At 66.9% G+C, this 55,929-nt stretch carries 54 protein-coding genes (2 of these 54 only partly in view); 25 read left to right on the top strand and 29 right to left on the bottom strand.

The genetic code is table 11. The annotated features are described in order from the left end of the window. From DY467_RS05585 to groES, 4 genes are all read right to left on the bottom strand, one after another. Positions 1–1,082 carry the 5' portion of a phytoene desaturase family protein gene (locus tag DY467_RS05585; RefSeq protein ID WP_164634480.1) on the bottom strand. Its footprint begins 424 nt before the window's first position, so 1,082 of the gene's 1,506 nt are visible here — the first part of the coding sequence; its start codon is at positions 1,080–1,082; the stop codon falls past the left edge of the window. 112 nt (positions 1,083–1,194) lie between these two features. Then, entirely contained in the window at positions 1,195–2,388 is a 1,194-nt protein-coding gene (locus DY467_RS05580; RefSeq protein ID WP_107343292.1) for a hypothetical protein, read from the bottom strand. Between the two features lie 214 nt (positions 2,389–2,602). Beyond that, positions 2,603–4,246 carry a chaperonin GroEL gene (gene groL, locus DY467_RS05575; RefSeq protein WP_107343293.1) on the bottom strand — a complete coding sequence of 548 codons (1,644 nt, stop codon included), beginning with the start codon at positions 4,244–4,246 and terminating at the stop codon, positions 2,603–2,605. A 39-nt stretch (positions 4,247–4,285) separates the two neighbouring features. Beyond that, the gene (gene groES / locus DY467_RS05570; RefSeq protein ID WP_011156705.1) at positions 4,286–4,582 is read right to left on the bottom strand and encodes a co-chaperone GroES; all 297 of its coding nucleotides are present in this window, start codon (positions 4,580–4,582) and stop codon (positions 4,286–4,288) included. Positions 4,583–4,879: 297 nt separating this feature from the next. On the opposite strand from groES, the gene DY467_RS05565 reads away from it, so the two are divergent. Continuing rightward, positions 4,880–5,395 (top strand): hypothetical protein, encoded by a 516-nt coding sequence (locus DY467_RS05565; RefSeq protein ID WP_107343295.1) that lies wholly within the window; start codon positions 4,880–4,882, stop codon positions 5,393–5,395. A 41-nt stretch (positions 5,396–5,436) separates the two neighbouring features. After that, a complete protein-coding gene (locus DY467_RS05560; protein WP_164634478.1) occupies positions 5,437–6,645 on the top strand; it encodes an MFS transporter in 1,209 nt (402 codons plus the stop codon). A gap of 15 nt (positions 6,646–6,660) precedes the next feature. Here the strand turns inward: DY467_RS05560 and DY467_RS05555 are convergent, their stop codons facing one another. After that, positions 6,661–7,452: a protein phosphatase CheZ gene (locus DY467_RS05555; protein ID WP_107343297.1), complete on the bottom strand. Its 792-nt coding sequence runs from the start codon at positions 7,450–7,452 to the stop codon at positions 6,661–6,663. A gap of 300 nt (positions 7,453–7,752) precedes the next feature. On the opposite strand from DY467_RS05555, the gene DY467_RS05550 reads away from it, so the two are divergent. Further along, positions 7,753–8,541 carry a L,D-transpeptidase gene (locus DY467_RS05550; protein WP_164634476.1) on the top strand — a complete coding sequence of 263 codons (789 nt, stop codon included), beginning with the start codon at positions 7,753–7,755 and terminating at the stop codon, positions 8,539–8,541. Positions 8,542–8,625: 84 nt separating this feature from the next. On the opposite strand, the gene DY467_RS05545 is transcribed toward DY467_RS05550, so the two are convergent. From DY467_RS05545 to DY467_RS05520, 6 genes are all read right to left on the bottom strand, one after another. Continuing rightward, a complete protein-coding gene (locus tag DY467_RS05545; protein ID WP_164634474.1) occupies positions 8,626–9,483 on the bottom strand; it encodes a DUF2076 domain-containing protein in 858 nt (285 codons plus the stop codon). A 116-nt stretch (positions 9,484–9,599) separates the two neighbouring features. Beyond that, entirely contained in the window at positions 9,600–10,493 is an 894-nt protein-coding gene (locus tag DY467_RS05540; RefSeq protein WP_164634472.1) for a ChbG/HpnK family deacetylase, read from the bottom strand. After that, positions 10,490–11,533 (bottom strand): glycosyltransferase family 2 protein, encoded by a 1,044-nt coding sequence (locus DY467_RS05535; protein ID WP_164634470.1) that lies wholly within the window; start codon positions 11,531–11,533, stop codon positions 10,490–10,492. Before DY467_RS05535 ends, DY467_RS05540 begins: the two co-directional genes overlap by 4 nt. Positions 11,534–11,625: 92 nt before the next feature. After that, positions 11,626–12,603, bottom strand: a complete 978-nt coding sequence (gene hisG / locus DY467_RS05530) for an ATP phosphoribosyltransferase (protein WP_164634468.1) — start codon at positions 12,601–12,603, stop codon at positions 11,626–11,628. After that, a complete protein-coding gene (locus DY467_RS05525; protein WP_164634466.1) occupies positions 12,600–13,748 on the bottom strand; it encodes an ATP phosphoribosyltransferase regulatory subunit in 1,149 nt (382 codons plus the stop codon). Before DY467_RS05525 ends, hisG begins: the two co-directional genes overlap by 4 nt. Before the next feature lie 144 nt (positions 13,749–13,892). Then, entirely contained in the window at positions 13,893–14,648 is a 756-nt protein-coding gene (locus tag DY467_RS05520) for a 16S rRNA (uracil(1498)-N(3))-methyltransferase (protein WP_164634465.1), read from the bottom strand. Positions 14,649–14,839: 191 nt separating this feature from the next. On the opposite strand from DY467_RS05520, the gene DY467_RS05515 reads away from it, so the two are divergent. Both DY467_RS05515 and ubiA read left to right on the top strand, forming a co-directional pair. Beyond that, positions 14,840–15,556, top strand: coding sequence for a hypothetical protein (locus DY467_RS05515; RefSeq protein ID WP_164634463.1), 717 nt, complete (start codon positions 14,840–14,842; stop codon positions 15,554–15,556). Beyond that, positions 15,553–16,503 (top strand): 4-hydroxybenzoate octaprenyltransferase, encoded by a 951-nt coding sequence (gene ubiA / locus DY467_RS05510; protein WP_107343306.1) that lies wholly within the window; start codon positions 15,553–15,555, stop codon positions 16,501–16,503. The genes DY467_RS05515 and ubiA overlap by 4 nt, the downstream gene beginning before the upstream one ends. A gap of 36 nt (positions 16,504–16,539) precedes the next feature. Here the strand turns inward: ubiA and DY467_RS05505 are convergent, their stop codons facing one another. Further along, positions 16,540–17,064, bottom strand: a complete 525-nt coding sequence (locus DY467_RS05505) for a DUF6101 family protein (protein ID WP_107343307.1) — start codon at positions 17,062–17,064, stop codon at positions 16,540–16,542. A 298-nt stretch (positions 17,065–17,362) separates the two neighbouring features. Between DY467_RS05505 and DY467_RS05500 the strand changes: the two genes are divergently transcribed. From DY467_RS05500 to lpxK, 5 genes are all read left to right on the top strand, one after another. Next, positions 17,363–18,760, top strand: a complete 1,398-nt coding sequence (locus tag DY467_RS05500) for a TldD/PmbA family protein (protein WP_164634461.1) — start codon at positions 17,363–17,365, stop codon at positions 18,758–18,760. Continuing rightward, complete coding sequence (locus DY467_RS05495; protein WP_164634459.1) at positions 18,747–19,562, top strand: 3'(2'),5'-bisphosphate nucleotidase CysQ; 816 nt, start codon at positions 18,747–18,749, stop codon at positions 19,560–19,562. Before DY467_RS05500 ends, DY467_RS05495 begins: the two co-directional genes overlap by 14 nt. A 37-nt stretch (positions 19,563–19,599) precedes the next feature. Further along, entirely contained in the window at positions 19,600–19,848 is a 249-nt protein-coding gene (locus DY467_RS05490) for a DUF4170 domain-containing protein (RefSeq protein WP_107343310.1), read from the top strand. A 69-nt stretch (positions 19,849–19,917) separates the two neighbouring features. Next, positions 19,918–21,222 carry a 3-deoxy-D-manno-octulosonic acid transferase gene (locus DY467_RS05485; protein WP_164634457.1) on the top strand — a complete coding sequence of 435 codons (1,305 nt, stop codon included), beginning with the start codon at positions 19,918–19,920 and terminating at the stop codon, positions 21,220–21,222. Continuing rightward, positions 21,215–22,237, top strand: a complete 1,023-nt coding sequence (gene lpxK / locus DY467_RS05480; protein WP_164634455.1) for a tetraacyldisaccharide 4'-kinase — start codon at positions 21,215–21,217, stop codon at positions 22,235–22,237. The genes DY467_RS05485 and lpxK overlap by 8 nt, the downstream gene beginning before the upstream one ends. 9 nt (positions 22,238–22,246) lie before the next feature. On the opposite strand, the gene DY467_RS05475 is transcribed toward lpxK, so the two are convergent. Both DY467_RS05475 and xseA read right to left on the bottom strand, forming a co-directional pair. Further along, positions 22,247–22,474: a DUF2093 domain-containing protein gene (locus DY467_RS05475; RefSeq protein ID WP_107343313.1), complete on the bottom strand. Its 228-nt coding sequence runs from the start codon at positions 22,472–22,474 to the stop codon at positions 22,247–22,249. Positions 22,475–22,618: 144 nt separating this feature from the next. Further along, entirely contained in the window at positions 22,619–24,232 is a 1,614-nt protein-coding gene (gene xseA, locus DY467_RS05470; RefSeq protein WP_164634453.1) for an exodeoxyribonuclease VII large subunit, read from the bottom strand. Between the two features lie 117 nt (positions 24,233–24,349). Here xseA and DY467_RS05465 point away from each other — a divergent pair, with 117 nt between their 5' ends. From DY467_RS05465 to DY467_RS05445, 5 genes are all read left to right on the top strand, one after another. Then, the gene (locus tag DY467_RS05465) at positions 24,350–25,339 is read left to right on the top strand and encodes an alpha/beta hydrolase (protein WP_164634450.1); all 990 of its coding nucleotides are present in this window, start codon (positions 24,350–24,352) and stop codon (positions 25,337–25,339) included. Further along, positions 25,336–25,887, top strand: coding sequence for a hypothetical protein (locus DY467_RS05460; protein ID WP_164634448.1), 552 nt, complete (start codon positions 25,336–25,338; stop codon positions 25,885–25,887). Before DY467_RS05465 ends, DY467_RS05460 begins: the two co-directional genes overlap by 4 nt. A 2-nt stretch (positions 25,888–25,889) precedes the next feature. Beyond that, complete coding sequence (locus DY467_RS05455; protein WP_164634446.1) at positions 25,890–26,192, top strand: winged helix-turn-helix domain-containing protein; 303 nt, start codon at positions 25,890–25,892, stop codon at positions 26,190–26,192. Positions 26,193–26,349: 157 nt separating this feature from the next. Then, positions 26,350–27,633, top strand: coding sequence for a phosphoribosylamine--glycine ligase (gene purD / locus DY467_RS05450; protein ID WP_164634444.1), 1,284 nt, complete (start codon positions 26,350–26,352; stop codon positions 27,631–27,633). Positions 27,634–27,784: 151 nt separating this feature from the next. Next, complete coding sequence (locus DY467_RS05445; protein ID WP_164634442.1) at positions 27,785–28,693, top strand: alpha/beta fold hydrolase; 909 nt, start codon at positions 27,785–27,787, stop codon at positions 28,691–28,693. On the opposite strand, the gene DY467_RS05440 is transcribed toward DY467_RS05445, so the two are convergent. Further along, complete coding sequence (locus DY467_RS05440; RefSeq protein ID WP_164634440.1) at positions 28,677–29,123, bottom strand: nucleoside deaminase; 447 nt, start codon at positions 29,121–29,123, stop codon at positions 28,677–28,679. The two genes, DY467_RS05445 and DY467_RS05440, sit on opposite strands and share 17 nt — an antisense overlap. Before the next feature lie 166 nt (positions 29,124–29,289). On the opposite strand from DY467_RS05440, the gene DY467_RS05435 reads away from it, so the two are divergent. Then, positions 29,290–31,494 (top strand): pseudouridine synthase, encoded by a 2,205-nt coding sequence (locus tag DY467_RS05435; RefSeq protein ID WP_164634438.1) that lies wholly within the window; start codon positions 29,290–29,292, stop codon positions 31,492–31,494. Positions 31,495–31,659: 165 nt separating this feature from the next. Then, positions 31,660–32,244: a 16S rRNA (guanine(966)-N(2))-methyltransferase RsmD gene (gene rsmD, locus DY467_RS05430; protein ID WP_283811777.1), complete on the top strand. Its 585-nt coding sequence runs from the start codon at positions 31,660–31,662 to the stop codon at positions 32,242–32,244. A gap of 144 nt (positions 32,245–32,388) precedes the next feature. Here rsmD and prmB read toward each other — a convergent pair whose 3' ends face one another. From prmB to uvrC, 5 genes are all read right to left on the bottom strand, one after another. Beyond that, complete coding sequence (gene prmB / locus DY467_RS05425) at positions 32,389–33,411, bottom strand: 50S ribosomal protein L3 N(5)-glutamine methyltransferase (RefSeq protein ID WP_164634435.1); 1,023 nt, start codon at positions 33,409–33,411, stop codon at positions 32,389–32,391. After that, complete coding sequence (locus DY467_RS05420; protein WP_107343323.1) at positions 33,411–33,878, bottom strand: molybdenum cofactor biosynthesis protein MoaE; 468 nt, start codon at positions 33,876–33,878, stop codon at positions 33,411–33,413. Before DY467_RS05420 ends, prmB begins: the two co-directional genes overlap by 1 nt. A 26-nt stretch (positions 33,879–33,904) precedes the next feature. Beyond that, positions 33,905–34,156, bottom strand: a complete 252-nt coding sequence (gene moaD / locus DY467_RS05415; protein ID WP_164634433.1) for a molybdopterin converting factor subunit 1 — start codon at positions 34,154–34,156, stop codon at positions 33,905–33,907. Continuing rightward, positions 34,153–34,779 carry a CDP-diacylglycerol--glycerol-3-phosphate 3-phosphatidyltransferase gene (gene pgsA, locus DY467_RS05410; RefSeq protein ID WP_011156734.1) on the bottom strand — a complete coding sequence of 209 codons (627 nt, stop codon included), beginning with the start codon at positions 34,777–34,779 and terminating at the stop codon, positions 34,153–34,155. Before pgsA ends, moaD begins: the two co-directional genes overlap by 4 nt. A 139-nt stretch (positions 34,780–34,918) precedes the next feature. Continuing rightward, positions 34,919–37,015, bottom strand: a complete 2,097-nt coding sequence (uvrC, locus tag DY467_RS05405) for an excinuclease ABC subunit UvrC (protein WP_164634431.1) — start codon at positions 37,013–37,015, stop codon at positions 34,919–34,921. A 310-nt stretch (positions 37,016–37,325) separates the two neighbouring features. Here uvrC and DY467_RS05400 point away from each other — a divergent pair, with 310 nt between their 5' ends. Then, positions 37,326–37,949, top strand: coding sequence for an outer membrane protein (locus DY467_RS05400; RefSeq protein WP_012494872.1), 624 nt, complete (start codon positions 37,326–37,328; stop codon positions 37,947–37,949). Between the two features lie 647 nt (positions 37,950–38,596). On the opposite strand, the gene DY467_RS05395 is transcribed toward DY467_RS05400, so the two are convergent. Continuing rightward, positions 38,597–38,812: a cold-shock protein gene (locus DY467_RS05395; RefSeq protein ID WP_012494873.1), complete on the bottom strand. Its 216-nt coding sequence runs from the start codon at positions 38,810–38,812 to the stop codon at positions 38,597–38,599. 273 nt (positions 38,813–39,085) lie between these two features. Beyond that, positions 39,086–39,943 carry a 23S rRNA (adenine(2030)-N(6))-methyltransferase RlmJ gene (locus DY467_RS05390; protein WP_107343326.1) on the bottom strand — a complete coding sequence of 286 codons (858 nt, stop codon included), beginning with the start codon at positions 39,941–39,943 and terminating at the stop codon, positions 39,086–39,088. A gap of 292 nt (positions 39,944–40,235) precedes the next feature. Between DY467_RS05390 and DY467_RS05385 the strand changes: the two genes are divergently transcribed. Continuing rightward, positions 40,236–40,631 (top strand): response regulator, encoded by a 396-nt coding sequence (locus DY467_RS05385; protein ID WP_011156739.1) that lies wholly within the window; start codon positions 40,236–40,238, stop codon positions 40,629–40,631. A gap of 82 nt (positions 40,632–40,713) precedes the next feature. On the opposite strand, the gene DY467_RS05380 is transcribed toward DY467_RS05385, so the two are convergent. The 3 genes from DY467_RS05380 to hisS form a co-directional block, all read right to left on the bottom strand. Further along, on the bottom strand, positions 40,714–41,109 hold the full coding sequence (locus tag DY467_RS05380) for a thioesterase family protein (protein WP_164634429.1): 396 nt from the start codon (positions 41,107–41,109) through the stop codon (positions 40,714–40,716). A 168-nt stretch (positions 41,110–41,277) separates the two neighbouring features. Further along, positions 41,278–41,481 (bottom strand): tautomerase family protein, encoded by a 204-nt coding sequence (locus tag DY467_RS05375; RefSeq protein WP_164634427.1) that lies wholly within the window; start codon positions 41,479–41,481, stop codon positions 41,278–41,280. Between the two features lie 237 nt (positions 41,482–41,718). Then, positions 41,719–43,248 carry a histidine--tRNA ligase gene (gene hisS, locus DY467_RS05370; RefSeq protein WP_164634425.1) on the bottom strand — a complete coding sequence of 510 codons (1,530 nt, stop codon included), beginning with the start codon at positions 43,246–43,248 and terminating at the stop codon, positions 41,719–41,721. 214 nt (positions 43,249–43,462) lie between these two features. On the opposite strand from hisS, the gene aptA reads away from it, so the two are divergent. The 3 genes from aptA to DY467_RS05355 all read left to right on the top strand — a co-directional run bounded on the left by aptA (position 43,463) and on the right by DY467_RS05355 (position 47,329). Continuing rightward, on the top strand, positions 43,463–44,809 hold the full coding sequence (gene aptA / locus DY467_RS05365; RefSeq protein ID WP_164634423.1) for an omega-aminotransferase AptA: 1,347 nt from the start codon (positions 43,463–43,465) through the stop codon (positions 44,807–44,809). Positions 44,810–44,905: 96 nt separating this feature from the next. Then, positions 44,906–46,462, top strand: a complete 1,557-nt coding sequence (locus DY467_RS05360; protein ID WP_164634421.1) for an EAL domain-containing protein — start codon at positions 44,906–44,908, stop codon at positions 46,460–46,462. A 12-nt stretch (positions 46,463–46,474) separates the two neighbouring features. Beyond that, the gene (locus DY467_RS05355; RefSeq protein WP_107343332.1) at positions 46,475–47,329 is read left to right on the top strand and encodes a TIGR01459 family HAD-type hydrolase; all 855 of its coding nucleotides are present in this window, start codon (positions 46,475–46,477) and stop codon (positions 47,327–47,329) included. A 31-nt stretch (positions 47,330–47,360) separates the two neighbouring features. On the opposite strand, the gene DY467_RS05350 is transcribed toward DY467_RS05355, so the two are convergent. From DY467_RS05350 to DY467_RS05335, 4 genes are all read right to left on the bottom strand, one after another. After that, positions 47,361–49,424, bottom strand: coding sequence for a hypothetical protein (locus tag DY467_RS05350; protein WP_164634539.1), 2,064 nt, complete (start codon positions 49,422–49,424; stop codon positions 47,361–47,363). Positions 49,425–49,573: 149 nt separating this feature from the next. Further along, positions 49,574–52,399, bottom strand: coding sequence for a DUF4159 domain-containing protein (locus DY467_RS05345; protein ID WP_164634419.1), 2,826 nt, complete (start codon positions 52,397–52,399; stop codon positions 49,574–49,576). Next, positions 52,396–53,328 carry a DUF58 domain-containing protein gene (locus DY467_RS05340; protein WP_164634417.1) on the bottom strand — a complete coding sequence of 311 codons (933 nt, stop codon included), beginning with the start codon at positions 53,326–53,328 and terminating at the stop codon, positions 52,396–52,398. Before DY467_RS05340 ends, DY467_RS05345 begins: the two co-directional genes overlap by 4 nt. Further along, a complete protein-coding gene (locus DY467_RS05335) occupies positions 53,328–54,332 on the bottom strand; it encodes an AAA family ATPase (protein WP_012494880.1) in 1,005 nt (334 codons plus the stop codon). Before DY467_RS05335 ends, DY467_RS05340 begins: the two co-directional genes overlap by 1 nt. A 233-nt stretch (positions 54,333–54,565) precedes the next feature. On the opposite strand from DY467_RS05335, the gene DY467_RS05330 reads away from it, so the two are divergent. The 3 genes in view from DY467_RS05330 to DY467_RS05320 are tightly spaced (at most 8 nt apart) and all read left to right on the top strand, a layout consistent with a single transcriptional unit that may run on beyond the window. Beyond that, a complete protein-coding gene (locus tag DY467_RS05330; protein ID WP_164634415.1) occupies positions 54,566–55,177 on the top strand; it encodes a DUF1285 domain-containing protein in 612 nt (203 codons plus the stop codon). Between the two features lie 8 nt (positions 55,178–55,185). Continuing rightward, positions 55,186–55,851 (top strand): CoA pyrophosphatase, encoded by a 666-nt coding sequence (locus DY467_RS05325; RefSeq protein WP_205502061.1) that lies wholly within the window; start codon positions 55,186–55,188, stop codon positions 55,849–55,851. After that, on the top strand, positions 55,848–55,929 hold the beginning of the coding sequence (locus DY467_RS05320) for a DUF6111 family protein (RefSeq protein WP_107343337.1). The gene runs 182 nt beyond the window's last position; 82 of the gene's 264 nt are visible here — the first part of the coding sequence; the start codon lies at positions 55,848–55,850; its stop codon lies beyond the right edge, outside the window. Before DY467_RS05325 ends, DY467_RS05320 begins: the two co-directional genes overlap by 4 nt.

The raw sequence follows: 55,929 nt of genomic DNA, 5'->3' as shown, positions 1-55,929 counted from the left end.
GCCAGCGGCGGCATCCGCTCCCCGGGCTCGTCGGCCATCAGCGTCTTGGCTTCGGCATAGGACACCAGCGTCGTCATCCAGTCCGGCAGCAACTGGGTGGCGTAGCTGCTGACGCCAAATTCGCGCGGCGGTTTGGACAGGCCGAGCGTCAGCGCGAACAGCGACAGCGACGGTGTCCGATCGGCGTAGCTGTCGGTCAGCAGCTTCGCCTGGTCGGCCGGAAGCAGACTTGCCAGCGTCGAAGGCGCTGCATTACCGATCACGGTCGAGGCTTCCACGATCTGCGGATCGCCGCCGTCGCGGGCCATATGGGTGACCTGATGCGGCCCGCCGTGATCGCCCATCACTACGCCGGAGACGACGCGGCGGAGCAGCACCTCGCCGCCGGCCTTGCGCACCGCGCGGGCCAATGCGCTCGACAGCCGTTGCGAGCCGCCCTGGATGAAGCGCGCACCGCTGAGCAGGAAGCTGCCCTGCACCATCGCGAACAGCACCCACCACAGCGCGGCAGGATCATCGTGGACGTAAGACAGGTTGCCGGCGACGGCGCACTTCACCGCTTCGTCGTCGCCGAACAGCGCCTGCAGCTTGTCGCCGAGCGAGGCGTGCCAATCGGGATATTCCGGCGCGAGCGCCATCACCGCGTCGAGGCCGCCATCGCCGAGCGTTCCGGCGAGGCGCTCGAGCTCGCCGAGCCATTGCGTGATTCCGGCGCTCGCGTGCGGAAAGCGCTTGTTCAGCGCGTCGCGCGCGGCGGCGAATTCGTCCGGGAGCGTGAAGGGTTCGCCAACCGCACCGCCGCGCATCTGATACAGCGCCCCGGCGGGAATCCACTGCACCGCGTCGAGCACGCCGGCGCGGCTCAAGGCGCGGTGTTTTGGGTCGCGGACGTGCTGCGGGTTGCCGGTGATGTGCAGCGAGCCTTCGACGAACAGTTCGCTGACCTTATAGCTCGAGGCCGCGCCGCCGACCGAGTTACCGCGCTCGATCACCAGCACCTTGCGGCCTTCGCGGGCCAGGATCGCGCCCGCAGTCAGGCCGCCGAGCCCGGCGCCGATTACCACTGCATCAAAGCGCGTCATTCAGCCGATCATCCTGCCATCCAAGGGAAGCGCTTCATTGCCGCATTGCAGCGGCATGTCAAATCGCGGTTCCATGATCTGGCGACGGCCGATCCTGGGCGCTTGCGGCGCGCTATTGCCAGGTCGAGCTTTCGGAATCCCAGCGCTGGCCCTTGAGCTCTTTGGCGAGGGCTGCGACGGCGCCGCCATCGGGGCGCGGTTCGCCTTCCTCTTCGCCGGGAGCGTCGTCGTTGAGGCCGAGCCGCGGCGGCGCATTCTCGTCGACCGTGGTGTCGCTGGCATTGCCGAGCCACAGCATCAGCTTGTCGGTGCCGCCCGGCTTGTCGGCGCTGACCAGCGCTTCGACCGTGATCACCTCGGTGAGCTGCAGTGCCGGGAAGGTCTCGCTCGGCCGCTTGAAGGTCATCTTCAGCTTGCCGCTTGCATCATCCCACACCGCCGAGGCGAGCTTGGCCTCCAGCGTCTGCGACAGGATCGCGGTGACGGTATTGGCGATCTTCTCGCGATTGAGCTTGCCGCCGTCGCGCCAGCCCGCCGCCGGGAACAGGATGGTGCGGTCCATGTCGACGATGCCGTTGGTCCAGCCGGCCGCCGCGACGCCGGGGAACGCCTTGGCCTTGGCGATCACCGCGGCGGCGCGTTCCGGATCGACCGTGAGGTTGACCACCAGCTTGCCGGCGCGCAGCGCATCGCAGCCGATGCTGAGGCTCGACAGCGACACTTCGACATTCTCGGTCTTCAGCGTCTTCAGGAAATCCGAAGCGCCTTCGAGCGCGACGCGGACCCCGACGGCTTCCGGCGACACCGCGGTGAAGTCCTTCGGCGCCTGCGCGATACTGTCGTCGACCGACTGGTTCTCCTGGAATTCCTTTTCGCTGAGATCGGCATTGTCGGTCGAGGTGATTTCGTGCGTTGCGGTTCCGATCCCGATCACGCCTTTGAAGTCGAACGTCTCGCCATTCGGCCGCTGCTGCAGGCTGACCGACACCGGCGCCTTGCCGCCGAGCGTCTGCGTCGTTCCGGTCAGGGCCTGGCCGTTCGGGGTCAGGGTGACGACGAAGCGGTCGCGGCGGTCGGACGTCTTCGAAGGCGAATAGCAGACGTCGAGCTCGGCCGAGGTGACCGTCTTGCCCTGACGCTTCTCCTTCAGGATGACGTCGGCGCCGTCCATGAAGCCGTCGATGGCAGTGAAATAGCGCGTCTCGTTGGCCGGCGGCGCTGCCGATTTCGTGGCGGACTTGCTCTGAGCCAGGGCGACATCGGTCGCCGGCAGCAGCGCCAGCAGGCTGAACAGGAATGCGCGCATCACGTGAACCTCGCGAGAATCAGGCTGCATCGAACCTAAAGCTTTTTGGGAGCCGAGTGGACAACGGTTCGCCGGGACACAACGCGTCAGAACCGGAAATGCTCTAGTCGATTCGAATTGAATCCGAACCAAGGCGCGCGAGCGGCGGCGCCAAAAAACAAGGCCGCCCGGAGGCGGCCTTGCGTGATCGATCTTCAGTGCGACAGGCGCGGGCTTAGAAGCCCATGCCGCCCATACCGCCCATGCCACCGCCGGCCGGCATTGCCGGGGCGTCGGCCTTCGGCAGCTCGGCGACCATCGCTTCGGTGGTGACCAGCAGCGAGGCGACCGACGAGGCGTCCTGCAGCGCGGTGCGCACGACCTTGGCCGGATCGACGATGCCCTTGGCGAGCATGTCGACATAGTCCTCGCTCTGGGCGTCGAAACCGAAGGTCTCGGACTTGTTCTCGAGGATCTTGCCGACCACGATCGAGCCTTCGACACCGGCGTTCTCGGAGATCTGGCGGATCGGAGCTTCCAGCGCCTTCAACACGATGTTGATGCCGGCCTGAACGTCGGCATTGTCATTGTTGATGCGGCCGACGGCCTTCTTGGCGCGCAGCAGGGCGACGCCGCCGCCCGGCACGATGCCTTCCTGAACCGCAGCGCGGGTCGCGTTCAGCGCGTCCTCGACACGGTCCTTCTTCTCCTTGACCTCGACCTCGGTCGCGCCGCCGACGCGGATCACCGCGACGCCGCCCGCGAGCTTGGCCAGACGCTCCTGCAGCTTCTCACGGTCGTAGTCCGAGGAGGTCTCCTCGATCTGCGCCTTGATCTGCGAAACGCGGGCTTCGATCTCCGGCTTCTTGCCGGCGCCGCCGACGATGGTGGTGTTCTCCTTGTCGATCACCACCTTCTTGGCGCGGCCGAGCATCTTCAGCGTCACGGTCTCGAGCTTGATGCCGAGGTCTTCCGAGATCAGCTGACCGCCGGTCAGGATCGCGATGTCTTCCAGCATCGCCTTGCGGCGATCACCGAAGCCCGGCGCCTTCACGGCCGAAACCTTGAGGCCGCCGCGCAGGCGGTTGACCACCAGGGTCGCCAGCGCTTCGCCTTCGACGTCCTCGGCAATGATCAGCAGCGGCTTGCCCGACTGCACCACCGCTTCGAGCACCGGCAGCATCGACTGCAGGCCCGAGAGCTTCTTCTCGTGCAGCAGGATGTAGGCGTCGTCGAGTTCGACGGTCATCTTCTCGGCGTTGGTCACGAAGTACGGCGACAGATAGCCGCGGTCGAACTTCATGCCTTCGACGATGTCGACTTCGGTCTCGAGCGACTTGTTCTCTTCGACCGTGATGACGCCCTCGTTGCCGACCTTCTGCATCGCCTGGGCGATCATCTTGCCGATCGGCGCGTCGCCGTTGGCCGAGATGGTGCCGACTTGGGCGATTTCAGCCGAGGAGGCGACCGGCTTGGCGCGCTTCTGGATGTCCTTGACCACGGCCGCGACCGCGATCTCGATGCCGCGCTTCAGGTCCATCGGGTTCATGCCGGCCGCAACGGCCTTGGCGCCTTCACGGACGATCGCCTGGGCCAGCACGGTGGCGGTGGTGGTGCCGTCGCCGGCGAGGTCGTTGGTCTTCGAGGCCACCTCGCGCACCATCTGCGCGCCCATGTTCTCGAACTTGTCCTCGAGCTCCACTTCCTTGGCGACGGTGACGCCGTCCTTGGTGATGCGCGGGGCACCGAAGCTCTTCTCGATCAGCACGTTCCGGCCCTTCGGACCGAGCGTGACCTTCACGGCGTTGGCGAGCACGTCCACGCCGCGCAGCATGCGGTCGCGGGCCTCACCGGAAAACTTGACGTCCTTGGCTGCCATTCATTCGCTCCTGATGTCTCGATGCTGTCGCGATGCGGCTTAGCCGACCACGCCCATGATGTCCGACTCCTTCATGATCAGGAGTTCTTCGCCGTCCAGCTTGATCTCGGTGCCCGACCACTTGCCGAACAGCACGCGATCGCCGACCTTGACGTCGATCGGGGTCAGCTTGCCGGTCTCGTCGCGGCCGCCCGGGCCGACGGCGATCACCTGGCCTTCCTGCGGCTTCTCCTTGGCGGAGTCCGGGATGATGATGCCGCCCTTGGTCTTGGTCTCGGCATCGATCCGCTTCACGACGACGCGGTCATGGAGAGGACGAAAATTGATTTTAGCCATGGGCTATCCTGTGTGTTGCTGGAGGGGCTTTGGCGTTCGAGTGCCGGTTCGTGATCGCGGCTCGTATTCGTGTCCGCGTGTTGGCAGTCGTACTGCAAGAGTGCTAATTGTGCGCCCGGAAATATGGCCTGCTGCTGTTCCTGTCAAGCTGACGGGCTTAAGGGCTTGGTGATGCCGGTGTAAGATGGTCCGTCCGCCGGACGGGACACTGTTCATCGGCGCGACCGCATTGCCTGCTGCGGCATTTTGCGGTTGTGTGGGGTCGGGGCGAACGGGGCGTTTGCTCGGGGAGAAATCATGGTCAATTCACGCAACGCACGCGCGTCGCTCAATCTGGGCATGGCGTCGCTGATGGCGCTGGGGCTCGGCGCGTGCGGCAGCATCGGTGGCTTCAGCCTTGGCGGTTCGCAGCCGGCTGCAGTGCAGGAGCCGGCGGCGCCGCCGGAACTGCCCGCCACCATCCGCTCGGAAGAGATCGTCGGCCGCTGGGGTCTGGCGTCGTATCTCAATCCGTCCGACCGGGCCCGCACCGAAAAGGCCGCGGTCGCGCAGTGCAAGAATCCTTACGTGATCGGTGCCGGTCCGACCGGCGGCGTGATCATGCATCTGGCCGACCAGGCCACCCCGCAGGAGCTGCGGCTGAAGGGTTCGCAAAGCGGCAAGAACTATATCGGGCCGGCCGGTCCGATCGGTGAGCAGGACCGCGAGATCGTGTCGTTCGACGGCCGCGTGATGATCACCCGCTTCGTCGACAAGGACGCCGCCACCCGCTACGGCAATATGGTCTATGTCCGCTGCGCCCCGCGCGCCTGACCTCTGCCAAATATCCAGGGCCGATCTGATTCCATGACCCGATGAGCGGACTGCGCAGACTGGTGTCCGGACCGGAGCGCGCGGTCGGCGTTTTGGCGGTCACCCAGATCCTGTGCTGGGGCATGCTGATCTATCCGCCGGTCTTGACCATGCCGCATCTCGCCGCGGCGCACGGCTGGTCGCTGGCCTTCGGGATGTCCGGGTTTTCGCTGGCCCTGGTGATCTCCGGCATCCTGTCGCCGGTCATCGGCGGTCTGATCGACCGCCACGGCGGCAACGTGGTGATGGCGCCGGGAGCATTGGTCGGCGCGCTCGGCATGGTGCTGATCGCCGGCATCGACCTGTGGCCGGTGTATTTCGTCGGCTGGGCGCTGCTCGGCGTCGCGATGGCCTCGACGCTGTACGATCCGGCGTTCGCCACGCTGGCGCGGCTGTTCGGCACCACCGCCCGGCGGCAGATCACCTTCGTCACCTTCGCGGGCGGCTTCGCCTCCACCGTCGGCTGGCCGGCGACCCATCTGCTGCTCGACGCAGTCGGCTGGCGCGGCACCTATTTCGCCTTCGCGGCGGTGCTGGCCTGCGTGGTCGCGCCGCTGCATGGCTTGGTGCTGCCGCGCAAGGCGGCGCCGTCGGTCGTTGCGCCGAGCCCGAACCCGCATCTGATGCCGGCGGAGCCGCTGCGCCCGGAGGGGCGCCCGTTCGTACTGATCGCGACCGCCTTCGCGATCTACGCCTTGATGCTGTCCGGGGTGACGTCGAATCTGCTGGCGATGTTGCAGCGCGGCGGCCTCGACGCCGGCACCGTGGTGACGCTCGGCGCGCTGTTCGGCCCGTCGCAGGTCGCGGCCCGGCTGGCGGACTTCCTGCTCGCCGGCCGGACGCATCCACTCTGGATCGCGCGCGGGGCGGTGACGCTGATGGCCTGTTCGTTCGCGATGCTGGCGTTTGCCGGCCCGTCGGTGCTGGTCGCCGGCGTGTTCTGCGTGGCGTTCGGCGCCGCCAATGGCGTGATGACGATCGCGCGGGGCAGCCTGCCGCTGTTGATGTTCGGAGCGCAGGGCTATGGCCGGGTGATCGGCCGGATCGCGCGGCCTGCGCTGTTCGTGCAGGCGTCGGCGCCGTTCATCGTAGCGGCGGCGGTGGAGCGGTTTTCCGACGCCACCGTGATCGAGGTCGGGATGGTGTGCGCCCTGGCGACGCTGGGATGTTTCCTGGCGCTGCAGCCGCCACGCGCCGCCGAGCGGTGCTGAGGCGGCAGCCGGCGATCAGTTGAACATCGCGTCGATGTCGTCCTGCGAGGCGTGGCCGTCTTCGCCGAGCGCGCGCGGGCCGTTGAGCAGCTTGGCGTCGTCGTCGCGGTTGTCGACCACCGCAGGCGCGTGTGACTTGATCTCGTCGACGCCGCCCCAGATCTCCATCATCTGCACGATGTGATGCTCGATGAACTTCATCGTGTTCATCACCTTGCTGATGCGCTGGCCGGTGAGGTCCTGGAAGTTGCAGGCCTCGAAGATCGAGATCACCCGCTCCTGGATTTCTTCGCTGAGCGCCTGCTGCTGATCGGCCGAGTTGACCTTGCCGAGCGCGGTGGCGGCCTGATCGATCGCTTCCGCAGCTTCGAGGATCTGCTGCGTGGCTTCCTCGGTGCCGCCGACGACCGCGCCGAGCTCGCCGTTGACCTTGGCCATCTCCTCGCCGCTGAAGCTCTTGGAGTGCAGCACGGCGATTTCGCGCTTGGTCTGATCGATCGCGTTGTGGATCAGATCGAGTTCGATCTTCAGCTTCTCGCACTGCTCGACCTGAGCCTTGTAGCTCGCCAGCAGCGCTTTGGTCTCGGCGGCTTCCGCCGCGAGCGAAGCGTCGATTTCTTTGTTGGTACCTGACTCGCCGGTGGCGGGCGCAGGATGGACGCCGTTGACGATCTGGGCTCGGATCGCGCGTAGCTCCGCCATCAGGTCGCGATTAGTCGGACCCGCTTCGAATTCGATCGGTGCGAGCATCGGCGCTGCGCCGAGCGTAAGTTCTTCAATGCGGAAACGCTTGCGTTGGAAGGACATCGGTCGGTTGATCCCAGTTCAAGGCACCGGCTTGTCGTAGCGGCATCTGTTTAACGGTGCGTTGCGGATCGGAACCTGCATTTTCGCTAAGTAATAGGACGAGCGAACGCACTGTTAACCATGGCGCAGCGGCATTCATCGAAAATAAACGCTGATCTCAGGAATGGGCGTTCCAGAGCGTCATGGTGAATCCGTTTGCCGCCCGCGTTTACCAAACCGATCCGGTTTTGGTTTCTGATCCGTTGCGTTCACCGCCGCAAATTTCGGCGAGTCCACGACGAAACGGTGCAGAGTACGTCGATGTTCAACAAAACTACCCTCGCGTTGCTGACCAGCGTGTCCTGTCTCGCCGCTGGCTATCATCCCGCCGTCGCTTACGAATTTTCATCGAGCCCGGAGCCGACGGTGGTCTATGCCGAGCCGCAGCCCGCCCCTCCGGCGCGGGTGCGCACCGCCTATGCCGACCGCCCGAATCTCGGCGGTGGCTTCATCGAATTCCTGTTCAGCGATGGCGCTCCGCCGCCGTCCTCGCGGTATTATCAGCGTGAGCCGGCCTATGAACAACGCCGAGAGTACATCGCGCCGACCGCTCCGCAGCTGATGCAGGAGCAGGAAGCGGCGATCGAGCCGGCCCATCCCGAGTTCGATCCGCGCTACGAAAAGCAACTTGTTGATTACCATGGCGGCGAAAAAGCCGGCACGATCGTGATCGATACCCCGAACAAGTTCCTCTACCTGGTGCAGGGCGATGGCAAGGCGCTGCGCTACGGCGTCGGCGTCGGCCGTCCCGGATTCACCTGGTCGGGTGTGAAGACGATCACCGCCAAGCGCGAATGGCCGGCGTGGACACCGCCGAAGGAAATGCTGGCGCGCCGTCCCGATCTGCCGCGTCACATGGAAGGCGGGCCGGCCAATCCGCTCGGCGCGCGGGCAATGTATCTCGGCTCCTCCCTGTACCGCATCCATGGCTCCAACGAGCCGTGGACGATCGGCACCAACGTCTCCTCCGGCTGCATCCGCATGCGCAACGAGGACGTCATCGATCTGTATGGCCGCGTCGGCGTCGGCACCAAGGTGGTGGTGATCTGATCGGTCGACGCAAAGACTGAGCCTGCTCACGACAACGGCCGCCCTAGTGGGCGGCCGTTACACGTCGGCGGGTGCTGGAGAGCTTTAAGCGAAGTCGCTGTCGCCGCCGCCGTCGAAATCGTCGGAGTCCATATCCATGTCGTCGCGGTCGTAGCCGGCGTCGGCGACCTGGTCGTAATCGTTGTTGTTCTGATCCGTCATGCCGTAGCGCGAGCTGTCGTCGACGCCGCCGCGCTGTGAGCCGATGTCACCAAGCCCGGCCTGCTGCGCGAGGTTGCCGCCCGAGGAGTCGCTGCCGCCCCATGGGCTCTGCAGGCCGTTGCCAAGGCCGCCCTGGTCGGCGAGGCTCTGGTGCGAGCCGCCGCCCATCATGCCGCGGATGCTGGAGAGCAGCAGCGAGCCACCGACCACGCCTGCTGCGGCCGCCGCTGCGGTGCCGAGGAACGAGCCGCCGCCGCCACCGCCGCCGCCGAACGGCGAGGCGCCCTGGCCGCCGAACGGGCCGCCATACTGGCCCTGCGGCTGACCATAGGGTGCCTGCTGGGGCTGTCCGTAAGGCGGTGCGGCGGATTGCTGGCCGAGCACCTGCCCGGTGTTCCAGGCCGGACGGCTACCCGCGCCGGGCGGCGGGACGTTCGGCACCGAGCCGCGTTGCGGCGCTTGGCCTTGGCCGAAAATCGCGTCGCGCATCGAATCGAGAAAGCCGCCGCGCTCCTGCGACTGCGGGCCGTGATCGGACTCCAGTTCCTGGATGCGTTCGTGCGCCCGCTTCAGCGCTTCGTCCTGGACCAGCACGGTCTGCACCAGCCCGTAAATCGCGTTCGGCGCGATCCGCAGCCCTTGCGAAATCGCAGCGGCGGCGTCCGGGTCGCGTGGGGTGGCTTCCAGGCGGGCGAGCCGTTCGAACAGATCGTCGACAAGCTGGCGTTCCTGCGGCGTCATGATGATCTCCCTGAGCATCGCTCGAACCTGCGCCGCGGCGCTCGCCGGCGGCGATCGCAGGCGCGGGTGTCGTCAAATCTAAGGAACCTTGAGGCGGCCGTAAGTCCGGCCCTGGATTAAATTTCTGTATGCGACAAAACGGCCTGACCCGGCGCCTGGGGCGGCATCGCAGCGAGGCTGACATTGTGTTTTGCAAGTAGTTCCGGGAAGCGCTCCCCGCCGAGATACGCGTATTCGCGCGCGCGCTGATCGGTGAACGGATCGAGGCTGATCAGGATGTCGTCCACCTCGCCCGGATGGCACATCACCAGGCCGCCATCGGGCAGGCCGTCGAGGAACGAGCCCATCAGCGTGTCGAAGTCGGTCTCGCGCAGGAAGTCGTAGGCGCCGGCGAAACCGGAATTGAATGCGATGCCGAATCGCGCCGCGCGGCTGCGGAACGGCGCGCTGAGCGCGTCGAGCAGCAGCGGCTTGGGATTGCCGAGCCGCCGCGCCAGCGGCACGCTGCGGCCGCATTGCCGGACCCAGGCATGCGGCGCCAGCGTCTTCACCACGCCGAGGAATGCGTCGCGCACCTGCGGAAACAGCTGCACGTGCTGATGGCCGTCGATGTAGTCCGGCGGACGGCCGAACCGGTCGGTGAAGGCTTCGATCTGGGCACTGAGTTCGGTGGCGATCACCGCGCTGTCGTGGCGGCGCAGCAGCGTGCCGCGCAGCTTGCGCCCAAGCGGCAGAAACTGACCGCCATGCAGCGGATGATAGTGCATCGTCAGCGGTGCGAACGGCGCCGTCAGGGTCGCGTGCAGCCCGATCGCAGCGTGTGGATTAGCGGCGGCGGCGTTGAGCAGCTCGGCCGCATCGTCGCGTCCGATCGCCGGACCGACCATCATCACCGAGGTGGCGTTGATGCGGCCGCGTTCGATCAGATCGCGGATCGCACGATTGACCCCGGGGCTGATGCCGTAATCATCGGCGACCAGCCAGATCCGGCGCTGGCCAGCTTCGCTCATTCTGCGGCGGACCGCTTGGCCGGATCGCCGGCATCGGTGTCGGCGCGCTTCACGCTGTGCTCGGCCACGAAGTAGATCGGCCGCGCCTTCATCTCCGACAGGATCTTGCCGATGTATTCGCCGACGATGCCGATCATCAGCAGCTGCACGCCGCCGATCGTCATCATCCCGACGATGATCGACGGATAGCCGGGCACCGACTTGCCGTCGATCCAGGTCTCCCACAGGATCGACAGACCGAACAGGAACGCGCTGATCGCCAGCACCACGCCGAGCAGGCTGGCGATCCGCAGCGGCGCCACCGAGAACGACGTCAGTCCTTCGATCGACAATCCGATCAGCCGCGCGGTCGAGAACGTCGTAAAGCCGTGCGAGCGTGGCTCCGGCTCGTAATCGACCCGCTTCTGGCGGAAGCCGATCCAGCTCGCGAGGCCCTTGAAGAAGCGGTTGCGCTCGGGAAGCTGCCGCAGCGCCTGCGCGGCCCGCGGCGACAGCAGGCGGAAGTCGCCGGCGTCTTCCGGGATCTTCTGCCGTGCGCCCCAATTGATCAGCGCATAAAACCCGCGCACCGCGGTGCGGCGCAGCGCCGGCTCGTTGTCGCGATGCGCCTTGGCCGTATAGACGACGTCGAAGCCGTCTTCGATCCAATGCCCCACCAATGTCTCGACCAGTTCCGGGGCGTGCTGGCCGTCGCCGTCCATGAAAAGCACGGCGCCGCGGCTGGCGTGGTCGAGCCCCGCCATCAGCGCGGCTTCCTTGCCGAAATTGCGCGACAGCGACACCACCTGCACGTCGAGCATGGTGGCCGGCAGATTGCGGGCGATGCTCAGCGTCGCGTCCGAGCTGCCATCGTCGACATACACCACTTCGCAGGCGAGGCCGTAGCGCTGGCGCAGCGTTGCGGCCAGCGTGATCAGCCGGCCGTGCAGCGCCTGCAGGCCGCCGGCTTCGTTGAAGGCCGGCACCACGATGGACAGGCCCAGCGCCGCGGCGCTACCCGCTTCGGTGGACAGACCCGAGACGTCACTCCCAAGCATCATCGATCGACTTCCGGCTTGCACGCGGCCTTGTTTGTCTCGTGACTATATGGTGGTTCCACCCGCCGGCGCCACCGGCGCCGGTCTGCTCGGCGTTATTGCGGCAGGAACGCCGCAAGCTTGCTGAACAGCGGGTTTTCCTTGTCGAACACGTAGTCCAGCGCCGCCACCGACACGGTGTCTGCGCCATGCTGCCGCAGGAAGCTGCCGAGCGCGTAGATCTGCGCCGGCGGACAGTGCAGCGTCAGCATTCCCGACGAGGTCGGGCCGCCGAACGGCGACACCACGCCGAACCGGCTGTGCGCTTCGGTCAGCAGCGCGTCGTTGCAGCCTTTGAACCGGGTGCGGACTTCCTTGTACTTGCCGGCGCGGGCCCGCGAGGCGATGTGATCGAGGATCACGCGCGCGGTTTCGCGCGCAGTGTCCGACCAGTCGGCTTCGCGCGAGGCGACCAGGTTGGCCTGGCTGCGCAGCATCACGCCGTCGTCGAGCACCTTGAGGCCGTTGGCGGCCAGCGTCGCGCCGGTGGTGGTGATGTCGACGATCATCTCGGCGGTGCCGACTGCGGGCGCCCCCTCGGTGGCGCCGGCGCTCTCGACGATCCGGTAGTCGACGACATTGTGCTGGGCGAAGAAGCCGCGCGTCAGATTGATGTATTTGGTCGCGACCCGCATCCGCCGGTTGTGCTGGGCGCGGAAGCCGGTGGTGACGTCGTCGAGATCGGCCATGGTGCGGACGTCGATCCACGCCTGCGGCACCGCCACCACGACGTTGGCATAGCCGAAGCCAAGCCCGTCGATCAGCAGCACGCGCTTGTCGGCATCGGTGATGCTTTCGCGCACCAGATCCTCGCCGGTGACGCCGAAATGCACCGAGCCGCGGGCGAGGTTGGCGGCGATCTCGCTCGCCGACAGATACGCGACCTCGACATTGTCGAGGCCGGCGATCGTGCCGCGATAGTCGCGGGCGCCGCCGGGTTTACTCAGCGTCAGCCCGGCGCGGGCGAAGAACGCTTCGGCGTTTTCCTGCAGGCGGCCCTTGGACGGGACCGCGAGAACGAACGGCGCGCTCATGCGGCACCTCCGGCGCTGGTCTGTTTCATCGCCTCGATCCAGATCGAGAAGCCGACCGCGGGGATCGGCGAGGCTGCGCCGAGTTGGCTCATCAGCCCGTCATAGCGGCCGCCGGCGACCAGCGGCTCGTCGCCATTGCCGGCATGGTGCAGCTCGAATTCGAAGCCGGTGTAGTAATCGACGCCGCGGCCGAATGCGGTTGAGAACCGCACCTTCGACAGATCGATGCCGCGGCCGGCCATGAAGCCGATCCGCGCTTCGAACTGGTCGATCGCCGCGTCGATCGCCAGCTTGGCGTCGGCGGCGAGCGCGCGCAGCGCCTTCAGCGCATCGTTCGGCGCGCCGGCGATCGCCAGGAAGCGTTTGATCTTGTCGAGCGCGTCGCGCGGCAGCGCGCCGCTCTTCAGCGTCGATTGTTCAAGGAAGCGGTCGGCGATCTCCGCCACCGAGCGGCCCCCGAGCGTGGTGGCGCCGGCGATCGACATCAGGTCGGTGACCAGCGCCAGCGCCGCCTTGCGGTCGGAGCCGGCGAGCGCGGCGAGCACGCCTTCGTATTCGTTGCTGGTCGAGGGCGCGAGCGTCAGCCGCTCCAGGTCCTGCGCCAGGCTGGCCTTGCGATGAAAATCCTTCATCAGCCGGCGACGCCACACCGGCATCAGGTCGAGCGCATCGATCAGCGCGGCGAACAGCGCGACGTCGCCGGTGCGGACCTCGACCGCGCTGACCCCGAGCGCGGTGGTGGCGCCGAGCGCCAGCGCCAGCATCTCGGCATCGGCCGCGGCGCGGTCCTGACGACCGAACGACTCGATCCCGGCCTGCAGGAATTCACTCGGCTTGCCGCCACGCTGCCGGAACACCGGGCCAAGATAGCAGAACCCCTCCGGCTGGCCCGCGGCCCTGGAGGCGAGGTAGTCGCGCGCGACCGGGATCGTCAGGTCCGGGCGCAGGCACAGTTCCTCGCCGGTGGCGTCGGTGGTCAGGTACAGGCTTTTGCGGATGTCCTCGCCCGAGAGGTCAAGGAACGGTTCGGCGGGCTGCAGGATCGGCGGCGTGGCCTGGGCATAGCCGGCCTCCGCGAAGGATTGCAGCAGCGCCTCCGCCCACGCGGCGGATCCGGTCGCGCGAGTGGCGGCGGTCTTTGTCATGATCGGTCAGTCCTGCGGTCCCGGGCAGGGAGGGGTGGAACAGAAAACGCTAGTCGGCGCAGCCCTTAACACGGGTGAATGACAGATTCGACCGTCATCCGCCGGGCGGTGGGCGAGGCGGGGGCGCCAATGGTCGAATATTACCTAATTACCCTTCCAATCGCCCATCACCGCCTGAACCAGCGTCAGCGCTGCCACCGCTGCCGTATCCGCCCGCATGATCCGCGGGCCGAGCGCCAGCCGCAGGATGTTGGGCTGTTTCAGCAGCAGGGCGCGCTCTTCGGTGGAAAACCCGCCCTCTGGCCCGACCAGCAAGTCGACGCCCTTCGCCGCCGCATCCCGCGCGCCCTGAAGCGCGGCGACCGGATCGGCGATTTCGGCGTCCTCGTCGCAGAACACCAGCAGCCGTTCGCCGTTCGCCCGGCCGGCCAGGAACCGGTCGAGCCCGATCGGTTCGTTGACCTCCGCCAGGCTCAGGATACCGCATTGCTCGGCGGCCTCGATCACGTTGGCGCGCATCCGGTCGGTGTTCAGGCGGTGCACCTGGGTGTGCTGGGTGAGCACGGGCTGCAGCCGGCCGGCGCCCATTTCCACAGCCTTTTGAGCCATATAGTCGAGCCTGGCGTGCTTCAGCGGGGCGAACACATAGGCGACATCGGGCAGGCGGTCCTGCGGCCGGGTCTGCTCCGCCACCTCCAGCGCTTCCGGCCGCTTGCGGCCCGCGATGGTGGCGCGCCACTCGCCGTCTCGGCCGTTGAAGGCCAGCACGGCGGCGCCGGCACCGAGCCGCAGCACATTGCCGAGATAATTGCTCTGGTCGCGCTCGAGCGGCACCTGCGCACCGGGCGCGAGGGCGGCATCGACGAAAAGGCGGGGGCTGCGGAAGTCGTATCGGCTCATCGGCTGGGTCTCACGCGCCGCTTCTAACCCAATTTTTCAAGAATATCAGCCGCCTGTGGGGCGAAGCGCCGCGCTGCCGCCCCAATCGGCGGGTTGTTAAGGGCGATCCGGAATCGTAAAAGGCCCCAACGTCGTTTTTCGACGCGTCATCGGGCCAACGGGGACCATCGAACCTTGCCGGAGGAGCAGCCTTGATCATCCGACGTTTGATCGTACCGGCGTTAGCCGCCGCATTTGCCGTTCAAGCCGTCCCGGCGCTGGCCCAGGGCGCGTTCCCGGCGCCGTTGCCGAACCAGTCTTCTTCTTCTTCCTCGGCCTTTCCTGCGCCGCTGCCGAACCAGTCGTCGTCCTCGTCGGCTGCATCGAGCAACAGCTCGGTGTTTCCGCCGGTGAACAGCTCCGGCGGATCGTTCCCGGCCGCGGGCGCAGGTCCGATCGCCGGTGGCGGCGGGGCGTTCGGTCCGCCTCCCGGCGCCGCGCCGATGGGGCAGCAGGCCGGCGGCGAAGCCTGCATGAACGACTTCCTCAAGCTGCGGAAAGAAGCCGAGAAACGCGGTCAGGCGATTCAAGCCGCCGGCAAGCGCAAGGCGCCGGCCTCCGAGGCCTGCAAGCTGATCGGCGCGTTCTCCAGCTCCGAAACGGCGATGATCAAATACGTCGTCAGCAATTCAAAGCGCTGCGGCATCCCGGACGACATTGCCGAACAGCTCAAGACCGGCCACAAGCGCACCGAGCAGATGCAGAAGCAGGTCTGCAGCATCGCCGAGCAGCAGCAGCGCGGGCCGGCGGGTCCGAGCTTCGCCGACGTGCTCGGTTCCTCCAGCGCCACGCCTGAGGCCAACACCTCTGCCAAGAAGTTCGGCGGCACCACCTTCGATACCCTCAACGGCAACGTGCTGGCGCGATGAGCGGAATTCCGGCCAGCGGCGCGGCCGGGCGGGTCGCCGACTCCACGGGCAACTGGGTCGACAACCATGCGCCGCTGTGGACGCGGCCTTATCTGAGGCTGGCGCGGTTCGATCGCCCGATCGGTTCCTGGCTGCTGCTGATGCCGTGCCTGTGGTCGGCGGCGCTCGCCGCCGGCATGGCCCACGACCTCAGCCGCCTGCCGCTGTTCTGCGCGTTGTTCTTCATCGGCTCGTTCGTGATGCGCGGCGCCGGCTGCACCTGGAACGACATCACCGACCGCGATCTCGACGACAAGGTCGAACGTACCCGGTCGCGGCCGATCCCGGCCGGGCAGGTCACCGCCAAGCAGGCCGCCGTGTTCATGGTGCTGCTGTGCCTGATCGGCCTCGTCGTGCTGCTGCAATTCAACAGTTTCGCGATTCTCACCGGCATCGCGTCGCTGATCATCGTTGCGGCCTATCCGTTCATGAAGCGGATCACCTACTGGCCGCAATTCGTGCTCGGCCTCGCGTTCTCATGGGGCGCGCTGATGGGCTTTGCCGGCACGTTCGAGCGGCTCGATCTGGTCGCGTTCGCGCTGTACGCCGGCTCGATCTCTTGGGTGATCGGCTACGACACTATCTATGCGCATCAGGACGCCGAAGACGATCTGATGGTTGGTATCAAGTCGACCGCGCTGCTGTTCGGTGAGAACACCAAGCTGGCACTTGTGCTGCTGTTCGGTCTGGCGGTGAGCCTGATCGGCGTGGCGCTGAAGCTTGCCGATGCCGGCTGGTTCGCCTGGATCGGCCTTGCCGCGTTCGCGGCGCATCTGGTGCAGCAGATCGTGCGGGTCGATATTCACGACAGCCCGCTGTGCCTGAAGCTGTTCAAGTCGAACCGCGACGCCGGCTTGCTGCTGTTCGGCGGCCTGGTGGCCGACGCCGTCTCGCGCACGATGGCGTGAGGCCGGGCAAGCCCGGCGCTCTCATCCGATTTCCGATTAGTTGCGCGCGATGATCTCGCGTTCGCCGCCGAAGCACTTCGGCGCGTCGAGCAGGCGGCCGACCCGTCGGCGCATCAGGAAGCGCGGACGACGCTTGCTGATCACGTGATGACGGCGGCGGCGCTGCGCGGGTTCGCGCTGCTTGTCTTCGGGCAGCTGCGGCAGTCCGAAGATTTCACTCCAGAGCGCCCACATGCGTTCGATCTCCTCGGGATCGTCGCTGATCCCGAGCGGGATCGACAGCGACGGATCGCGGTGCACCAGCATCAGCATGCGGCCGTCGTCGAGACCTCGGCAGCCGATGCCGCGGAAGTCGCTGACGCTGACGTTCACCGCCATTCGCATGCCGGCGACGGCGCGGCGTAGCACGACCCGCTCGCGGTGTAGTTCGATTTGCCGGATGCCGCCGTCGGCCCGCACATCGTGCGCGTCGAAGCGGATCGGCAGTGAGAGAGGGTCGAGCCGCAAGTCGCGGCTCGACCCGGCGAGGTTAGCCCCGCCTGTTGCTGTTTGACGCCTCACGGCTTTGATCTCCCCGCCGGAATTATGTTCCCGGTCGATGGTGAGAGCTTGCCAGAGCCCGGTCCGAATTCGCTTAATAAGGCTGGTTAATCGAAACTGACCCCGGCTGCTTCGCCGCTCATGATTGACAGAACCTTGGCCAGCATGATTGACGCAATCTTGCACCGGCGCCGGCAATGAATTGTTTCCGGCTGGGAGCAAAGTGCTTGAAGTCCGCGCCGAACAGGCACATCTGTGATGTACACAGCGCGCGTCCGCTGCTCCCGCGTCGTTACTTCCAGCCTTAGGAATTGTATTTGTGAACTCTTCACCAAGCGCACGTTCGTCGGCTTCCTCCTCTGTGGATTCCGCTTTGTTCGATCAGTCGGCGCTGAGCGATTTGGCACAACGGCTGGTCGAGGCGGCGCGGCGCGCCGGCGCCGATCAGGCCGATGCGGTGGCGGTCCGCGGGGTGTCACACGGCGTCGAAGTGCGCGACGGGCGTATGCAAGAATCCGAGCGTTCGGAAGGTGACGATGTCGGCCTCCGGGTGATCGTCGGTCGCCGTCAGGCGGTGGTCTCGACCAACGACATCAGCGGGGACGCGGTCACCAAGCTGGCCGAGCGCGCGGTGGCGATGGCCCGCGTCGCGCCGGACGACAAATATGTCGGCCTCGCCGATCCGGATCTGCTGGCGCGCGATTTTCCCGAGCTCGATTTGCTCGATCCGAACACGCCCTCGACCGCCGAACTGGAGCAGCGCGCCCGCGCCGCGGAGGCCGCAGGGCTCGCAGTTCCCGGCATCACCAAATCGGGCGGTGCCTCGGCGTCGTCGGGGATCGGCGGCATGGTGCTGGTGACGTCGACCGGTTTCCAAGGCTCGTTCCTGCGCTCCAGCCACAGCATCTCGATGACCGCGATCGCGGGCGAGGGCACCGGGATGGAACGCGACTATGAATATACGACCGCGCCGCATGCCGCGGACCTGATGTCGCCGGAGGAGGTCGGGCGTGTTGCCGGTGAACGCACCGCTGCACGGGTCGGGCCGCGCAAGGTCGAGACCTGCAAGGTGCCGGTGGTGTTCGATCCGCGCGTCGCCGGCTCGCTGGTCGGCCATCTGGTTGGTGCCGCGAATGGCGCGTCGATCGCGCGCAAGACCTCGTTCCTGAAGGATCGTTTCGGCCAGAAGCTGTTCAAGGACGGCATCCGCATCGTCGATGATCCGCTGCGCAAGCGTGGCCTGCGCTCGCAGGCGTTCGACGCCGAAGGCGTTGCGGTCAAGCCGCTGTCGATCGTCGACGATGGCGTGCTGACATCGTGGCTGCTGGATTGCGCCACCGCGCGCGAACTCGGCCTCACCACCACCGGCCACGCGCATCGCGGTGTATCGTCATCGCCGTCGCCGGGACCGTACAATCTGCATCTCGAAGCCGGGCCGCTCAGCCCGGCCGAACTGATCGGCGACATCAAGCAAGGCTTCTACGTCACCGATCTGATCGGCTCCGGCGTCAACGGTGTCACCGGCGACTACAGCCGCGGCGCCGCCGGGTTCTGGATCGAAAATGGCCAGCGCACCTACGCGGTCAGCGAGGTCACCATCGCCGGACACCTGATCGACATGTACAAGACGTTGACGCCGGCCAGCGACCTGACCTTCCGCTACGGCGTCAACGCGCCGACGCTGCGGATCGAGGGGCTGACGATTGCCGGACGCTAATCCAGATACGCGACACATCGAAACATCTGAAAGCGACGCAGCGCTGCTCGCCGACACCGTGCGCGAGGCCGGTGCTCTAGCGCTGTCGATGTTCCGCACCGAGCTGCGGACCTGGACCAAGGGCGCGTCCTCGCCGGTGTCGGAAGCCGATATCGCCGTCGACGAGCTGATTCGACAGCGGCTGCAGGACGCCACGCCGCACTACGGCTGGTTGTCCGAGGAAAGCGCCGACGATCTCACACGGCTCGACAAGGATTGGGTGTGGATCGTCGATCCGATCGACGGCACCCGCGCCTATCTGGCCGGCCGGGAGGATTGGTGCGTTTCGGTTGCGCTGATCGCGAACGCCAAGCCGATGCTGGCCGCGGTGTTCGCGCCGGTATCTGGTGAGTTCTTCTTTGCCACGCGTGGCGCGGGTGCGTCGCTCAACGGCGCTTCGCTGCACGCCAGCGTCGGCACCACGCTGGAAGGCGCCAAGGTCGCGGGGCCGAAGCCGCTGATCGAACGGCTGGCGCTGCCGTCGACCGCGCATATCCTGCCGCGGATCGGCTCGCTGGCGCTGCGGCTGTGCCGCGTTGCTGATCGTCAGGTCGACGTTGCGTTCGCCGGAGGGCAGAGCCGCGATTGGGACCTTGCCGCGGCCGATTTGATCGTGCACGAAGCGGATGGTACAATGACAACTCTCGCGGGCGAGACCATCGTCTACAACCGTCCCGAGGTCACGCATGGCGTGCTGGTGGCTGCGGGGCGCGAACGTCATGCTCACATCGTCGAGCATTTTCGCGTTTCTCCGCGAGGCTGAGCGCGCGCATGCCTGTTCGCCGCAATGAGGAAGTTTGATGTCGGACAATGCGCAGCAATTGCTCCACCTCGTAATCGGGGGAGAATTGACGGACCTCGAGAACGTGACGTTTCGCGATCTCGACAAGGTCGACGTCGTCGGGGTGTACCCGAACTACGCAACGGCCTATGCGGCATGGAAGGCCCGAGCGCATCAGACGGTCGATAATGCGCATATGCGGTACTTCATCGTTCATCTGCATCGCTTGCTCGATCCAGAAAAAGAAGCCCGGTCCGCGCAGCACTGATCGCGCGGGACTGACGATGCTGCTCGGCGATGATGCGCGTCACCTTCGCGGTGACAGACGGGGCCGTTGATGGTTGATCCGGTGCCGATGACGCTCCGCGTCTATCGCAAGCTGACCGCTGCCGCGGCGCCGCTGGCGTCGCTGTGGATCGGCCGGCGGCTGAAGCAGGGCAAGGAAGATCCGTCGCGGGTCGGCGAGCGTCGCGGTCTCAGCAATGATGCACGGCCGCGCGGGCCGGTGGTGTGGATCCACGGCGCCAGCGTCGGCGAGGTGTTGGCTGCGGCCGGACTGATCGAACGGCTGCGCGCCCTCAACCTGCGCATCCTGCTCACCTCCGGCACGTTGACGTCGGCTCAGGTGGTGGCCAGCCGGTTTCCGCCGGACATCATTCACCAGTTCATTCCGTACGATGCGCCGCGCTTCGTGGATCGCTTCCTCGATCACTGGCGTCCGAGTCTGGCGCTGTTCATCGAATCCGATCTGTGGCCGAACCTGATCCTCGCTGCCTCGGCGCGGCGGGTGCCGATGGTGCTGATCAACGGCCGGATGTCGCAGCGCTCGTTCCCGCGCTGGCAGCGCGCGTCCGCAACCATCGGCGCGCTGCTCGGCCGGTTCGATATTTGTCTGGCGCAGTCGCGGGTCGATGCCGAACGGTTCAGCGCGCTCGGCAGCCCAAGCGTGATCACCACCGGCAACCTGAAGATGGACGTGGCGCCGCCACCGGCCGATCCGGGCCGGCTGGAGCGGTTGCTCGCGGTCACCCGCGGCCGCCCGGTGATCGTCGCCGCCTCGACTCATCCGGGCGAGGAAGAATTGCTGGTGGAAGCGCATCGCCGGCTGTCGGCGAGTTTCCCGACGCTGCTGACGGTGATCGTGCCGCGGCATCCGCATCGTGGCGAGCAGGTCGCCGGCCTGGTCGAGGCCGCAGGGCTGCCGGTGGCGCTGCGCTCGCGCGAGCAGCAGCCGATGGCCGCGACCGCGATCTACGTCGCCGACACCATGGGCGAACTCGGGCTGTTCTATCGGCTGGCGCCGATCGTGTTCATGGGCGGCTCGCTGATCGAGCACGGCGGCCAGAATCCGATCGAGGCGGTCAAGCTGGGCGCCGCGATCGTGCATGGCCCGCACGTCTCAAATTTCACCGAAGTCTATCGCGCGCTCGACGATGAAGGCGGCGCGTTCGCCGTGCCCGACGTCGACGCGCTGGTGCTGCGGATCTCGTCGCTGCTGTCGAACCACGACGCGCGGCAGATCTCGATCACCGCGGCCACCAAGGTGGTCGACCGCCTTGGCGGCGCGCTCGACCGCACCATCGCGGCGCTCGAGCCCTACCTGCTGCAATTGCAGATCGAACAGGGCGCCGGGAATGCGTGAGCCGGGCTTCTGGCACCGGCCTCCTTCGCTGGTGTCGCGCCTGCTGCTGCCGATCGCCGCGATCTACGGCAACATCGCCGCGGCGCGGATGCAGAAGACCGGGACCACGGTCGGCGTGCCGGTGCTGTGCGTCGGCAATTATCACATGGGCGGTGCCGGCAAGACGCCGACGACGCTCGCGCTGGTGGCGCTGCTACGCGAATTCGGTGAAACCCCTGTGGTCCTCAGTCGCGGCTATGGCGGGCGGTTGCACGGGCCGATCCAGGTCGATCCGACGCGGCACAGCGCTGCCGATATCGGCGACGAGCCGCTGATGATGGCACGCCGGGTACCGGTGGTGGTGGCGCGCGACCGCAGCGACGGCGCGGCGCTGGCCTGCGCGCTCGGCGCCAGCGTGATCCTGATGGACGACGGCTTTCAGAATCCGGCGCTGACCAAGGACGCCGCGCTGATCGTGGTCGATAGCCATCGCGGCATCGGCAATGGCAGCGTGTTTCCGGCGGGGCCGCTGCGCGCGCCGCTTGCGCTGCAGATCGCGCGCACGGATGCGCTGGTCGTAGTCGGCGACGGCACCGCCGCGGACGGCCTCGCGCAGCAGATTACGAACAAGGGCGGCGTGGTGCTGCGGGCCCGGCTGGTGCCGGAGCCGGCGTCGGTCGAAGCGCTGCGGGGGCGGCGGGTGCTGGCGTTCGCCGGCATCGGCGATCCGGGGCGGTTCGTCGCAACGCTTCAGGCCAGCGGCGTCGAGGTGGCCGAGCAGCGCGCGTATCCCGATCACCACCCATTTGCGGCCGAGGAGCTGGCCGAACTTGCTGCTATCGCCAAGCGCGATGGGCTGACCTTGGTCACCACCGAAAAAGATCTGGCGCGGATCGGCGGCGCGCAGCAGGCGCTCGGCGTGGAGATCGTGCCGTTTGCCGTGACGCTGGCGTTCGGTGACGAGTCGAAGCTGCGGCTATTCCTGCTCGACCGGCTCAACGGTGCGCGCGCCGAGAGGCTCGCCGGGCGGCGCTGAATCGCGGCCTCAACCCTTGGGCTGAAACGCGTCCGGATAATGCCGCTTCAGCACGGCTTCGGCCGTGGCGTAGGGCTCCTTGAGATCGACGCTCCAATACTTCAGCTCGTCGAGCGGGATCTGCACCCCGGTGACGGCGCAGCGCACATAGGTGCCGGGCGAGATCACGCGGAAGTCGCCATCGAGATACTGCACCTGGGCTTCGCCAGAACCCGAGAAGCCAAATTTGTTCAGCACGGCTGATCTCCTGGAAAACCGCTGGTTGCGGAACGAGGCAACGCTACGGGTCGATACACCTGACAGATAGAACGGAAGCGCCGCATTGCAAACCGCCGTCCTGTCATGGCGGCGTCGTTTCCCCCGCGGCCTGCGGTCGTCCGGCTAGAACAGCGACCCCTGGCCCGCCGGACTTGCCGGCCGCTTGGCCGGTTTGGCCGGCGTTGCCGCCGGCTTGGTGGCCTCGGCCGGCGATCCGCTATCGCCGTCGGCGGTGACGGCGACCCGGCCGTCGGCGAATTCGACGCTGAGTCGGGCGCCCGCGGCGACCGATGCAGCGGCGTGCACCGAGCGGCCGTCGGCATCCCGCACCAGCGCGAACCCGCGCGCCAGAACTCCGCGGTACGATAGTGCGGTGAGTAGCTTGCCGGTGGCGTCGACCCGCGCCTGCCGGCGTTCCAGCAGGGTGATCAGCGCCCGCCGGGCTCGCTCGGCGAGGCGCTGCAGCCGCTCCTGCTCGCGGGCGATCCGCATCCGCTGCGCTTGCTGATTGGCGAGCTTCGAGGCCTGCAGCCGTACCGCCAGCCCCTCGAACCGCTCCCGGCGATGCCGCAGCGTGGCGCGGGCGCAGCGCTGCAATTGCGTGCCGGCGCTATCCAGCCGGTGAGCGCTGTGCGCCACCTGCGCTCGCAGCACCTTGAGGGTCATGCCGGCCGCCGCAGCGGCGAAGCGCCGATGATGCGCATGGGTGTTGGCGCGCAGGGCGCGCGGCAGCGAGGCGGCCGCGTTGTCGAGCCGCTGCCGCGGGATCGCCAGCAGGTCGGAGGCGCCGGGCAGGGCGCGCGCGGCGGCGCGCAGTTCGTTGCGGCGGAAATCCTGGCAGCGCTGCCAGCTCGACAGCATCCGCCGGGCCAGCCCGCCGACTTCGACGAACAGCTCGGCGCGCACCGGGACGGCCATTTCGGCAGCCGCCGTCGGGGTCGGCGCACGCTTGTCGGCGGCAAAATCGATCAAAGTAACGTCGGTCTCGTGGCCGACCGCCGAGATCAGCGGGATCATGCTGTCGGCTGCGGCGCGAACCACGATCTCTTCGTTGAACGACCATAGATCTTCCAGCGAACCGCCGCCGCGCGCGACGATCAGCAGATCCGGCTGCGGGATCGGCCCATCGGGGCTGAGTTCGTTGAAGCCGCGGATCGCGGCGGCAATCTGCTCGGCCGAGCCTTCGCCCTGCACCCGCACCGGCCACACCAGCACGCGGCGCGGGAAACGGTCCTCCAGGCGGTGCAGGATGTCACGGATCACTGCGCCGGTCGGCGAGGTGACGACGCCGATCACCTCCGGCAGCCACGGCAGCAGCTGCTTGCGCGCCTCGTCGAACAGGCCCTCGGCGGCGAGCTTCTTCTTGCGCTCTTCCATCAGCGCCATCAGCGCGCCGACGCCGGCGGGCTCGAGCGCCTCGATCACGATCTGATATTTCGACGAGCCGGGGTAGGTGGTCAGCTTGCCGGTGGCGATGACCTCGAGGCCTTCCTGCGGCTTGAACCGCATCCGCCCGGCCACGCCCTTCCAGATCACCGCCTCGATCTTGGCGCCCTCGTCCTTCAGGGCGAAATAGCAATGCCCCGACGAATGCGGGCCGCGAAACCCGGTGATCTCGCCGCGCACCCGGACATGCCCATAGGTGTCCTCGACCGTCCGCTTCAGTGCCTGCGACAGCTCGGAAACGGTGAATTCGCCGACATTGGCGAGGGTTTGGGGGGACTGCAGTCGGGCCATGCGATTCGCGGTGTGTTGAGGAGCTGGCAACGTAGGGAGTCTTTGCGGTTCCGGCTACCTTGCTGGCCGCTATACTCTGTGATACAGAGTTCTCTATAAGAGAACGAGGAGGCCGGTATGAAGGTGGTCCGGGCAGGACTGCGGGTCGGGGGATACCTGCTGGGCGGGGTCGGTCTGGTGGCGCTGGCCTTTGCCGCCGCGATCGCCGTGCCGGTGACGAAGCCGGCGCCGCTGGCCTCGATCGACAAAGGCGCCCGCGCGGTCGATCGCAGCGCGATGCCGGCGCTGTCGCGGTTTCAGGCCCGCGACGGCACCGAGCTGGCCTACCGCCGCTACCAGCCACAGCAGGACGGACGCCGAGAGGTCGCGATCGTGGTCCATGGCTCGGCTGGCTCCAGCATTGCGGTGCATGCGCTGGCGCAGGCGCTCGCCGCGCGCGGCGTCGAGACCTTTGCGCCGGACATCCGCGGCCACGGCGGTTCGGGCACGCGCGGCGACATCGGCTATCGCGGCCAGCTCGGGGATGACTTCGCCGATCTCGTCGCGATGGTGCAGGCGGCGCGGCCGGCCGCGCCGCTGGTTCTAGTCGGCCATTCGTCCGGCGGCGGCTTCGCGCTGCGAATGGCGGGCTCGCCGGTCGGCGGAGCCATCGCCCGGACCGTGCTGCTGGCGCCTTATCTCGGCTACCGCGAACCGACCAATCGGCCCGGCAGCGGCGGCTGGGCCTCGCCCGACCTGCCGCGCATCATCGCGCTCGATGTGTTGCGCGGCTTCGGCGTCGCCTGCTGCGACCAGCTTCCGGTGGTGGCCTTTGCGGTCCCGCCGGGGTCGGAGAAATACGTCACCACAGTCTATTCGTTCCGGCTGCTGACCGGCTTCGGGCCGAGCCGCGATTTCCGCTCCGATCTCGCCGGCGCCACGAGCCCCATCACTGTCATGGTCGGCGCGGCCGATGAACTGATGCGCCCCGAGAACTATCAGTCCACGATGGGAGACCGCGTCAACGTCAAGCTGCTGCCGGGCGTCGATCACATGGGCATCGTCGCCGATCCATCGGCGTTGTCGCGCATCGCCGATGTGGTCGTTGGCGCCGGAGCCGGCTCATGAGCAGTATCGACGCCAAGCAGGCCGCCGAGGCGCTGTCCGATATCGAGGTGATCGTTCGGCGTGTGCGCCGGTCGCGTATCTACGATCTCACCAGCATGATCCTGATGCAATGGGGCGCGCTGGTGCTTGCCGGCTATCTCGCTTCCTATCTGTGGCCGCGTTCCGCCGGCTGGCTCTGGGTCGCAGTCAACGTTATCGGCGTCTGCGGCACCTTTGCGATCGGTATGTTCGTGCGCCGGCGCAGCGGCGTCGGCTTCGACGTCCGGATTCCGCTCGCGCTCTTGCTGTTTTTCGCGTTCGGCTATCTCAACTGCTTTCTCGGCCATTTCGGCCCGCGCGAACTCGGCGTGTTCTGGCCGATCTATTTCATGATGGTGTACAGCATCGCCGGTCTTTGGGTCGGCCGTGCCTTCGTGGTGATCGGGGTCGCCATCATCGCGCTGACGCTGATCGGCTATGTCTTCAGCGGCGATTGGTTCGACCTGTGGATGGCGATGGTCAATGGCGGCGGGCTGATCCTTGGCGGATTGTGGATGCGCCGGGACTGATCATGGCCGAACTCGACGAGATCATTCACCAGCCGCTGCGGCTGAAGATTATGGCGGCGCTGAACGCGCTGCCGGAGCGCCAGGGACTCGAATTCGTCCGCCTGAAGAAGCTGACCGGGGCGACCGACGGCAATCTCGGGGCGCATATCGAGACGCTGGCGCGGGCCGGATATGTCGCGGTCGACAAGGCGTTCGTCGGCAAGAAGCCGCAGACCACGGTGAGGGCGACCCCGGCCGGCCGTGCCGCCTTCGCCCGCCATGTTGCTGGCTTACGCGAAATCATCGCCGGCAGCGCGCCGGAGTAGCGATCTTGACCATTACGCCGCTGCGGGCCTATCGCGCCCGCCCGGCGGATCCGGCGACGGTCTGAAGAAGCTGTGATAGCCGCACCGGCCATTGTTGCGGCAGCGGGCTGCCGTGTTACACCCTGCGCCAAACGGGCAATGGTGCGAGCTTCCCTTCATGAACATCCTTCTCCTCGGCTCGGGCGGGCGCGAACATGCGTTGGCCTGGAAGATCGCGGCCTCGCCGCTGGTCACCAAGCTGTGGTGCGCGCCGGGCAATGCCGGGATCGCCCGCGAGGCGACCTGCGTGGCGCTGGACGTCGGCAACCACCAGGCCGTGGTCGAGTTCTGCAAGGCCAATCAGGTCGACTTCGTGGTGGTCGGGCCGGAGGCGCCGCTCGCCGCCGGGATCGTCGACGATCTGGCCGCAGCCGGCATCAAGGCGTTCGGACCGAGCCGGAAGGCATCGCAGCTCGAAAGCTCCAAGGGCTTCACCAAGGATCTGTGCAAGGCGCACAACATTCCGACCGCCGCCTATGAGCGGTTCGGCGATCCGAACGAAGCCAAGGCCTATATCCGCGCCCAGGGCGCGCCGATCGTGATCAAGGCCGACGGTCTTGCCGCCGGCAAGGGCGTCGTGGTGGCGAGCACGCTGGCCGAGGCGGAGGCCGCGATCGACATGATGTTCGGCGGCGGCCTCGGCAATGCCGGCGTCGAAGTGGTGGTCGAGGATTTCCTGGTCGGCGAAGAAGCGTCGTTCTTCGTGCTGTGCGATGGCGAGCACGCGCTGCCGCTCGCCACCGCGCAGGACCACAAGCGCGCCTATGACGGCGACAAGGGGCCGAACACCGGCGGCATGGGAGCGTATTCGCCGGCGCCGGTGATGACCGATGCGATCTGTCAGCAGGCGATGCAGCAGATCATCTATCCGACGCTGAAGGCCATGAAGGCGATGGGGTCGCCGTTCAAGGGCGTACTGTTCGCCGGGCTGATGATCACCGAGGATGGTCCGCAGCTGATCGAATACAACGTTCGGTTCGGCGATCCGGAATGTCAGGTGCTGATGATCCGGATGAAGGATGATATCGTGCCGGCGCTGCTCGCCTGTGCCGACGGCCAGCTCTCGCATATCAGCCTGCGCTGGCACGACGAGCCGGCGCTGACCGTGGTGATGGCAGCCAAGGGCTATCCGGGCCACTACGAAAAGGGCACCCGCATCGCCGGGCTCGACCGCGCCGAGACGATTCCGGGCGTGCAGATCTTCCACGCCGGCACCGTGGCGTCGGGCGACTGGGTGCTCGCCAATGGCGGCCGGGTGCTTGCCGTGACCGCGTCGGCCAAGACCGTCGCCGAAGCGCAGCGCCGCGCCTACGAGGCGATCGGCGTGATCAACTGGCCCGAAGGCTTCTGCCGCCGCGACATCGGCTGGCAAGCAGTGGCGCGGGAACGGCGAGGGAAGTAGTTGCGTTAAGTGTCGGAATGCGACCTGATACGTCGTCATGCCCGGGCTCGTCCCGGGCATCCACGTCTTTAGGGCCTAACCGCCGCGAAGGCGTGGATGGCCGGGACGAGCCCGGCCATGACGGAGACTAGCAACAATGGAGAGACCGCCGATGCCCGATCTCGCCGACTTGTTTCCGGGCTTCGGCTCGGAATGGATCAACACCTCGTCGGGCCGGATCTTCGCGCGCGTCGGCGGCGATGGGCCGCCGCTGTTGTTGCTGCACGGCTTTCCGCAGACCCATGTGATGTGGCACCGCGTCGCGCCGAAGCTGGCCGAGCGTTTCAAGGTGATCGTCGCCGATCTGCCGGGCTACGGCTGGTCCGATATGCCGGAGAGCGACGATCAGCACACGCCCTACACCAAGCGGGCGATGGCCAAGCAGCTGATCGAAGCGATGGAGCAGCTCGGCCACGTGCATTTCGCACTCGCCGGACACGATCGCGGCGCCCGCGTCAGCTATCGGATGGCGCTGGATTCGCCGGGCCGGCTGTCGAAGCTCGCGGTGCTCGATATCCTGCCGACCTACGAATACTGGCAGCGGATGAACCGCGCCTATGCGCTGAAGATCTATCACTGGAGCTTCCTGGCGCAGCCGGCGCCGCTGCCGGAAACCCTGCTCGGCGGCGATCCCGATTTCTACGTGAAGGCCAAGCTGGCGAGCTGGACGCGGGCCGGTGATCTCTCCGCGTTCGATCCGCAGGCCATCGAGCACTACCGCATCGCGTTTGCCGACCCGATGCGGCGGCACGTGATGTGCGAAGACTACCGCGCCGGTGCCTATGCGGATTTCGAGCACGACAAGGCCGACGTCGAAGCCGGCAACAAGATCCCGGTGCCGATGCTGGCGCTGTGGGGCGCTTCCGGCATCGCGCAGTCGGCCGCGACGCCGCTCGATGTCTGGAGAAAATGGGCGTCCGACGTGCAGGGCGCGCCGATCGAATCCGGGCATTTCCTGCCCGAGGAAGCGCCGGACCAAACCGCCGAGGCGCTGGTGACGTTCTTCAGCGCCGCGCCCTGAAGAACTCCCGCAGCATCGTTGCGGCTTCGCGCTCGCCGACGGCGGAATACACTTCCGGCGCGTGATGGCAGGTCGGCTGGCCGTAGAACCGCACGCCGGATTCCACTGCGCCGCCCTTCGGATCGAATGCGCCGAAATACAGCCGCCGAATTCGGGCGAACGAGATCGCACCGGCGCACATCGTGCACGGCTCCAGCGTGACGTAGAGGTCGCAATCGACCAGCCGCTCGCTGCCGAGCTTGGCCGCCGCCTCCCGGATCGCCAGCAATTCGGCATGGGCGGTGGGGTCGCGGTCGGTCAGGGTGCGGTTGCCGGCTTTGGCGATCACCAAGCCGTCGCGGACGATCACGCAGCCGATCGGCACCTCGCCGGCGGCTCCGGCCGCGGCCGCCTCGGCCAGCGCCAATTCCATGAAAGTGGAAGCCGTCATCGTCGTTCTTGGCTCGTCTCGACCCGAAAACTCTGCTAGGAGACCGACTTCAGCAAAAGTGGATGGCTGTTTTGCGTGACCATGCGCGTTTCAATCGGAGCGCGCGGCCTGCGAGCCGTTCCCGACTGCCTGAGCCCCATTTCGTGTTTCGATAGAAAGACCAGTCATGCCCCGCGACACCCGTAAAGACAACGATTCTGCGCGCGGCCGCCGCGACCGGCAGGGCAGCAAAGGCGGTTTCGGCGGCAAAGCCGGGCCCGGTGGCAAGGGAGCGTTCGGCGGCAAGGGCCGCTCGGGCGCGGCCCGCGGACCGGAGAAGAAGTTCGCCAAGCGCGCCGCCGAAGGCGCCGGCGAGGCCCGCGGCGAGAAGAGCTACGCCAAGAAGTCGTTCGGCGGCGATGCCAAGCGCTCGTCGTTCGGCGGCGAGGGCAAGCGGCCTTATGCCAAGCGCGACGGCGCCGCGCCGCGCCGCGACTTTTCCGACCGTCCGCGCCGCGATGACGGTGATACGCCGCGTCCCCGTTTTAGCCGCGACGATAGGCCCGCGCGCAGCGGCGGCGATCGTGCCGAGCGGGGGCCGCGCAAGGAGTTTGGTGATCGGCCGAAGCGGGATTTCGGTGACCGCCCCAAGCGCGACTTCAGTGATCGCCCCAAGCGGGATTTCGGTGATCGGCCGAAGCGCGACTTCAGTGATCGACCCAAGCGCGATTTTGCTGATCGGCCGAAGCGTCCGTTCCAGCGTGACGGCGAGCCTGGCCGCGACCGCGGTGACGAGAAGCCGTGGCGGGCCCGCGAGGATCGGCCGGCGCGTGCCGGCGGCGATCGCGACCGCAAGTTCGACAAGGGCGGCTTCGACAAGCCGCGGTTCTCGAAATCGCGAGACGACAAGCCGCGCTTCGATCGGGATCGGGAAGACAAGCCGCGGTTCGACAAGCCTCGCGGCGACAAGCCCAGGTTCGATCGTGGTGAGCGCTCGGACCGTCCGGAACGCGGCGGCGACCGGCCGAAATTCTCGCGCCCCCGCGACGGCGAGCGTGGCGAGCAACGTCCGTTCCGCGAGCGCAGCTTTGATCGTTCGCGCGAGGATCGTCCGCGGAGTGACCGTCCCCGCAGCGACCGTCCGCGTGAGGATCGCCCGCAGCGCGACCGCGCCGCCAGGCACGGCGACTGGCACGAGCATCCGCGCAGCGAAGGCCGCGGCTTTGATCGTCCCCGCAAGGGGCGGGACGAGGATCGCGGCTTCGATCGTCCGCGCCGGGATAATGAGGACGACAGCAAGGTCTTCGCCAAGCGTCCGGCGTTCGGCGGCCGTGGCGCGTTCCGCAAGCAGGATCCGGCAGCGGCCAAGCGTAAGCCGGCAGCTCCCGCGAAGTCAGACAAGGCCGGCGAGCGTATCGCCAAGGTGGTGGCGCGCGCCGGGCTGTGCTCGCGCCGCGATGCCGAGACGTGGATCACGGAAGGCCGTGTCACCGTCAATGGCAAGGTGATCGATTCACCGGCGCTCGACGTCAAAGCCAGCGACGTCATCACCATCGACGGCAAGCCGTTGCCGGAGCGCGAGCGCACGCGGCTGTTCCTGTATCACAAGCCGCGCGGGCTAATGACGACCCACAGCGATCCGGAAGGCCGGCCGACGGTGTTCGATAATCTGCCCGAAGGCTTGCCGCGGCTGATCTCGATCGGCCGGCTCGACTTCAACACCGAGGGCCTGCTGCTCCTCACCAATGACGGCGGCCTCGCGCGCGCGCTTGAACTGCCCGAGACCGGCTGGCTGCGGCGCTACCGCGTCCGCGCCCACGGCGAAATCACCCAGGCCCAGCTCGACGAATTGCAGAACGGCATCGAGGTCGACGGCGTGCAGTATGGCCCGATCGAGGCCAAGCTGGAGCGCGACCAGGGCGCCAATGTCTGGCTGGTGTTCGCGATCCGCGAGGGCAAGAACCGCGAAGTCCGCAACGTGCTGGCGCATCTCGGTCTCGAGGTGAACCGGCTGATCCGCGTCTCCTACGGCCCGTTCCAATTGCTCGAACTGGGCGAAGGCGAGGTCGACGAGGTCAAGACACGCGTGCTGCGCGATCAGCTCGGCGAGAAGGTGATCGCGCTCGCCGGCTGCGACTTCGCCGGCCCGTCTCCGAGCGAGACCAAGCCGAAGCCGCGCGCCGGCAAGGTCGTGTCCGTCGAGGAGTGGGCGGTGGCTGAGGCTGCACCCGCGCCGAAGAAGACGATTACCAAGCGCGGCGCGGTCGAAGATCGCAAGGGCCGCAAGGTCAAGGTCGAACGCACTGCCAGCGAAGGCGGCAATCGCCCGCTGTCGCGCGGCCCCGCCCGCCGCTACCACGGCAAACGCGACGCCGCGCCGCGGGACGAGTGAGTTCGAACGAGTTAGTCATCACCCGATGCGGATCTTCAACAACAGCCGTCATTCCGGGGCGCGAGCGCAGCTCGCGAGCCCGGAATCCATAACCACCGCCGGGATTATGAATTCCGGGCCTGCGCCCCAAAGGGGCACATCCCGGAATGACGAACGCGAAAGTCTATGCCGCAGCGGAGCCGCTTCATGCGCGTGATCGGCGGACGGCTGCGGGGGCGCAATCTGGTGGCGCCGACGTCGCGGGATATTCGGCCGACGGCGGACCGGTTGCGCGAGTCGGTGTTCAACATTCTGATGCACGCTTATGAGAATCCGCTGCTCGATGCGCGGGTGCTCGACCTGTTCGCCGGCACCGGCGCGCTGGGTATCGAGGCGTCGTCGCGTGGCGCTAAGTTTGTGCTGTTCGTCGACAACGGCGCCGAGGCGCGCGCATTGCTGCGCGCCAATGTCGAGGCGCTCGGGCTCGGCGGTGTCAGCAAAGTCTATCGCCGCGACGCCGCCAATCTCGGGCCGGCGCATCCGGTCGAACCGTTCGGCGTCGCGTTCCTCGATCCGCCGTACCGCAAGCAGCTTGCGGAGGCTTCCCTCGCGTCGCTGCGCGACGGCGGCTGGCTGCTGCCGGGCGCGCTGGTGATCGTCGAGGAAGCCAAGGATGCCGGCTTCACCGCGCCAGCTGGCTACACCGAGCTCGACCGCCGCGCCTATGACGACACCGAGTTCACGTTCCTGCGGTTCGGCGAGGGCGAGTAGTCCGTTTTTTCGACGTCATTCCGGGGCGCTCGCAAAGCGAGCGAACCCGGAATCCAGAGGTTGTTTCCCACGGCGCAGAACAGGTCGAGATTTCGGGTTCGCTCACTTCCGTGAGCGCCCCGGAATGACGGTGCGCGCAGGACCTTACAGATCCGCTGCGGCGATCCAGAACACTTCGGCTTCGGAGTCTTCGCTGTCGAGCCACAGCAGCGGGAGCTGCGGGAATTCGTCTTCGATCTGCGGCCGGCAGCGGCCGACTTCGCACAGCAGGCCGCCGTCCGGCGTCAAATGATCCTTCGCCTCGGCGAGGATGCGGCGGATGATGGTGAGACCATCATCGCCGCCGTCGAACGCCATCGCCGGTTCGGCGCGGCATTCTGCCGGCAGGCTCGCCATTCCGTCGGCGTCAACGTAAGGCGGGTTGGTGATGATCAGGTCGTAACGCTCCTCGCCGAGCGGGCCGAACAGATCGCCCTGATACAGGCTGACGCGATCGTCGAGCCGGTGTTCGGCGACATTGCGGGTCGCGACCGCGAGCGCTTCCTTCGACAGGTCGACGGCATCGACCGTCGCGTTCGGGAAGGCGTAGGCGGCGAGGATCGCCAGGCAGCCCGATCCGGTGCAGAGGTCGAGCACCCGCTCGACCGCGTCGGGCGCGTCGATCAGCGAAGTGTCGCCGCCGTCGAAATGCGAGTCCAGCAGCTCGCCGATATAGGAGCGCGGCACGATCACCCGCTCGTCGACGTAGAACGGCACACCGCGCATGTAGATCTTGTTGACCAGATACGCCGCCGGCAGCCGCGCGGCGATCCGGCGCTCGATCAGGCCGAGGAGCGCGGCAGCTTCACGCGCAGTGACGCGGGCGGAGGCGAACATCTCAAACTGATCGGGATGCAGATGCAGCGTCTCGCCGATCAGGAATACGGCTTCGGCGATCGGATCGGTAGTGCCGTGCGCGAACACCACGCCGGCTTCGGCGAAGCGGCTGACCGCGTAGCGGACGAAATCGAGCAGCGTCACCAGTTCGCCCGGCGCTACCTTCGGCGGCTTGGCGGCCGCGGCCTTGGACGGGGCGCCGCGCTTGGCTGGCTTGGCCTTGGCGGGTTTCGCCGTCGGTGCTTTCGGTTTGCCCGCTTTCTTGGTTTTCGCGGTCGCCTTCTTCGCCATCAATCCTTGCTCCATCGCGCCAGCGCGGCGTCGTCGCGGCTGTGCGCCTCGACCCAACGCGACTCGCCGGAGCGCTCCTCGCGCTTCCAGAACGGCGCGTTGGCCTTGAGATAGTCCATCAAAAATTCCGCCGCCGCGAACGCCGCCTGGCGATGCGCCGAGGCGGTCAGCACCAGCACGATGTTGTCGCCCGGCACCAGCCGGCCGACGCGGTGGATGATCGTCAGCGCGGTGATCGGCCAGCGTTTGATCGCCTCATCGGCGTGGCGCTGGATCTCCTCCTCGGCCATGCCGGGATAGTGCTCCAGCGTCAGCGCCGCGACGGTGTCGTCGCCTTCGACGCCGCGGCACAGCCCGGTGAACGACACCACCGCGCCGATGTCGGTGCGGCCCTTCGTCATTGCCGCGGTCTCGGCGGCGAGATCGAAATCGGCCTCCTGAATACGGATGGTCACCGGAACGGTCATCGGATCATCCCGTGCGTTGCGCCGGCTCAGCCGCCGGTCATCGGCGGGAAGAACGCGACCTCGCGGGCGCCCTGGATCGGCGTCTCGGCGCAAACATGCGCGCGATCGATCGCGGCGCGGATCACGCCGGGCTTTTCGAACGCGAGCGCATAGCCGTCGCCGCGCGCCGCCAGCCAGCCGATCAGGTCGGCGACCGTCGCCACCGCCGGCGGCGGCTCGACGGTCTCTTCGTCGACGCCGATCCGCTCACGCACCCAGGCGAAATACTTCACCTTCATGCCTGATCCTCTTCGATCAGATGGTGGATGCCGGCGCGGAAATAGTCGTAGCCGGTGTACATCGTCAGCAACGCCGACAGCCACAGCAGCGAGACGCCGATCTCGGTGGTGAACGGCAGCACCTCGTCACCGGCTTCGCCTGCGAGCAGGAAGCCGATCGCGACCAGCTGAGCCGTGGTCTTCCACTTCGCCAGCCGCGTCACCGGCACGCTGACGCGGAGCGCGGCGAGATATTCGCGCAGCCCCGACACCAGGATCTCACGGCACAAAATCACGATGGCGGCCCACAGCGTCCAGCCGTGGATGATGCTGTCTGCGGCGAGCATCAGCAGGCAGGATGCTACCAGCAACTTGTCGGCGATCGGATCGAGCATCCGGCCGAACGCCGACTGCTGATCCCAAATCCGGGCGAAATGGCCGTCAAGAAAATCGGTGATCGCCGCGGCGATGAACACCGCCAGGGCCACCCAGCGCAGCGCCAGCGGACCGCCGAGGATCGACTGCGCGAAGATGCAGCCGACAACCACCGGGATCGCCGCGATGCGGGCATAGGTGAGGATGTTCGGAAGCGTCAGCGACGTCTTCGTTCCCCGCACCGGCGCTCTCGTCGAGACGTTGTTCATCGTGACTTACCAATACTGCCCGCGACGGAAGGTCAACCTCCGACCCGGCTGCTCTCGTTCCGTATCAGGAAAAGGTGAAATCCGCATTGGGCGCGGCCGCCTTCGGCGCCGCCGACTTTGGTCGGGGGCTGCCGGTGTGTCAGTCCGGACGGGCATGGAAAAACTCGAAGATTCGCTTGGCGCTTTCGGCGCTGATGCCCGGAACCTTGCCCAGGTCGGCAATCGAGGCCCGTTCGATTTCCTTCAGCGTACCGAAATGCAGCAGTAGCGCGCGCTTGCGCGTCGGTCCGATGCCGGGGATTTCCTGCAGGCCGGCTTCGCGGATGTCCTTCTTGCGCAGCGTCCGATGCGACCCGATCACGAAGCGATGCGCCTCGTCGCGCAGCCGCTGGATAAAATACAGCACCGGGTCGCGCGGCTCGAGCTTGATGGCGTCGCGGTCCGGCAGGAACAGGGTTTCGCGTCCGGCGTCCCGATCCGGTCCCTTGGCGACGCCGAGCAGGGTGACCTGATCGGTCAGGCCGATGCCGGACAACGCCTCGCGCGCGGCGTTGAGCTGGCCGCGGCCGCCGTCGATGATCACGAGGTCCGGCCACTGCGGGACGTCGTCGTCCTTCGGCTTGGCGGCGTCGCCTTCGGCCTGTGAGCTCACCAGCCGCTTGAACCGCCGCTGCAGCACCTCGCGCATCATCGCGTAGTCGTCGCCCGGCGTCAGGCCTTCGGAGCGGATGTTGAACTTGCGGTACTGGTTCTTGATGAAGCCGTCCGGGCCGGCGACGATCATCGCGCCGACCGCGTTGGTGCCCTGAATGTGGCTGTTGTCGTACACCTCGATCCGCTGCGGCGTCTTCGGCAGGCCGAGCGTGGTGGCGAGGTTTTCCAGCAGCCGCGCCTGGGTCGCGGTGTCGGCGAGCTTGCGGCCAAGCGCTTCGCGCGCGTTGGTCTGGGCGTGGGCGACCAGCTCCTTTTTCTCGCCGCGCTTCGGCACCGTGATCTCGACCTTGTGGCCGGCCTTGACGCACAGCGCGTCGGCCAGCAACTCGGCCTCTTCGATCTCGTGCGACAGCAGGATCAGCTTCGGCGGCGGCTTGTCGTCGTAGAACTGAGCCACGAACGCACCGAGCACTTCGGCCGGCGTGAACGACTTCTCGGCGCGCGGGAAGTAGGCGCGGTTGCCCCAGTTCTGGCCAGTGCGGAAGAAGAACACTTCGACGCAGGAGTAGCCGCCGTCCTGATGGATGGCGAACACGTCGGCTTCCTCGACGGTGCGCGGATTGATGCCTTGCTGGGACTGGATCGCCGACAGCGCGGCGAGACGGTCGCGGTACAGCGCCGCGGTCTCGAACTCCAGCTCCTCCGAGGCCTTTTCCATTTCGGCCGCCAGCAGCTGCTTCACCGCCCGGCTGCGGCCGGACAGGAAGTCGGTCGCTTCGCGCACCAGCTCGCTGTAGCCGGGGAAGTCGACCTCTCCGGTGCACGGGCCGGCGCAACGCCGGATTTGATACAGCAGGCAGGGCCGCGTCCGGCTTTCGAAGAACGAGTCGGTGCAGGACCGCACCAGGAACGCCCGCTGCAGCGCCGTGATGGTGCGGTTGACCGCCCCGGCCGAGGCGAACGGACCGAAATACCGCCCCGGACGGCTCTGCGCGCCGCGATGCTTGAGGATCTGCGGCGCCCAATGGTCGCCGGTGATCAGGATGTAGGGAAACGACTTGTCGTCGCGGAGCTGGACGTTGAAGCGCGGCCGCAGCTGCTTGATCAGATTGGCTTCGAGCAGCAGCGCCTCGGTCTCGGTCGTCGTGGAGATCACCTCGACCTCGACGGTGAGCGCGATCATCCGGGCGATCCGCAGCACCTGGCCGGTCGGGCGGGCGTAGGACGCCAGCCGCTTCTTCACGTTCTTGGCCTTGCCGACATAGAGCACGTCGCGCTCGGCGTTCAGCATTCGGTAGACGCCCGGCGAGGTCGGGGCGAGCCGCACCGCGCGCGCGATCGCCGAGCGGCCGACCGCCATCGGCCCGGCGCCGGGCTGCGCGGCTGCGTCGGCCTCGTCTTCGGCCTCCGGCAGGCGTGCCTCGTCGTCCTCCTCGACCGTCAGCTCCGCAGTGGCGGTGTCGATGTCCTGGGGGCCGGCATCCGGGCGCGCGTCGGCGGCGGGCGCCGGGGCCGCGGGGGAGGCGGTGTCGAGCGGTGGTTCGGCCGCGGCCGCAGGTGGCTCGGCGGGATCATGAATCATGGCGGCCCCAACCTATGCGCTCGCTTCCGCGGTTGCCAGCGCAGGGCCTCGGCGGAACCGGGTCCGCCGGAAATTCCGTTGTCTTGCCATGGTGTTGCCGCGAAGGCCGGGAAGTAAGATTTTGTTAACAATGCGCGCCGGATCGGTCCGCGGGTTAAGAACCGTTTAACTTAAAACTCTCGATAAATTCGACGGGAAAAGAGAGGAAAGCCGTAACCATTCGGGACATTTTCCCATCGGCCGCGGGAGGCCGATGACCGGACGCAGACTGCGCCGCCGCTGGCGCGGGCGGGTCGTCGAGGAGAGTAAGATGCGTAAAGTTACACTGGCAGCGGCGGCCGTGATCGCCGCAAGCGTGTCGACGGCTCAGGCGGCCGACATGGGCTACTACCGGTCGAACGCCCCCTATACGGTCAACCAGCCGCTGAACGCTTTCAGTTGGGCCGGCCCCTATCTCGGCGGCAACCTCGGCTACTCCTGGGGCAACGTCACCAACAACATCACCAAGCCGTCGGGCTTCTCCGGCGGCGTGCAGGGCGGCTACAACTGGCAGTCCGGCAACATCGTGTTCGGTCTCGAGGGCGACATCCAGTTCTCGACCGCGGACGACACCTTCGCGCAGTACAAGTTCTCGAACCCGTGGTTCGGCACCGGCCGTGGCCGCATCGGCTACGCGATGAACGACGTGCTGATCTACGCCACCGGCGGTCTGGCGTTCGGCCAGCTCAAGGGCCAGAACGTGTTCGCCTCGGAAAGCCACAGCTCTGCGGGCTGGACGGTCGGTGCCGGCGCCGAATTCGCCTTCGCGCCGAAGCTGAGCGCCAAGGTCGAGTACCTGTACATGAGCCTGTCGACCAGCAACTTCTTCATCACCGGCATGCCGAACGGCTACAACGCCGGGTTGGTCCGCGCCGGCATCAACTATCACTTCTAAGCCGCGCCTCATCGTCGCGACAAAAACCTTTGCGAACAAGGTTCGCGAAGCAGCTTCGAGACCAAGAAACTTGGATCATCCACTCCCGGCCGGTTTTCCGGCCGGGATTTTCTTTGTCGGTCGCCGCGCGCTCGTGGTCGCAGCGCCGACTTATCAGTAGCCGCAGTGCGCCACCGGCAGGCTCTGCCGCCTAGAGCGCTTCATCGATTGATTGAAGCGGATTTGGCCTTTGCCAAGCGTCCGAAGTCCTCATCCTGAGGAGCCCGGCAAAGCCGGGCGTCTCGAAGGATGAGGAGCCACATCGCCTGCGGCGCATGGTTCGAGACGGCGCTTCGCGCCTCCTCACCATGAGGCTCTACAAGCTGCGACCGCTAGGAAGTTCGGTCCTGATTCTGTCAAAAGCAGAGATGCTCTAAGCGTCGCGTGATGTGGTTTGCGAAAGGAGGCTGTTGCGAAGGCCGCGCTTTGCAAAATGCTGCAAGTTAGCAGAAAGCGAAACGCCATAGCTTCGGGAAGGAGCGTCCGCGTGATGCCCGCGTCGCCCATGCCCGAACTCACTGCGCGCTACCTAACGGCACGCGCCAACGTCGTTGCGCCCCGTCCCAACCCGTGCAGCGCCGCCGCGACGCTGCAGCTTTGCGAGCCGATTACGGCGAGATCACCAAGTTGACCGCCTTGGGGCCTTTGCCCTTCTTGTCAGGCTCCACTTCGAATGAAATACGCTGTCCCTCGGTCAAGTCTTTCAAGCCGGCCCGTTCGACTGCGGTAATGTGCACGAACACATCGCGGCCACCGTCATCGGGCTTGATGAAGCCGTAGCCGCGCTCGCCGTTGAAGAACTTCACCGTTCCCGTCATTGCCATTCCGGAAACTCCTCCCAGCATGCTTTCCGACGCGCGCCGGCGCATCGGTGCGACCTGGCATTTCGCTGCCGGATAGCTTGGCCGAGAGCGGGACCTGCTACTGACTGCCGGTCCAATCAAAATACGCTTTGAGGCCTTGTCACTCCGCCGCCCCCATTCGCGGAAGCGGAACGTAAAGCCAGTCCAATGAAACTAGCATAATACGGAATTTAGCGGATTGCCTACGGTCGAGTTGCGACTTTTCGCAAGCTGTTGGGGGCAGCCAATGAGTAATCAGGACTTCGGGAATTCGAGACGGTAACGACCGACCCCCCCAAGGCCGAGCGGACGCTCCAGCTCGGGGAGAACGGTTCTCAGCTCATCGGCCAGCGTCCAGGGCGGGTTGACGATCAGCAGGCCGGTCGACGTCAGCGGCCCGTCGGACTGCTGCGGCGCCACGCTGAACTCAAGCCGCAGGCACTTGCCTTCGCCGCCCGCGGCGGCGGTCTCGGCCACGGCTGCCGCCAGCGCCTCGGTGGCGCGGCGATTTTTAACCGGGTACCACAGCAGATACACGCCGGTCGGCCACTTGGCGTGGGCGGCGGCGAACTTGGCGGCCATCTGCTCGAACTCGTCTTTGCGCTCGAATGGCGGGTCGATCAGCACCAGCCCGCGCCGCTCCTTCGGCGGCACGTAAGCGGTGAGTCCGGTCCAGCCGTCGAGATCGACCACCCGGCCCTGCGGGTCGTGGCGCAGCGCCGCGATCAGGTGCTTGCGCGCCACCGGTTCGAGCTCGCAGGCCACCAGGCTGTCCTGGGGGCGGAGCAGGGCGCGGGCGATCAGCGGCGAGCCCGGATAGGCGGTGAGCTCGCGCTGCGGATTGAACGCCCGGACGATATCGAGATAGGGCGCGATCAGCGCGTAGGCCTCGTCGGAAAACCGCGCCTGCAGCACCCGGGCGATCCCGGTCGCCCATTCGCCGCCGCGGCGGGCCTCCTCGCTGGTCAGGTCGTACAGGCCGGCGCCAGCGTGGGTATCGATCACCCGGAAGGCGGCCGGCTTGTCGTGCAGGTACGTCAGGATGCGGACCAGCACGAGGTGTTTGATGACGTCGGCGAAATTTCCGGCGTGGAAAGCGTGGCGATAATTCATGGCCCGTCCCCTAGCAGGGCGCGGCCTGCGCCGCCATGGTTTGGCGATCCGGACGCCAGCCCCGTACGACTACGAGGCCGGCCCGGTTCCAAATCCTGCGACTTTTCAAGTAGTTTGGCCGCGCTGGGCGATTTGGCCGCAGAAGCCCAATTAACGCGCTGTTTAACCCCCGATGCTAGTTCTTGCTTTGCGAAAGACCGGCGGTTGTACGCCAGGGCTTTCAAGAGAACCTGCGTTAGCCGGCCGGTCGGGCGGTGGTCGAGCCACCCTGCGGCGCCTTGGGGAGTTGAAGATGGCGGTTGATTTGTCGATGTCGGTTTTGGTGGTAGACGATTACAGCACCATGATCCGGATCATTCGTAATCTTCTCAAGCAGCTTGGTTTTGAGAATATCGATGACGCCAGCGACGGCTCGGCAGCGCTCGCCAAGATGCGCACCAAGAAGTACGGCCTGGTGATCTCCGACTGGAACATGGAGCCGATGACCGGCTACGACCTGCTGAAGGAAGTGCGCGCCGATCCGAACCTGTCGCAGACCCCGTTCATCATGATCACCGCGGAGTCGAAGACCGAGAACGTGATCGCGGCCAAGAAGGCGGGCGTCAACAACTACATCGTCAAGCCGTTCAACGCGGCGACGCTGAAGACCAAGATCGAGGCGGTGTTCCCGGATCACGTCGCGGCGTAAGCCGACCGACCCTTCGTCTTCTGCAGCTCTACGACGCGCTCCTCATCGAGGGGCGCGTTTGTCTTTTGGAGCAGGGCGAGGCTCAGCCTTCGGCGAAGCGCTTGGTGAACAGCGCGACGTCGACCAGGCCGCGGGCGTGGCGGCCGTCGCCGACCTTGCGGTCGCCGAGGAACGAGGCGACGTCGAACCGGATCACCCGGCGCTCCACCGCGCTCACCACCGCCGTGGTCCGCACCGTCTGGCCGACGAAGGCCGGCGCCAAATGCCGGATGTCGACTTCGCTGCCGACCGTCACCCAGCCTTGGGGAAGCTTCGGCGCGATCGCGTCGCCCGAGGTCATTTCCATCACCAGGATCATCATCGGGGTCGCGAACACCGCCGGCATCGACGGCACGAAGTTCTGCACGGTGATGTCCTGCGTCACCGTGGTGAGCCGCTCGGCGCTCATGCCGACGGTGATGAAGTCGCGTGCGTCCATCGCAGTCTTCCTTGCTAATTGCCCCGCCACACTCTCGTCATTCCGGGGCGCGGCGCGAGCGACGAACCCGGAATCCCGAAGTGATCAGCCAACCATTCAACAGCGTGAGATTCCGGGTTCGCTCACTTCGTGAGCGCCCCGGAATGACGACGGATGGGACAGGATGAGCTACTTCCCCTGCGCCGCCTTGCGCTCGACGAAGGTCTTGCCGCCCTTCATCTTGTGAGCGAGCGGGGCTTCGTTGATCTGGATGACGATGTTCTCGGGATCGACCCCGGCATGGGTGGCGATCGCGGTGGTGATGTCGCGCATGATCGCCGCCTTCTGCTCGTCGGTGCGTCCTGCCGCCATGTTGATGGTGACCTCAGGCATCAGTGGTTTCTCCCATTTTGCTTGGTCTTTGTTGTTGTTGTCATTCCGGGGCGCGCATCGCGCGAACCCGGAAACCCGACGTCTCCATTACTCCCGACCTCATCCTGAGGAGCCCCGCGGCGCTCGTAGAGTGCAGCGGGGCGTCTCGAAGGATGCGCTGCGAGTAACCCGCTGCATCGCTGCGGCCTCATGGTTCGAGACGGCGCTTCGCGCCTCCTCACCATGAGGGGCTGAGGCTCAACCCCACACCACCCCGCGGCGCTGCAGCAGCTCCTGCACCTTGGCCACCAGTTCATCCTCCTTGCAGGAGAACTGCGCCTCGGCCTGCTTCTTCAAGTACTCGTCGCGGTCCTTCTCCAGCGACGCCAGTTCGGCGCCTAGGATCAGGTCCTTGATCTGCACGATGCCCTGCTGCTTCTCGTCCGAGCCCTGGATGATGGCGCAGGGCGAGTTGCGCTTGTCGGCGTATTTCATCTGCTGGCCGAGCGAGTGCTTGGGATTGCCCAAATACAATTCGGCGCGGATGCCGGCTTTGCGAAGGGTGGCGACCATCTTTTGGTAGCCGGCGATCTCGCCGCCGAACACGGTGACCACGACGGGGCCGGGCTGCGGTTTGTTGTCGAGCTGGCCGATCAGTGTCAGCGCTGCCTGCAGCCGTGACACGCCGATCGAGAACCCGGTCGCCGGCACCGGCTCGCCGCGGAAGCGCGATACCAAGCCGTCATAGCGCCCGCCGCCGCCGACCGAACCGAACCGAACCGGGCGGCCCTTCTCGTCCTTGGTCTCGAGCAGCAGTTCGACCTCGTACACCGGGCCCGTGTAGTACTCGAGGCCGCGGACGACGGAGGGATCGATGCGGATGCAATCGCCATAGCCGCCGGCTTCCGCCAGCTCCGCGATGGTGGCGAGCTCGGCGACGCCGTCGCCGCCGGTCTTCGAACCTTCGACCCGCGCCCGCATGTTGGCGACCGTCGCCTGGTTGTCGGCACCCTGGGTGCTGACGCCGGCATCCTTGTCGCCGATGAAGCTGATGATCGCCTGGATCTGCGTGTCGTTCAGGCCGGCGCCTTTGGTGAAGTCGCCTTTGCCTTCCTCGCCGCCGTCCCAACGACCGGCGCCAAGTAGCAGGATGATATCCCGAATCGGAAACTTGTCGGCTTTATCGATCGCGCGCATCACGGTGAGCCACTGCGCGTCGCTGTCGATGCCTTGCGCTTCGCGGATGCCGTCCAGCACCTTGCGGTTATTCACCTTCACCATGTAGCTGCCGCGCGGGATGCCGAGCGCTTCCATGGTGTCGGCGGCCATCATGCACATTTCGGCGTCGGCCGCGGCGGTTGGTGCGCCAACGGTGTCGGCGTCGAACTGCATGAACTGCCGGAAGCGGCCGGGGCCGGGCTTCTCGTTGCGGAACACCCAGCCGAACCGGTAGCTGCGATACGGCTTCGGCAAGCTATCAAAGTTCTCGGCGACGTAGCGCGCCAGCGGCGCGGTGAGGTCGTAGCGCAGGCTGATCCACTGCTCGTCGTCGTCCTGCAGCGAGAACACGCCCTCGTTGGGACGGTCCTGATCGGGCAGGAACTTGCCGAGCGCGTCGGTGTATTCGAACGCCGGAGTCTCCACCGGCTCGAAGCCGTAGCGTTCGTACACCTCGCGGATCTTCTCCACCATCGCGCGCGTCGCCGCGATTTCGGCAGGCCCGCGATCGGCGAGGCCGCGCGGCAGCCGGGCGCGCAGTTTCGAGGGTTTTTTCGGTTTCTCAGCCATGATCGCCTTTCAACTCAGGGCCGGGTTGGTACCAGCCGGTGCCCTTTGCAGCAAGGTTGGGTTGTGTGATCCAGCGCAAATCCCTCGCCGGTGGCGTCCATTAACAGATGGATGCCCCACGGAAATTTGCTGGCTCGCGGCGTTCCCGTAGGGGCGTGAAGCTGATACCGTGCCGCGCCTTTCACCCCCGGCCGCGCAGTGCATGAGGAGCGCCATGTTAGACAAGATCAAGCCCACGTCCGCCGTCAACGCGCCGAACGATCTCAACGCGTTCTGGATGCCGTTCACCGCGAACCGGGCCTTCAAGCGCGCGCCGAAAATGGTCGTGGGTGCCGAAGGCATGCACTACATCACCGCCGATGGCCGCAAGATCATCGACGCCGCCTCGGGCATGTGGTGCACCAATGCGGGCCACGGCCGCAAGGAAATCGCCGAAGCCATCAAGGCGCAGGCCGACGAACTCGACTTCTCGCCGCCGTTCCAGTTCGGCCAGCCGAAGGCGTTCGAACTTGCCAGCCGGATCGCCGATCTGGCGCCGGAAGGCCTCGACCACGTGTTCTTCTGCAATTCGGGCTCGGAAGCCGGCGACACCGCGCTGAAGATCGCGGTCGCCTATCAGCAGATCAAGGGCCAGGGCTCGCGCACTCGCCTGATCGGCCGCGAGCGCGGCTATCACGGCGTCGGCTTCGGCGGCACCGCGGTCGGCGGCATCGGCAACAACCGCAAGATGTTCGGCCCGCTGCTCAACGGCGTCGACCATCTGCCTGCGACGTATGATCGCGATAAGCAGGCCTTCACCAAGGGCGAGCCGGAATACGGCGCGCATTTCGCCGACGCGCTCGAAGGCCTCGTCAACCTGCACGGCGCCAACACCATCGCGGCGGTGATCGTCGAGCCGATGGCCGGCTCCACCGGCGTGCTGCCGGCGCCGAAGGGCTACCTCAAGCGCCTGCGCGAGATCACCAAGAAGCACGGCATCCTGCTGATCTTCGACGAGGTCATCACCGGCTACGGCCGTCTCGGCTACGCCTTCGCGTCCGAACGCTATGGCGTCACCCCGGACATGATCACCTTCGCCAAGGGCGTCACCAATGGTGCGGTGCCGATGGGCGGCGTGATCACCTCGGCCGAGATCCACGATGCGTTCATGACCGGCCCCGAGCACGCGGTCGAGTTGGCTCACGGCTATACCTATTCGGCGCACCCGCTGGCCTGCGCGGCCGGCATCGCCACCCTCGACATCTACCGCGACGAGAAGCTGTTCGAGCGCGCCAAGGCGCTGGAGCCGAAATTCGCCGAGGCGGTGATGTCGCTGAAGTCGGCCCCGAATGTGGTCGACATCCGCACCGTCGGCCTGACCGCCGGTATCGACCTCGCCCCGATCACCGACGCGGTCGGCAAGCGCGGCTTCGACGCGATGAATGCCGGCTTCCACGACCACGAGCTGATGCTGCGGATCGCCGGCGACACCCTGGCGCTGACCCCGCCGCTGATCCTCAGCGAGGACCACATCGGCGAGATCGTCGACAAGGTCGGCAAGGTGATCCGCGCGGTCGCCTGATTCTGCCCGATATCCCCTTGGGACGGCGGACGAATCCAGTGGACTCGTCCGCCGAATCGACAAAGATGGCGGATCGGCAGGCAACCACCGGCTTAAATGATCCGCATCTCGACCATTTTCATCGCCGTCTGCATGGTGCTGATCGCCACCTCGCTCGGCATGGTGGTGTATGCGGTCGCCGGGTTTAACTTCGCCCAGGCGTCGCTGGTCGGCCTGACCGCCCTGACATTGTTCGTGCTGTACCAGGCGGTTTCGATGCGGATGCGCGACCGCGCCGAGGCCGGCGATCAGATCGCAGACCTGTCGCGTGGCACCGCCGATCTCGCCCGGCAGGTCGGCGAATTCGGCCGGCGGCTGGCGGTGGTCGAGGCCAAGCTGGTTTCCGCCCAGTCCTCCCAGCAGGACCGGGTCCAGCACGTCTCCGACGAAATCACCGAGCTGGGTACCCTGGTGCAGCAGTTGGCTGCCTCGGTCGCCGCCCACGAAGACCTTCTGACCTCCGCCGCCCGCAGCGAGGTCCGCCCCGAGGCGATCGCGGCGCCGGCTCCGGCTGCTCTGGCTCCGCCCGTGATCCCGTCCGCGACCGTACCGGCGGTTGCCGCTGCGGCGCCCGTTTCGGCGCCTCAGCCCGAAACGTCGAACCTCGCAGCTCCCCCCGCGCCGGCGCCGACCGCTGCCGCTGCCACGACTCTGGTGCAGGACGCCGCCTCAGTCCCGGCTGTGGTCCCGCCGCCCGCCGTCGTTTCAGCTCCTACCGGTCCCAATATGGCGGAAGCGGTGGCGAGCGCGGTCGAGGGCGGCCGCTTCGATCTGTATCTGCAGCCGATGGTCTCGCTGCCGCAGCGCAAGGTGCGGGCCTACGAGGTGGTGACGCGGCTGCGCGACACCGCCGATCAGGCGATCCCTGCCGAAACCTATCTGCCGATCGCCGAGACCGCCGGGCTGATGGGACGGATCGACAACGCGATCCTGCTGCGCGCCGTCCAGGTGGTCCGGCGCCTGCTGGTGCGCAACAAGGACGTCGGGCTGTTCGTCAACATCGCCGGTGCGACGCTGGCCGACACCGCCGCCTTCGCCCAATGCCTCGACTTCCTGGAAGCCAACCGCGCGCTGGCGCCGTCGCTGATCCTCGAATTCAAGCAGAGCACGCTGCGCGGCCTCGGTCCGATCGAAACCGAACACCTCGCAGCGCTGGCGCAGCGCGGCTACCGGTTCTCGATCGACCACGTCACCGATCTGCGGTTCGAGCCGCGCGAGCTGGCCGATCGCGGCGTCCGCTTCATCAAGGTGCCGGCGGCGCTGCTGCTCGCCGCGCATGACACCGCGTCCGCCGACATCCACCCGGTGGATCTGTCCGATCTGCTCGGCCGGTTCGGCATCGATCTGGTCGCCGAGCGGATCGAGGGGGAACGCGCCGTGGTCGACCTGCTTGACTACGATGTGCGGTTTGGGCAGGGGTTCTTGTTCGCAGCGCCCCGTCCGCTGCGGCCAGAGACCGCCACCAACGCGGCCGCGCCGGCTTCCAACGCCCCGGCCCAGCAGGACATCAATCTTGATCCAGGCAAGCTACCGCAGAGCCCGCTCGCTCGCATCGAGCCGGCACGCGTCACCGGCAATGCCGCACTGGTCCGCCGCGCCGCCGGCCCGTTCTGATCGTTTCAGCCGATGACAAAACTGCGTTTCGTCGAGCATCTGCACGAGCTCGTCGGCTCGGTCGACGTCGTGCTCAGCGACATCTGGGGCGTGGTGCACAACGGCCTGGAGTCGTTCCCGGACGCCTGCGCGGCGCTGAAGACCGCGCGTGACCAGGGCCGCACCGTGGTGCTGATCACCAACGCGCCACGGCCGGCGGATTCGGTGCAGCGTCAGCTGCGCAAGCTCGACGTCCCGGACGATTGCTACGACGCGATCGTGTCGTCGGGCGATCTCACCCGGATCTATGTGGCCGAACATCCCGGCCAGTCGATCTACTGGCTCGGCCCCGATCGCGACAACTCGATCTATCGCGGCCTCGATGCGGTGCTGACGCCGCTCGACAAGGCCGACTACATCATCTGCACCGGCCCGTTCGACGACGAGACCGAGTCGGCCGAAGACTATCGCGAGATGATGGGGCAGGCGCTGGAGCGCAAGCTGACGCTGGTCTGCGCCAATCCGGACATCGTGGTCGAGCGCGGCGACCGGCTGATTTACTGCGCCGGCGCGATCGCCGAGTTGTATCGCGAGCTCGGCGGCGAGGTGATCTTCTACGGCAAGCCGCACCGGCCGATCTATGATCGCGCGATGGCGCTGGCCCGACAGATCCGCGGGACCGACACGCCGGCGCAGCGGGTGCTGGCGATCGGCGACTCGGTGCGGACTGATCTGGCCGGCGCGCAGGGCTACGGCATCGATCTACTGTTCGTCACCCGCGGCATCCATGCCGACGCATTCGAGGGCATCGATCGGCTCGACACCGCTGCGGTGACCGAACTGTTCGGCCACCCGCCGCTGGCACTGACCCGCGAGCTGCGCTGGTAAGCGCAGCTCGACTTCTACCTTTCGAGAGTGATCAGCGGCCTTCGCGCAGCCAGGTCGCCGCGAACGCGCCGAGCAGCAACAGCAAGCCGATCAGGCCGGTGAACACCGGCAGCACGCCGACGCCGGTGACGACGCTGGCATCGCGCATCCGCACGCCAAGCCAGCCGTCGCCGCGGAAGATCGTCGCCGAGGTCACCGGCACGATCCGCGGCAGCTCGACGCTGCCGTTCTCGGCGATTCGCCGGGCGTCGCCGCCGGTGGCCTGCGCCAGCGGCCGCAGCGTCTCGGTGGTCGAGGTGACTTCCGCAAATTCCTTCGGGTTGACCGGCCCGACATTGATCAGCGCCTTCAGGGTACCGTCGGTCGCCGACCACAGTCCGAGCTCGTCGGCCGGCAGCGTCGCCCGCCAGGTGCCGGGATCGCCCGCCGCGAGCGTGAGTTCGCGGGTCTTGCCCGAAGGCGAGGTGACGGTCACGGGCGGCACGCTGTCACCCATGGTCTGCCGCAGAACTTCGAGGTTCTTGCCCTCGGACTTCAACCGCAACGCTTCTTCGTCGAGGTCCGGCTGCTTCATCAGCCAGTGCGACATCCGCCGCAGCAGATCGAGATGCGGTCCGCCGCCCTCGTAGCCGCGCGCCCACAGCCAGATGTGGTCGGAGAGCAGCAGCGCGACCCGGCCCTCGCCGAAATGCGACAGCAGCAGCAGCGGCATATTGTCGGCGCCGGTCATCAGCGGCGCAGCAGTCGCGTTGCGGGTGTCGACCGTGCGGAAGAACCGGCTCCAATGCGGTGGCTCGGACGCCGAGCCTTCGAGGCCGCGCGTCACCGGATGGCGCTTGCCGGCGTCCGACAGCCGCGCGTGATACGGCTTCTCGGTGACGCCGACCGGCTCGGCCGGCAGCAGCGTGTCGAGTGGCGTGCGCCAGATCGAGGTTGTCGACGCGTAGTCCGGTCCCGCCGACACCAGCACCGCGCCGCCATTTTTCACGTAGCGCGAGATGTTGTCGAAATACGCCATCGGCAGCACGCCCTGGCGGGCGTAGCGGTCGAAGATGATCAGTTGAAACTCGTTGATCTTCTGCTGGAACAGCTCGCGGGTCGGGAAGGCGATCAGCGACAATTCGTTGATCGGCGTGCCGTCCTGCTTCTCCGGCGGCCGCAGGATAGTGAAGTGCACGAGATCGACGCTGGCGTCGGACTTGAGCAAATTACGCCAGGTACGCTCGCCGGAATGCGGCTCGCCGGACACCAGCAGCACCCGCAGCTTGTCGCGGACGCCGTCGATCGACACCACGGCGCGGTTGTTGACCAGCGTCAGCTCGTTCTCGACCGGCGAGGCCTCGATCTCGACGATGTTCTGGCCGGCATGCTTGATCTCGACATCGACGTTGACGGTCTGGCCGCTGAGCACGGTGCGCTGGTTCAGCACTTCGCCGTCGCGACGCACCACCACGCGGGCACGGTCGCCGGTGATGCCCTGGTCGTCGAGCCGATAGGTGATGGTCTGGGTCTGGCCGACGATGCCGAACCGCGGCGCCGCCAGGATTGCGATGCGGCGGTCGCGCTCGTCCTTGCGGCCGGTGATCAGCGCCTGCACCGGCGCCTGGAAGCCGAGCGCCTGCGCGTTCGCTGGGATGTCATGGACGCGGCCGTCGGTGATCAGGAACGCGCCGGCGACGCGGTCGGTCGGCACGTCGGACAAGGCCGAGGTCACCGCGCCGAACAGCTTGGTGCCGTCGGTTTCGCCGTCCGCCTGGCCGGCTTCGACGACGCGAACCTCCAGGCCCTTGATCTGCTTCAGCCGATCGACAAGCGCCTCCTTGGCCTGCTCGGCTTCTTCGGTGCGCTTGCCGAAGTTCTGACTCGGGCTCTTGTCGACCACCACGGCGGCGACCGAGGACAGCGGCTCGCGCTCCTCGCGGGTGAACGACGGATTGGCCAGCGCCAGCACGATCAACGCCAGCGCCGCGATCCGCACCCACGCGCCCCGCGAGCGCCCGATCAGCAGCACGAGTGCGATCACCGCCACGGCGGCAATCGCGACCCACAGCACGGCGGTCGGAACAAGAGGCGCAAAGGCGATGCCGTAGTGCAATGCGTTCTCCTCGTCGCTCATGGTTCGAGACGCATCGCTGCGCGATGCTCCTCACCATGAGGTCCTCGTTTCGTCGTCCCGCCTCAAGCGAGACCTCTCCCTCATCCTGAGGAGCCCGGCGAAGCCGGGCGTCTCGAAGGATGAGCTAACTACTGCCCCAGCCGCTCGATCAGCGCCGGCGCGTGGACCTGGTCGGCTTTGTAGTTGCCGGTCAGGGTGTACATCACGATGTTGACGCCGGCGCGGAAGGCGAATTCGCGCTGGCGCGGTTCGCCCGGTGTCAGCGGCAGCATCGGCTGGCCGTCGGGCCGCATCGCCCAGGCGCCGGCGAGATCGTTGGAGGTGATGATGATCGGCGACACGCCGTCGCCGCCGCGCGCCGGGCGGGTGGTGTCGTCATCGTCGGTCTCGCGCGGCAGCGCCTCGACCCAGGTCTGGCCGGCGGTGAAGCGGCCGGGGAAGTCACGCAAGAGATAGAACGTCTTGGTCAGCACGTGCTCGCGCGGCACCGGCTCCAGCTCCGGCACGTCGAGCGACGACAGCACGTCGCGCAGCGTGATCATGCCCGGCGTCTGCGATGCGCCGTTCGGATCCGGCGGCGCTTCGATCGCGTCGCGGGTGTCGAAGATCACCGTGCCGCCCTGCTTCATGTAGGCGTCGATCTTGTTGAGAGCGTCCTGCGGCGGCTTCGGCCCGCCGGCGACGATCGGCCAGTAGATCAGCGGGAAGAACGACAGCTCATCGCGCGCCGGATCGACGCCGACCGGCTCGCCGGCTTCGAGCGCGGTTCGCTGCGCCAGGAACAGCGTCAGTCCGCTCATCCCGGCTTTGACGATGGCGTCGACGTCTGCGTTGCCGGTGATCACATAAGCGAGGTGAGTCTGTGCGGTCGCCTTGATGGCAAAGTCGTCCTTGGCGGCTTGCGCGCGCAGCGGCAGCGGCATCGACGCCAGCGGCAGTGCGATAATCAGCGCCAGCGCGGCAGTCGCGGCGCGGCGGCGGCGCATCAGCAGCGCAGCGAGGCCGCCGCCGAGCACGGCGACGATCAACGCATCGAGCAGGAACAGGCCGAGCGACGAGGCCAGCAGCATGCCGCGCAGATCGCGCGGTTCGGCGTTGCTGTAGGCGGCGCGGCGGGCGTTGATCGCCGAAGTATCCAGCGGCGCAATCCGATCAGCTGCGGCCAGCGCGTTGACGGCGATCGGTCCATCGGCGGGACCATAGAAGCCGGGCGGATGTTCGGCGCTGCCACGCTCGCGGTAATCAGCCGGGATCGGCTTGGCGGAGGCCGGCGGCGGGCCGAACGCGCCGAAGCCGTCGAGCGTGCGCAGCGGCGACACCGTCTCGGCGGCATTCGGATCGGCCGCAACGCCGGCGCCTGGCGTCGAGGTGTAACCGGACATGTCGACCAGCCGGCGCAGCATCTCGACGAAGGTGCCGGACATCGGCAGGTTCGACCAGCGCATGTCGGCGCTGACGTGGAACAGTGTCACCAGCCCCTTGCCGCGATGCTCGCCGGTGACCAGCGGCGTGCCGTCGGCGAGCGACGCCCAGCTCTTGCCGGGCAGCGTCGCGTCCGGCTCGGCCAGCACCTGGCGGTTGACCGTGACGTCGCTCGGCACCGCGAGCCCCGCGAACGGGCCGTCACCGGAGAACGCAGCGAGCTGCTGCGGCTTCTCCCACGTCAGGCTGCCGCCGAGGCTGCGGCCGCCTTTGCGGAGCTTCACCGGCACCAGATCGTCCTCGTCCTGACGGGCGAGACGAGGGCCGGCAAACCGTACCAGCACGCCGCCCTGTTCGATCCAGGCATCGAGCCGTTGGCGGATTTCAGGGGACAGCGCGCCGACATCGGCGAGCACGATCATCGGCAGCTTCTGGTCGAGGAATTGCGCGATCACCTGTTGCGGGGCGGCGCGTTCGCCCTGGCGCAGATCGGCGAACGGCGACAGCGCACGGGTGAGATAAAACGTCGCCGCGAGCAGCGGCTGTGCCGTGTCGGCGCTCGCGCCTGACACGATCCCGACCGCGCGGCGGCGCCAGCGCTTGTCGAGCAGCTGCACGGCGCCCGCGGAGCGCTCGCCGGCGATTTCAAGGCGGGCGATGTCGTTGCGCAGTTCGACCGGCAGATCGAATGCCGCTTCGGTTTCGGTGGCGCCGGGCGCAAGGCTGAAGCGGGCTTCGCCGATCGGCGCGCTCTTGGCATCGAGCGCGCGGACGACGCCGGCGTCGACGCCGCCGCTTTGGGCGCGCAGCACCTTCACGGTCATCTTCGCCGCAGCGTTTTCGGCGGCAGCCAGTGCGTGTGCCGGTGGGGCACCGCCTTCGACGATGGTGACGCTGCGGTTCTGGACCAGCTTGTTCAGCCCGGTGACGAAATCATTGCCGCGACCGGTGTCGACACCGTCCGTCAGCCACACCAGTTCGGCATCAACGGCGGTTTTCAGGAAACGCTCGATGCAGGGCAGCGCCTCGACCCGCTCGACCGCATAGGGCTTGGGCGCGAGCTGGCGCAGCGACACTCGTGCCGTGCCGGCCGGCATCAGAGCCGGATCGCGCGCCGTCTCCGACAGCGGCGCCAGCGCCACCGCGCGGCGGGCGCTGTCGGCTTCGGCGATCAGTTCGTCGGCGGCCTTGATCCGCGCCTCCCAGCTCGACGCTGCGCTCCAGCCGTCGTCGAGCAGGATCAGCAGCGGCGCCTGACTGCCGCCGGCAGCGGTCTGCGGATTCCAGATTGGGCCGGCAAGCGCGATGATCACCAGCGCGGCCGCGAGCATGCGCAGCGCGGTCAGCCACCACGGCGTCCGCGACGGGGTCTCTTCTTTCGGGGCGATGTCGAACAGCAGCCGGGTCGGCGGGAAATCCACGCGGCGCGGCCGCGGCGGCATCACCCGCAGCAGCCACCACAGCGCCGGCAACGCCAGCAGACCGATCAGCAGCAGCGGCTGTGCGAACGAAAGGGGGAGGGCGCCGATCATGCGCCACGTCCTGCTTTGCCGCCGGCGTCCTTGGCGGTGGTCATGCCGGCGTGCAGGAATAACAGCAGCTCGGCGGCCGAGCGCGAGGTGGTGTGGGTCGAGAACAGCCAATCGAGCTTGGAGGTCTCGGCACGGATCGCGTCACGGTGCGCGGCGACCAGAGCGACATAGTCGCTGGCCCATTTCTCCGCGCGGCCGGCGGTAATCGCACCGCCACCTTCGGGCTCGACGAATTCGACCCGCCCCGCATAAGGAAAGCTCTCTTCGGCCGGATCGACGATCTGCACCAGCGTGCCGTGCGCGCCGGAAGCCGACAGGCCGGCGAGCATTTGCCGGATCTCACCGACCGGCGACCAGAAGTCGGACAGCACCACGATCTCGGCCCGCGACGACGGCACGAATGACGGCGGCAGGCTGCTGCGCGTTGAGGTGTCGTGCAGGATCGCCTGCGCCATCTTGTCGATGACGTTGTTACTCGAGGTCGGGTTCATCAGGCCGGGAATGCCGACCCGTTCGCCGCCGGCGACGAGCAGGTCTGCCAGCGCGAACGCCACGATCAGGCCGCGCTCGAGCTTGCTGTCGCGCGCGGTTTTGGAAGCGAAGGCCATCGACAGCGAGCGATCCGGCCACAGCCACACTGTGTGCGCAGCTTCCCACTCCAGCTCGCGGACATAGAGATGATCGTCGCGCGCCGAGCGTCGCCAATCGACGTTTTGCGCCGGCTCACCGGAGACGAAGCGGCGATACTGCCAGAAATTTTCGCCGGCGCCGGCGCGGCGGCGGCCGTGCAAACCGTGCGTGACGTTGTTGGCGATCTTGCGGGCCTCGAGCATCAGGCGCGGCAACGACGCGGCGAGCGAACGGCTTTCTCCGTCCGCGCGGCGAACCGCCAGCGTCTCCTGGGTGCGATGCTCGTCGGCCTGCGCCATCAGCCGATCCGGCTCTTGAGCTTCTGGATCACGTCCGGAATGGTGCGGCCTTCGGCGCGGGCCGAGAACGTCAGCGCCATACGATGCTTCAGGATCGGTTCGGCGAGGTCGAGCACGTCGTCGATCGAAGGTGCCAGCCGGCCGTCGAGCAGCGCGCGGGCGCGCACCGCCATCATCAGCGATTGGCTGGCGCGCGGGCCGGGGCCCCAGGCAATCAGCTTGCCGAGGTCGCCGGCGTCGGGGCCGGGACGTGCCGAGCGCACCAGCGACAGAATCGCTTCAACGACCGAGTCGCCGACCGGGAGCCGCCGCACCAAGCGCTGTGCCGCGAGCAGCGTTTCGCCGCTCATCGTTGCGCGCGGCGCCGCCTGCTCGGCGCCGGTGGTGTCGAACAGGATGCGGCGTTCGGCGTCGCGATCCGGATAGTCGACGTCGATCTCCATCAAGAAGCGGTCGAGCTGGGCTTCCGGCAGCGGGTAGGTGCCTTCCTGCTCTAGCGGGTTTTGCGTGGCGAGCACATGAAACGGCTTCGGCAGATCATGCCGCGCGCCCGCAACGGTGATGTGCTGCTCCTGCATCGCCTGCAGCAGCGCCGACTGGGTACGCGGGCTGGCGCGGTTGATTTCGTCGGCCATCAACAGCTGCGCAAACACAGGTCCGGCGATGAAGCGGAATGAGCGCTTGCCCGCCGCGGTCTCGTCGAGCACCTCGGCGCCGAGAATGTCGGACGGCATCAGGTCGGGGGTGAACTGCACGCGCTTGGCATCGAGCCCGAGCGTCACACCCAGGGTTTCCACCAGCTTGGTCTTGGCGAGGCCAGGGACGCCGATCAGCAGGGCGTGGCCGCCGGACAGAATCGTCACCAGCGTATTTTCGACCACGCGGTCCTGGCCGAAGATCACGGTCGAGATCGCTTCCTTGGCGGCTCGCACTTCGCCGGCGACCTGCTCGGCCGAGCGGACGATGACGTCTTCGAGCTTCTCGACACTGTCTGCGCCGGCCATATCGTCTCTCCTGTCCACACCGGCCGCCGCCGGGCCGGTTGTTTTCACCGGGAGCATGTTAGGCTGTTCGCCGCGAGACAGCGAAGGCCCTGGTTTCATTCACCAAATCTTTCCCCACATTATGAGCATCGCGGGATTGGCGCGGATCACGTTGTGGAGAGTTAAAACAAGCCGCGCGTGGCGAAACAGGGCAGCTCGGGTGCCGGGTTGGAAATCGAGGGTCAGGGTAAACAATGGCGAAGCAAGGGCAGAGTTCACCGCACAATCTCGACGGCCTCACCGAGGCTGCGCGCGAGGCCGCGGCGAGCGCCGCCAAGGGCAAGGGCTTGCCGCCCGTGCATCTTTGGAACCCGCCGTTCTGCGGCGATCTCGACATGCGCATCGCTTCGGACGGAACCTGGTTCTATCTCGGCACGCCGATCGGCCGTCCCGCCTTGGTGCGGCTGTTCTCGACCATTCTGAAGCGCGAGGGCGACAAACACTTCCTGGTGACGCCGGTCGAGAAGGTCGGCATCAAGGTCGACGATGCGCCGTTTCTGGCCGTCGAAATGGTCAAGGACGCGGACGAGCGCGGAGCGCTGCTGCGCTTTCGCACCAATGTCGACGATTGGGTGACGTGTGACGCCGACCACCGCCTAAGGTTCGAGGTCGCCGACGATGGCGGAGTGACACCGTACCTTCACGTGCGCGCCGATCTGTGGGCCAAGGTGACGCGGGCGGTGTATTACGATCTGGTTGACATCGGCGAGGAGCGAGTGGTCGATGGTCACCCGATGTTCGGCATTGCGTCCGGCGGCGCGTTCTTCGCCATGGCCGATGCCGAGCTGATGAGGGAAGCGCATTGACCGGACCGATGACGGGAACGCAGTCTGCCAGCGGTAGCATCAGTTCGGCGGAATTCTTCGATCGAGCCCAGCGTCGGCTGCGGTTCGACGTGCCTGCGGCGCTCACCGAGGCCGGGGTGATTCCCGCCACCGGCGATCAGGGCAACGATCAGATGCTGCGCACCATCGCGCAGGAACGGCCGATCCGTCCCGCCGCGGTGCTGATTCCGGTGGTCGAACACGCCGAGCCGACCGTGCTGCTGACGATGCGGGCCGCGCATCTCAACGATCATGCCGGCCAGATCGCGTTTCCCGGCGGCAAGATCGACGCCACGGACAATTCGCCGCTCGATGCCGCCTTGCGCGAGGCCGAGGAAGAGATCGGGCTCGACCGCTCCTATGTCGAGCCGATCGGCTATCTCGATGTCTATGGCACCAGTTTCGGTTTCCGGATTTTGCCGACGGTGGCGCGGGTGCGGCCGGGATTCGAACTCACCATCAACAAATCCGAAGTCGACGACGCCTTCGAAGTGCCGCTCGCGTTCCTGATGGACCCCGGCAATCATCAATTGCACAGCAAGGAATTCCGCGGCGCGCAGCGGTCCTACTACGCGATGCCGTTCGCCGAGCGCTACATCTGGGGCGCGACGGCCGGCATCCTGCGCGCGCTGTATGAACGGGTCTGCCTGCCATGATCCGCGTGGTGCTCACTGAGGTCGGAATTTTCCTCATACCTTTCGTGCTCTACGCGGTCTTCCTGATCGCCACCCGGT

Origin of the sequence: Rhodopseudomonas sp. BR0G17 (assembly GCF_010907025.1) — a bacterium.
GTDB lineage: Bacteria > Pseudomonadota > Alphaproteobacteria > Rhizobiales > Xanthobacteraceae > Rhodopseudomonas > Rhodopseudomonas palustris_H.
The sequence above is the reverse complement of the archived record's forward strand: the minus strand, read 5'-3'. Positions and strand labels throughout refer to the sequence as shown.

Coding starts and splice junctions, on each gene's coding strand:
- DY467_RS05580 (WP_107343292.1), bottom strand. CDS start 2,388: ATGCGCGCATTCCTGTTCAGCCTGCTGGCGCTGCTGCCGGCGACCGAT.
- groL (WP_107343293.1), bottom strand. CDS start 4,246: ATGGCAGCCAAGGACGTCAAGTTTTCCGGTGAGGCCCGCGACCGCATG.
- groES (WP_011156705.1), bottom strand. CDS start 4,582: ATGGCTAAAATCAATTTTCGTCCTCTCCATGACCGCGTCGTCGTGAAG.
- DY467_RS05565 (WP_107343295.1), top strand. CDS start 4,880: ATGGTCAATTCACGCAACGCACGCGCGTCGCTCAATCTGGGCATGGCG.
- DY467_RS05560 (WP_164634478.1), top strand. CDS start 5,437: ATGAGCGGACTGCGCAGACTGGTGTCCGGACCGGAGCGCGCGGTCGGC.
- DY467_RS05555 (WP_107343297.1), bottom strand. CDS start 7,452: ATGTCCTTCCAACGCAAGCGTTTCCGCATTGAAGAACTTACGCTCGGC.
- DY467_RS05550 (WP_164634476.1), top strand. CDS start 7,753: ATGTTCAACAAAACTACCCTCGCGTTGCTGACCAGCGTGTCCTGTCTC.
- DY467_RS05545 (WP_164634474.1), bottom strand. CDS start 9,483: ATGACGCCGCAGGAACGCCAGCTTGTCGACGATCTGTTCGAACGGCTC.
- DY467_RS05540 (WP_164634472.1), bottom strand. CDS start 10,493: ATGAGCGAAGCTGGCCAGCGCCGGATCTGGCTGGTCGCCGATGATTAC.
- DY467_RS05535 (WP_164634470.1), bottom strand. CDS start 11,533: ATGATGCTTGGGAGTGACGTCTCGGGTCTGTCCACCGAAGCGGGTAGC.
- hisG (WP_164634468.1), bottom strand. CDS start 12,603: ATGAGCGCGCCGTTCGTTCTCGCGGTCCCGTCCAAGGGCCGCCTGCAG.
- DY467_RS05525 (WP_164634466.1), bottom strand. CDS start 13,748: ATGACAAAGACCGCCGCCACTCGCGCGACCGGATCCGCCGCGTGGGCG.
- DY467_RS05520 (WP_164634465.1), bottom strand. CDS start 14,648: ATGAGCCGATACGACTTCCGCAGCCCCCGCCTTTTCGTCGATGCCGCC.
- ubiA (WP_107343306.1), top strand. CDS start 15,553: ATGAGCGGAATTCCGGCCAGCGGCGCGGCCGGGCGGGTCGCCGACTCC.
- DY467_RS05490 (WP_107343310.1), top strand. CDS start 19,600: ATGTCGGACAATGCGCAGCAATTGCTCCACCTCGTAATCGGGGGAGAA.
- DY467_RS05485 (WP_164634457.1), top strand. CDS start 19,918: ATGGTTGATCCGGTGCCGATGACGCTCCGCGTCTATCGCAAGCTGACC.
- lpxK (WP_164634455.1), top strand. CDS start 21,215: ATGCGTGAGCCGGGCTTCTGGCACCGGCCTCCTTCGCTGGTGTCGCGC.
- xseA (WP_164634453.1), bottom strand. CDS start 24,232: ATGGCCCGACTGCAGTCCCCCCAAACCCTCGCCAATGTCGGCGAATTC.
- DY467_RS05465 (WP_164634450.1), top strand. CDS start 24,350: ATGAAGGTGGTCCGGGCAGGACTGCGGGTCGGGGGATACCTGCTGGGC.
- DY467_RS05460 (WP_164634448.1), top strand. CDS start 25,336: ATGAGCAGTATCGACGCCAAGCAGGCCGCCGAGGCGCTGTCCGATATC.
- DY467_RS05455 (WP_164634446.1), top strand. CDS start 25,890: ATGGCCGAACTCGACGAGATCATTCACCAGCCGCTGCGGCTGAAGATT.
- purD (WP_164634444.1), top strand. CDS start 26,350: ATGAACATCCTTCTCCTCGGCTCGGGCGGGCGCGAACATGCGTTGGCC.
- DY467_RS05445 (WP_164634442.1), top strand. CDS start 27,785: ATGCCCGATCTCGCCGACTTGTTTCCGGGCTTCGGCTCGGAATGGATC.
- DY467_RS05440 (WP_164634440.1), bottom strand. CDS start 29,123: ATGACGGCTTCCACTTTCATGGAATTGGCGCTGGCCGAGGCGGCCGCG.
- DY467_RS05435 (WP_164634438.1), top strand. CDS start 29,290: ATGCCCCGCGACACCCGTAAAGACAACGATTCTGCGCGCGGCCGCCGC.
- rsmD (WP_283811777.1), top strand. CDS start 31,660: ATGCCGCAGCGGAGCCGCTTCATGCGCGTGATCGGCGGACGGCTGCGG.
- prmB (WP_164634435.1), bottom strand. CDS start 33,411: ATGGCGAAGAAGGCGACCGCGAAAACCAAGAAAGCGGGCAAACCGAAA.
- DY467_RS05420 (WP_107343323.1), bottom strand. CDS start 33,878: ATGACCGTTCCGGTGACCATCCGTATTCAGGAGGCCGATTTCGATCTC.
- moaD (WP_164634433.1), bottom strand. CDS start 34,156: ATGAAGGTGAAGTATTTCGCCTGGGTGCGTGAGCGGATCGGCGTCGAC.
- pgsA (WP_011156734.1), bottom strand. CDS start 34,779: ATGAACAACGTCTCGACGAGAGCGCCGGTGCGGGGAACGAAGACGTCG.
- uvrC (WP_164634431.1), bottom strand. CDS start 37,015: ATGATTCATGATCCCGCCGAGCCACCTGCGGCCGCGGCCGAACCACCG.
- DY467_RS05400 (WP_012494872.1), top strand. CDS start 37,326: ATGCGTAAAGTTACACTGGCAGCGGCGGCCGTGATCGCCGCAAGCGTG.
- DY467_RS05395 (WP_012494873.1), bottom strand. CDS start 38,812: ATGGCAATGACGGGAACGGTGAAGTTCTTCAACGGCGAGCGCGGCTAC.
- DY467_RS05390 (WP_107343326.1), bottom strand. CDS start 39,943: ATGAATTATCGCCACGCTTTCCACGCCGGAAATTTCGCCGACGTCATC.
- DY467_RS05385 (WP_011156739.1), top strand. CDS start 40,236: ATGGCGGTTGATTTGTCGATGTCGGTTTTGGTGGTAGACGATTACAGC.
- DY467_RS05380 (WP_164634429.1), bottom strand. CDS start 41,109: ATGGACGCACGCGACTTCATCACCGTCGGCATGAGCGCCGAGCGGCTC.
- DY467_RS05375 (WP_164634427.1), bottom strand. CDS start 41,481: ATGCCTGAGGTCACCATCAACATGGCGGCAGGACGCACCGACGAGCAG.
- hisS (WP_164634425.1), bottom strand. CDS start 43,248: ATGGCTGAGAAACCGAAAAAACCCTCGAAACTGCGCGCCCGGCTGCCG.
- aptA (WP_164634423.1), top strand. CDS start 43,463: ATGTTAGACAAGATCAAGCCCACGTCCGCCGTCAACGCGCCGAACGAT.
- DY467_RS05360 (WP_164634421.1), top strand. CDS start 44,906: ATGATCCGCATCTCGACCATTTTCATCGCCGTCTGCATGGTGCTGATC.
- DY467_RS05355 (WP_107343332.1), top strand. CDS start 46,475: ATGACAAAACTGCGTTTCGTCGAGCATCTGCACGAGCTCGTCGGCTCG.
- DY467_RS05345 (WP_164634419.1), bottom strand. CDS start 52,399: ATGATCGGCGCCCTCCCCCTTTCGTTCGCACAGCCGCTGCTGCTGATC.
- DY467_RS05340 (WP_164634417.1), bottom strand. CDS start 53,328: ATGGCGCAGGCCGACGAGCATCGCACCCAGGAGACGCTGGCGGTTCGC.
- DY467_RS05335 (WP_012494880.1), bottom strand. CDS start 54,332: ATGGCCGGCGCAGACAGTGTCGAGAAGCTCGAAGACGTCATCGTCCGC.
- DY467_RS05330 (WP_164634415.1), top strand. CDS start 54,566: ATGGCGAAGCAAGGGCAGAGTTCACCGCACAATCTCGACGGCCTCACC.
- DY467_RS05325 (WP_205502061.1), top strand. CDS start 55,186: ATGACGGGAACGCAGTCTGCCAGCGGTAGCATCAGTTCGGCGGAATTC.